Annotated in this window: 53 protein-coding genes and 2 pseudogenes; 34 read left to right on the forward strand and 21 right to left on the reverse strand. The window is 36.9% G+C overall.

Annotated features, from left to right (window positions below; genetic code table 11):
* The first annotated feature begins 78 nt into the window (after positions 1 to 78).
* From ACQV2X_RS05975 to ACQV2X_RS06015, 9 genes are all read left to right on the forward strand, one after another.
* Complete coding sequence (locus ACQV2X_RS05975; protein ID WP_428894347.1) at positions 79 to 345, forward strand: hypothetical protein; 267 nt, start codon at positions 79 to 81, stop codon at positions 343 to 345.
* Positions 346 to 693: 348 nt separating this feature from the next.
* A complete protein-coding gene (locus tag ACQV2X_RS05980; protein WP_428873373.1) occupies positions 694 to 1,185 on the forward strand; it encodes an FUSC family protein in 492 nt (163 codons plus the stop codon).
* Positions 1,186 to 1,210: 25 nt separating this feature from the next.
* Positions 1,211 to 2,200 carry an MsnO8 family LLM class oxidoreductase gene (locus tag ACQV2X_RS05985; protein WP_428873371.1) on the forward strand — a complete coding sequence of 330 codons (990 nt, stop codon included), beginning with the start codon at positions 1,211 to 1,213 and terminating at the stop codon, positions 2,198 to 2,200.
* A gap of 85 nt (positions 2,201 to 2,285) precedes the next feature.
* Positions 2,286 to 2,549: a YkvA family protein gene (locus ACQV2X_RS05990; RefSeq protein WP_428873370.1), complete on the forward strand. Its 264-nt coding sequence runs from the start codon at positions 2,286 to 2,288 to the stop codon at positions 2,547 to 2,549.
* Between the two features lie 128 nt (positions 2,550 to 2,677).
* Complete coding sequence (locus ACQV2X_RS05995; RefSeq protein ID WP_428876431.1) at positions 2,678 to 3,469, forward strand: Cof-type HAD-IIB family hydrolase; 792 nt, start codon at positions 2,678 to 2,680, stop codon at positions 3,467 to 3,469.
* Positions 3,470 to 3,480: 11 nt separating this feature from the next.
* Entirely contained in the window at positions 3,481 to 4,560 is a 1,080-nt protein-coding gene (locus tag ACQV2X_RS06000; RefSeq protein ID WP_428873368.1) for a M42 family metallopeptidase, read from the forward strand.
* 157 nt (positions 4,561 to 4,717) lie between these two features.
* Positions 4,718 to 6,226, forward strand: a complete 1,509-nt coding sequence (locus ACQV2X_RS06005) for a DUF1846 domain-containing protein (protein WP_428873366.1) — start codon at positions 4,718 to 4,720, stop codon at positions 6,224 to 6,226.
* Positions 6,227 to 6,348: 122 nt separating this feature from the next.
* Positions 6,349 to 6,498: a hypothetical protein gene (locus ACQV2X_RS06010; RefSeq protein WP_428885051.1), complete on the forward strand. Its 150-nt coding sequence runs from the start codon at positions 6,349 to 6,351 to the stop codon at positions 6,496 to 6,498.
* A 69-nt stretch (positions 6,499 to 6,567) separates the two neighbouring features.
* A complete protein-coding gene (locus tag ACQV2X_RS06015; RefSeq protein WP_428875250.1) occupies positions 6,568 to 6,918 on the forward strand; it encodes a hypothetical protein in 351 nt (116 codons plus the stop codon).
* Positions 6,919 to 6,993: 75 nt separating this feature from the next.
* Here ACQV2X_RS06015 and ACQV2X_RS06020 read toward each other — a convergent pair whose 3' ends face one another.
* Positions 6,994 to 8,334 carry an MATE family efflux transporter gene (locus ACQV2X_RS06020; RefSeq protein WP_428873364.1) on the reverse strand — a complete coding sequence of 447 codons (1,341 nt, stop codon included), beginning with the start codon at positions 8,332 to 8,334 and terminating at the stop codon, positions 6,994 to 6,996.
* Between the two features lie 161 nt (positions 8,335 to 8,495).
* Here ACQV2X_RS06020 and ACQV2X_RS06025 point away from each other — a divergent pair, with 161 nt between their 5' ends.
* The 5 genes and pseudogenes from ACQV2X_RS06025 to ACQV2X_RS06045 all read left to right on the forward strand — a co-directional run bounded on the left by ACQV2X_RS06025 (position 8,496) and on the right by ACQV2X_RS06045 (position 11,921).
* Entirely contained in the window at positions 8,496 to 9,683 is a 1,188-nt protein-coding gene (locus tag ACQV2X_RS06025) for a M20 family metallopeptidase (RefSeq protein WP_428873363.1), read from the forward strand.
* Between the two features lie 62 nt (positions 9,684 to 9,745).
* Positions 9,746 to 10,297 (forward strand): annotated as a pseudogene (locus tag ACQV2X_RS06030) (2-keto-3-deoxygluconate permease).
* Positions 10,298 to 10,376: 79 nt separating this feature from the next.
* Positions 10,377 to 10,625: pseudogene (locus ACQV2X_RS06035) on the forward strand (2-keto-3-deoxygluconate permease); the annotation flags it as partial.
* A gap of 92 nt (positions 10,626 to 10,717) precedes the next feature.
* A complete protein-coding gene (locus ACQV2X_RS06040; RefSeq protein WP_428875251.1) occupies positions 10,718 to 11,587 on the forward strand; it encodes a radical SAM protein in 870 nt (289 codons plus the stop codon).
* Between the two features lie 124 nt (positions 11,588 to 11,711).
* Positions 11,712 to 11,921: a hypothetical protein gene (locus ACQV2X_RS06045; protein WP_428873361.1), complete on the forward strand. Its 210-nt coding sequence runs from the start codon at positions 11,712 to 11,714 to the stop codon at positions 11,919 to 11,921.
* Positions 11,922 to 12,215: 294 nt separating this feature from the next.
* On the opposite strand, the gene ACQV2X_RS06050 is transcribed toward ACQV2X_RS06045, so the two are convergent.
* Positions 12,216 to 13,409, reverse strand: coding sequence for a coenzyme F420-0:L-glutamate ligase (locus ACQV2X_RS06050; protein ID WP_428894334.1), 1,194 nt, complete (start codon positions 13,407 to 13,409; stop codon positions 12,216 to 12,218).
* A 337-nt stretch (positions 13,410 to 13,746) separates the two neighbouring features.
* Here ACQV2X_RS06050 and ACQV2X_RS06055 point away from each other — a divergent pair, with 337 nt between their 5' ends.
* The 8 genes from ACQV2X_RS06055 (at position 13,747) to ACQV2X_RS06090 (ending at position 28,417) form a co-directional block, all read left to right on the forward strand.
* Positions 13,747 to 18,861, forward strand: a complete 5,115-nt coding sequence (locus ACQV2X_RS06055) for a SpaA isopeptide-forming pilin-related protein (RefSeq protein WP_428894335.1) — start codon at positions 13,747 to 13,749, stop codon at positions 18,859 to 18,861.
* A gap of 4 nt (positions 18,862 to 18,865) precedes the next feature.
* The gene (locus ACQV2X_RS06060) at positions 18,866 to 20,395 is read left to right on the forward strand and encodes a SpaH/EbpB family LPXTG-anchored major pilin (RefSeq protein WP_428894336.1); all 1,530 of its coding nucleotides are present in this window, start codon (positions 18,866 to 18,868) and stop codon (positions 20,393 to 20,395) included.
* Between the two features lie 99 nt (positions 20,396 to 20,494).
* A complete protein-coding gene (locus ACQV2X_RS06065; RefSeq protein ID WP_428894337.1) occupies positions 20,495 to 21,841 on the forward strand; it encodes an MSCRAMM family protein in 1,347 nt (448 codons plus the stop codon).
* Positions 21,822 to 22,673: a class C sortase gene (locus tag ACQV2X_RS06070; protein ID WP_428875257.1), complete on the forward strand. Its 852-nt coding sequence runs from the start codon at positions 21,822 to 21,824 to the stop codon at positions 22,671 to 22,673. The genes ACQV2X_RS06065 and ACQV2X_RS06070 overlap by 20 nt, the downstream gene beginning before the upstream one ends.
* A complete protein-coding gene (locus tag ACQV2X_RS06075) occupies positions 22,674 to 23,531 on the forward strand; it encodes a class C sortase (protein ID WP_428875258.1) in 858 nt (285 codons plus the stop codon). It begins immediately after the preceding gene.
* Positions 23,532 to 23,676: 145 nt separating this feature from the next.
* Positions 23,677 to 25,032: a TrkH family potassium uptake protein gene (locus ACQV2X_RS06080; protein ID WP_428873354.1), complete on the forward strand. Its 1,356-nt coding sequence runs from the start codon at positions 23,677 to 23,679 to the stop codon at positions 25,030 to 25,032.
* Positions 25,033 to 25,036: 4 nt separating this feature from the next.
* The gene (locus ACQV2X_RS06085; RefSeq protein WP_428873353.1) at positions 25,037 to 25,699 is read left to right on the forward strand and encodes a potassium channel family protein; all 663 of its coding nucleotides are present in this window, start codon (positions 25,037 to 25,039) and stop codon (positions 25,697 to 25,699) included.
* 204 nt (positions 25,700 to 25,903) lie between these two features.
* On the forward strand, positions 25,904 to 28,417 hold the full coding sequence (locus ACQV2X_RS06090) for a CAMP factor family pore-forming toxin (protein WP_428894338.1): 2,514 nt from the start codon (positions 25,904 to 25,906) through the stop codon (positions 28,415 to 28,417).
* A 352-nt stretch (positions 28,418 to 28,769) separates the two neighbouring features.
* Here the strand turns inward: ACQV2X_RS06090 and ACQV2X_RS06095 are convergent, their stop codons facing one another.
* The 4 genes from ACQV2X_RS06095 to ACQV2X_RS06110 all read right to left on the reverse strand — a co-directional run bounded on the left by ACQV2X_RS06095 (position 28,770) and on the right by ACQV2X_RS06110 (position 32,697).
* Positions 28,770 to 29,690 carry a metal ABC transporter solute-binding protein, Zn/Mn family gene (locus ACQV2X_RS06095; RefSeq protein WP_428874741.1) on the reverse strand — a complete coding sequence of 307 codons (921 nt, stop codon included), beginning with the start codon at positions 29,688 to 29,690 and terminating at the stop codon, positions 28,770 to 28,772.
* A 263-nt stretch (positions 29,691 to 29,953) separates the two neighbouring features.
* Positions 29,954 to 31,093: a metal ABC transporter permease gene (locus tag ACQV2X_RS06100; protein ID WP_428881808.1), complete on the reverse strand. Its 1,140-nt coding sequence runs from the start codon at positions 31,091 to 31,093 to the stop codon at positions 29,954 to 29,956.
* Entirely contained in the window at positions 31,086 to 31,970 is an 885-nt protein-coding gene (locus ACQV2X_RS06105; protein ID WP_428873695.1) for a metal ABC transporter permease, read from the reverse strand. The genes ACQV2X_RS06100 and ACQV2X_RS06105 overlap by 8 nt, the downstream gene beginning before the upstream one ends.
* Position 31,971: 1 nt before the next feature.
* A complete protein-coding gene (locus ACQV2X_RS06110; protein WP_428873693.1) occupies positions 31,972 to 32,697 on the reverse strand; it encodes a metal ABC transporter ATP-binding protein in 726 nt (241 codons plus the stop codon).
* 770 nt (positions 32,698 to 33,467) lie between these two features.
* Between ACQV2X_RS06110 and ACQV2X_RS06115 the strand changes: the two genes are divergently transcribed.
* Positions 33,468 to 34,430 (forward strand): asparaginase, encoded by a 963-nt coding sequence (locus tag ACQV2X_RS06115; protein WP_428873692.1) that lies wholly within the window; start codon positions 33,468 to 33,470, stop codon positions 34,428 to 34,430.
* Positions 34,431 to 34,500: 70 nt separating this feature from the next.
* Here the strand turns inward: ACQV2X_RS06115 and ACQV2X_RS06120 are convergent, their stop codons facing one another.
* Together ACQV2X_RS06120 and ACQV2X_RS06125 are read right to left on the reverse strand one after the other, a co-directional pair.
* The gene (locus tag ACQV2X_RS06120; protein ID WP_428873691.1) at positions 34,501 to 34,782 is read right to left on the reverse strand and encodes a GNAT family N-acetyltransferase; all 282 of its coding nucleotides are present in this window, start codon (positions 34,780 to 34,782) and stop codon (positions 34,501 to 34,503) included.
* Between the two features lie 173 nt (positions 34,783 to 34,955).
* Complete coding sequence (locus ACQV2X_RS06125; protein ID WP_428881812.1) at positions 34,956 to 35,957, reverse strand: ornithine cyclodeaminase family protein; 1,002 nt, start codon at positions 35,955 to 35,957, stop codon at positions 34,956 to 34,958.
* A 241-nt stretch (positions 35,958 to 36,198) separates the two neighbouring features.
* Here ACQV2X_RS06125 and ACQV2X_RS06130 point away from each other — a divergent pair, with 241 nt between their 5' ends.
* Positions 36,199 to 36,978, forward strand: coding sequence for a threonine/serine ThrE exporter family protein (locus ACQV2X_RS06130; RefSeq protein WP_428873689.1), 780 nt, complete (start codon positions 36,199 to 36,201; stop codon positions 36,976 to 36,978).
* 24 nt (positions 36,979 to 37,002) lie between these two features.
* Here ACQV2X_RS06130 and ACQV2X_RS06135 read toward each other — a convergent pair whose 3' ends face one another.
* A complete protein-coding gene (locus ACQV2X_RS06135) occupies positions 37,003 to 37,725 on the reverse strand; it encodes a TraX family protein (RefSeq protein WP_428873688.1) in 723 nt (240 codons plus the stop codon).
* A gap of 126 nt (positions 37,726 to 37,851) precedes the next feature.
* Positions 37,852 to 38,745, reverse strand: coding sequence for an LCP family protein (locus ACQV2X_RS06140; protein ID WP_428873687.1), 894 nt, complete (start codon positions 38,743 to 38,745; stop codon positions 37,852 to 37,854).
* Positions 38,746 to 38,938: 193 nt separating this feature from the next.
* Here ACQV2X_RS06140 and galU point away from each other — a divergent pair, with 193 nt between their 5' ends.
* The 10 genes from galU (at position 38,939) to atpC (ending at position 47,357) form a co-directional block, all read left to right on the forward strand.
* Complete coding sequence (gene galU / locus ACQV2X_RS06145) at positions 38,939 to 39,811, forward strand: UTP--glucose-1-phosphate uridylyltransferase GalU (RefSeq protein WP_428873686.1); 873 nt, start codon at positions 38,939 to 38,941, stop codon at positions 39,809 to 39,811.
* A 9-nt stretch (positions 39,812 to 39,820) separates the two neighbouring features.
* The gene (locus ACQV2X_RS06150; RefSeq protein WP_428873685.1) at positions 39,821 to 40,702 is read left to right on the forward strand and encodes a UTP--glucose-1-phosphate uridylyltransferase; all 882 of its coding nucleotides are present in this window, start codon (positions 39,821 to 39,823) and stop codon (positions 40,700 to 40,702) included.
* A gap of 434 nt (positions 40,703 to 41,136) precedes the next feature.
* Positions 41,137 to 41,844: a F0F1 ATP synthase subunit A gene (gene atpB / locus ACQV2X_RS06155; protein WP_428873684.1), complete on the forward strand. Its 708-nt coding sequence runs from the start codon at positions 41,137 to 41,139 to the stop codon at positions 41,842 to 41,844.
* Positions 41,845 to 41,868: 24 nt separating this feature from the next.
* Positions 41,869 to 42,081, forward strand: coding sequence for a F0F1 ATP synthase subunit C (gene atpE / locus ACQV2X_RS06160; RefSeq protein WP_258435918.1), 213 nt, complete (start codon positions 41,869 to 41,871; stop codon positions 42,079 to 42,081).
* Between the two features lie 27 nt (positions 42,082 to 42,108).
* Positions 42,109 to 42,609 (forward strand): F0F1 ATP synthase subunit B, encoded by a 501-nt coding sequence (gene atpF, locus ACQV2X_RS06165; protein WP_428874747.1) that lies wholly within the window; start codon positions 42,109 to 42,111, stop codon positions 42,607 to 42,609.
* Positions 42,596 to 43,000 carry a hypothetical protein gene (locus ACQV2X_RS06170; protein WP_258435920.1) on the forward strand — a complete coding sequence of 135 codons (405 nt, stop codon included), beginning with the start codon at positions 42,596 to 42,598 and terminating at the stop codon, positions 42,998 to 43,000. The genes atpF and ACQV2X_RS06170 overlap by 14 nt, the downstream gene beginning before the upstream one ends.
* Positions 42,997 to 44,532: a F0F1 ATP synthase subunit alpha gene (gene atpA / locus ACQV2X_RS06175; RefSeq protein ID WP_428894339.1), complete on the forward strand. Its 1,536-nt coding sequence runs from the start codon at positions 42,997 to 42,999 to the stop codon at positions 44,530 to 44,532. Before ACQV2X_RS06170 ends, atpA begins: the two co-directional genes overlap by 4 nt.
* Positions 44,532 to 45,470 (forward strand): ATP synthase F1 subunit gamma, encoded by a 939-nt coding sequence (gene atpG, locus ACQV2X_RS06180; RefSeq protein WP_428873681.1) that lies wholly within the window; start codon positions 44,532 to 44,534, stop codon positions 45,468 to 45,470. Before atpA ends, atpG begins: the two co-directional genes overlap by 1 nt.
* Positions 45,471 to 45,472: 2 nt before the next feature.
* On the forward strand, positions 45,473 to 46,933 hold the full coding sequence (gene atpD / locus ACQV2X_RS06185) for a F0F1 ATP synthase subunit beta (RefSeq protein ID WP_428873680.1): 1,461 nt from the start codon (positions 45,473 to 45,475) through the stop codon (positions 46,931 to 46,933).
* Positions 46,917 to 47,357, forward strand: coding sequence for an ATP synthase F1 subunit epsilon (gene atpC, locus ACQV2X_RS06190; protein WP_428873679.1), 441 nt, complete (start codon positions 46,917 to 46,919; stop codon positions 47,355 to 47,357). The genes atpD and atpC overlap by 17 nt, the downstream gene beginning before the upstream one ends.
* Positions 47,358 to 47,403: 46 nt before the next feature.
* Here the strand turns inward: atpC and ACQV2X_RS06195 are convergent, their stop codons facing one another.
* The 11 genes from ACQV2X_RS06195 to ACQV2X_RS06245 all read right to left on the reverse strand — a co-directional run bounded on the left by ACQV2X_RS06195 (position 47,404) and on the right by ACQV2X_RS06245 (position 55,347).
* Positions 47,404 to 48,567: a nucleotide sugar dehydrogenase gene (locus ACQV2X_RS06195; RefSeq protein ID WP_428894340.1), complete on the reverse strand. Its 1,164-nt coding sequence runs from the start codon at positions 48,565 to 48,567 to the stop codon at positions 47,404 to 47,406.
* 61 nt (positions 48,568 to 48,628) lie between these two features.
* Entirely contained in the window at positions 48,629 to 50,101 is a 1,473-nt protein-coding gene (locus tag ACQV2X_RS06200; RefSeq protein ID WP_428894341.1) for an FAD/NAD(P)-binding protein, read from the reverse strand.
* 107 nt (positions 50,102 to 50,208) lie between these two features.
* Positions 50,209 to 50,835, reverse strand: coding sequence for a DUF4230 domain-containing protein (locus tag ACQV2X_RS06205; protein WP_428894342.1), 627 nt, complete (start codon positions 50,833 to 50,835; stop codon positions 50,209 to 50,211).
* A 103-nt stretch (positions 50,836 to 50,938) separates the two neighbouring features.
* A complete protein-coding gene (locus ACQV2X_RS06210) occupies positions 50,939 to 52,000 on the reverse strand; it encodes a glucosaminidase domain-containing protein (RefSeq protein ID WP_428894343.1) in 1,062 nt (353 codons plus the stop codon).
* On the reverse strand, positions 51,997 to 52,227 hold the full coding sequence (locus tag ACQV2X_RS06215; RefSeq protein ID WP_428873674.1) for a phage holin: 231 nt from the start codon (positions 52,225 to 52,227) through the stop codon (positions 51,997 to 51,999). Before ACQV2X_RS06215 ends, ACQV2X_RS06210 begins: the two co-directional genes overlap by 4 nt.
* 22 nt (positions 52,228 to 52,249) lie before the next feature.
* The gene (locus ACQV2X_RS06220; protein WP_428894344.1) at positions 52,250 to 52,474 is read right to left on the reverse strand and encodes a hypothetical protein; all 225 of its coding nucleotides are present in this window, start codon (positions 52,472 to 52,474) and stop codon (positions 52,250 to 52,252) included.
* A gap of 64 nt (positions 52,475 to 52,538) precedes the next feature.
* Entirely contained in the window at positions 52,539 to 52,778 is a 240-nt protein-coding gene (locus ACQV2X_RS06225) for a DUF2922 domain-containing protein (protein ID WP_428873672.1), read from the reverse strand.
* Positions 52,779 to 52,799: 21 nt separating this feature from the next.
* Positions 52,800 to 53,003 carry a hypothetical protein gene (locus ACQV2X_RS06230; protein WP_428873671.1) on the reverse strand — a complete coding sequence of 68 codons (204 nt, stop codon included), beginning with the start codon at positions 53,001 to 53,003 and terminating at the stop codon, positions 52,800 to 52,802.
* Between the two features lie 66 nt (positions 53,004 to 53,069).
* Positions 53,070 to 53,627, reverse strand: a complete 558-nt coding sequence (locus tag ACQV2X_RS06235; RefSeq protein WP_428894345.1) for a sigma-70 family RNA polymerase sigma factor — start codon at positions 53,625 to 53,627, stop codon at positions 53,070 to 53,072.
* Between the two features lie 87 nt (positions 53,628 to 53,714).
* On the reverse strand, positions 53,715 to 53,891 hold the full coding sequence (locus ACQV2X_RS06240; protein WP_428881823.1) for a hypothetical protein: 177 nt from the start codon (positions 53,889 to 53,891) through the stop codon (positions 53,715 to 53,717).
* A gap of 514 nt (positions 53,892 to 54,405) precedes the next feature.
* The gene (locus ACQV2X_RS06245) at positions 54,406 to 55,347 is read right to left on the reverse strand and encodes an excalibur calcium-binding domain-containing protein (RefSeq protein ID WP_428894346.1); all 942 of its coding nucleotides are present in this window, start codon (positions 55,345 to 55,347) and stop codon (positions 54,406 to 54,408) included.
* Between the last annotated feature and the right edge of the window lie 152 nt (positions 55,348 to 55,499).

A 55,499-nucleotide genomic window follows, 5' to 3' on the forward strand; every position in this document is an offset into this window, starting at 1 on the left:
AAGCATGCCCATTTAGAAGCACCTTGTGTAACATATGTTTGACAACTCTAGAAAATTGCTACTATTGGTTTACCAATTATCTTGACAGCAATTAATAAAAAGACTCAAACACTTGAAGGCTTAGAATCCTTTAATAATGCTTTAAGTAAGCATGAAGACATTAATGACTATCCATCCGTCGACCAATTAAGCGAAAATGTTGATCCTCAAGATAGAGATAAAATTCTAGCTCATGTCTTTGAAGATAAGCCAACTATTTTTGATTGTATCGCCAACACTTTAGAATTGTCTGTGAATGCTGTTAAGCGAACTTTGATTGTAGTAGCACCCTTGCTATTAAAATAGATGGTCGATCGTAAAATGGCTAAAAAACTAGATAAAGAGGGCCCTCAAAAAGAAGTCAGTCAGACTTATGAAAGAGTTAATTCTTCTTTAAAAGAGCGTGGAGAGGCTCCAACTAGCGCAGGTAATACCCTATAGGTGATCAAGCTGCATCCTGATTATAAAGAACAAACTAATGGCGAGGAAGGTATCCTGGGTGGGATTTTGGATCTATTTAAATAATGCTTAAAAAGTTCGCTATTCTTAGCGGACTTTTTTAGCTTCATCCCTTTTTAGGGAAAATATGCGATATAATGATTATCTAGAGAAGCCGTGCTATAATAATTCTATCTATTTAAAGAGGGTGTTAAATTGGATTTTTCAAAATCGCCGGTCGGTATGCGTACTTTTAAAACAGCAGTCGCTGTCTTTCTTTGCATTCTTTTTTCCTTTTACGTCCTTAAAATCAGTCCAACCCTTTCTTGTCTGGCGGCTATTTTTTCACTCAGACAGGACTTGGAAAGTAGTTATACCTTTGGCAAGGCAAGAATTATGGGTGTTCTTTTATCAGGTGTGGTGGCTTTATTATTTATTTTCCTCTTTCCGATTACATCTAGCCAAGATGAAATATTGATTATACTCGCTCCAATAGCCATTATCTTATATATTTCTGTCGCTAATCGTATTCACTTACAAAAAGGAATTATAACCGGCTGTGCCACTATGCTAGTAATTTTTTTTAATATACCTGTAAATAATCAATTAAGCTATACGCTGATTCGTTTGTTTTCAACGGTCATGGGAGTCCTTGTGGCCCTTGCCATTAATTATCTCTTACCCAGTCCGTCAGATAAAAACCATTAACTTAATACTTAAGAAGGAGATTAAAATGAAATTAGGAATTCATGATTTATTACCCTTAAATGAAGGAGAGTCCACTCAAACCAGATATGAAAAGACCATTGAAATGGTCAAAGAATTGGAAGCTATGGGGTATGATCGCTACTGGGCTTCAGAGCATCATGGTAGGTCTAACCTGGCTAGTTCTGCTCCAGAAATTTTATTGGCCTATTTAGCAGCAGTTACCAAACAAATTCGCCTTGGGACAGGTGGAACAATGATTGTAAACTATTCCCCCTTAAAAGTTGCTGAAACTTTTAAGACTCTAACTTTATTAGCACCCGATCGGATTGATTTTGGTATTGGAAGGGCGCCAGGAACGGATTACAATGGTATGATGGCTCTTTCTCAAGGAAATTCGATTGATTTTGACCATTTATATGACAAAGCTCAAGTCATATTAGATTATATGACAGATACTATTCCCAAAGGATTTTACGGCCTGACTCAAGCCATTCCAGTTAAAACCCGGACTATTGCTCAACCTTGGATGTTAGGGTCATCTGGGCAATCCGCTATCAAAGCCGGTCAAATGGGATTGGGATATTCTTTTGCAAAATTCTTTGGAGTAGAAACGGAAACTTCTGTATTTAAAGCTTATCGCGATCATTTTCAACCCAGTGAATTTTTCCAAGAACCCAAAGTGATGGTTTCTTATAAAATTATTTTAGCTGATTCAAAAGAAGAAGCAGATTATTGGGCAAGACCTTCCGAAATTACTCATATTCGTAAAAATAATTTAGCGTTAATGTCTTCTGAACGTGCTCAAGCCATCGATTTAAGTTTAGAAGAACAAGCTATGCTAGACGAAAAATATCAAAGAAGATTTATCCTAAAAGGTACACCAGAACAAGTTGGAGAGATTCTACATGAAGAAATTGATCGCTTAGGCATCGATGAATTAATGGCTTATATGCCCATACCTGATCAAAGAGCACGTCTACATTCTTATAAACTACTGGCTGAACTTTTTAAATAAAGTCAGACTCTAGTTGGATTAAAGTATAACAACAATCATTTAGAATATAATTGTAGAGTCGTAGTCAACCGAAAGAAGTGATTAAATGAAAAAGAAACCGATTAAATTAACTTTAGTCGAAAAGTTTCCACTCTTTATAACATCCTTATTCAAGAGAGAAACACCCATCTTAGCTAGAGTTCTAATTTTTGCAACTTTTTTATATGTCTTACTACCAACCGATTTGCTGCCCGATTTTTTAGGTCCTTTAGGCTTTATGGATGACGCTTTATTACTTCCTTTAATGGTTAACAGTGTGGTCAAACGTTTGCCTGAACATATGCTTCAGCAAGCAATTAAAGCCAATTAATACTATGAATTCGCCAAGTTCACTTCAAATTAAGTGAACTTGGCTTTTTGCTTATAATTTATTTTATATAATATTTGGGGTATACTAAATCAGGTAATGATAACAAATTATGTAAGTAAGGAGAAACTATGTTTAAATTATTTCTATCCGATTTAGATGATACACTTTTGGATCATAATAAGAAGTGGAGTCCCAATTTTGAACAATTTAGAGCCACTTTGGCTGAAAAAGATGTCGCTTTCACATTAGCAACTGGTCGCTCAGCTAAGGCTGTGCAACCCATTATTGATGAATTAGATTTAAAGCTTCCTTATGCGACCTCTAATGGCGCTAATATTATGCTAGAAGGACAAGTAATTCAGTCTTTTAGCTTTCCTATTGGACCTTTACGTCCTTTAATCGAAGTGGCTTTAAGCATGGGACTAACGGTTGTTTATGTTGTGAATGGGGAAGAGTTTGCTTTAGAGGATACTGAGTTTATTCGACATGAATTGAAAAACAACTTTACTGAACAAACCATTCGCCCAATTAAGCCAGAAGATTGGGCTAGCATGGAAGTGGATAAATTCTTAATCGTCGATGACCATCCACAAACAGCTTTGTCTCGACTCCATGCTTTAGTTAATAATCTTAAACCAGAGTATCGCTATCTTACTTATTCAGATTGGGCGATGGATATTGTAGCAGCGAATGTTAGTAAAGGGAGAGCCTTGCATTGGATCGCTGATTATCTAGGAATTACTAGCGATCAAGTTATAGCTGCTGGTGATAACCACAATGATATTGACTTATTAAAAGAAGCAGGGCGTAGTATTGCTGCTTTCAATGCTTTAGACGAAGTTAAACGAACAGCCATGATTACAGCTAAGAAAAAATATGGTGATGGGATTATTGAAGAAGTACTCAAAATATTAGAATAGGAGAGAATAAAGTGAACTATCAACACCTAATTCGTGATTTAGTAAACGCTAAAGGGGCGCCTGGCTTTGAAGATGAAGTCTTAGAGGTCCTTAATAAGTATAAGGGAGCTTATAGTCTACAAATCGACAACCTTAAGAATGCTTATTATAACCTTGATCAACTAGACCCTTTAAAACCCACCTTGATGTTAGACTCCCACACTGATGAAGTAGCCTTTATGGTTAAAGCAATTGATAAGAGCGGTTTAATCCACTTACAGCCTCTAGGTGGTTGGCTAGCAGAACACGTTTCGGCCCAACATTATTTAGTCCGTGATAGTCAAGGCCATTACCACCCAGGTATTTCAACTTCTAAACCAATTCATTTTATGACTGCAGAAGAAAGAGCCAAAAAGATAACCTTATTTGATTTAAAAATTGATGTTGGGGCAAGTAGTCGTCAAGAAGTGATTGAAGATTTTAAAATTACAATCGGGCAACCGATTGTGCCTGCTACAAAATTTGCTTTTAATGAGCGCAATCAAGTAATGTTTGGCAAGGGATTTGATAATCGAATCGGTGTGGCCGTTTCGGTGGCTATAATGAATGAGATGAAAGATCATCTTAAAGATTTACCTTTTAATCTTGTCGCTGCCTTTGCTGCCCAAGAAGAAGTGGGAATGCGTGGAGCAGTCATTACTAGTAAACGTGTGAATCCCCAAATGGCCTTAGTTTTTGAAGGGACCCCTTCGGATGACTTTACTGCCGATGAATACTTAGAACAAGCTCGCTTAGGAATGGGACCTCAATTACGTTACCGGGATAACTCTTATATTGCCAACGAATGGTTACTCAATCGCATTCAGCAACTAGCTACTGAAAAAAATATTCCCTTACAACATGCGGTAAGAGAAGGTGGTTCAACCAATGCTGGGTCTATTCATCTTTCTAACAAAGGAGTTCCTGTAGCTACTTTAGGTACTCCGACGCGTTATGCGCATACTAATTATTGCTTCTGCTCTTATAAAGACTTCGAAAATACTGTGGACCTGAGCCTAGCATTCGTTAAGAACTTAACAGCAGAAGACTTTAACCACTTTGAATTAAAGTAAAAGAATACAATGGATTCAGTAATTAGCAGACTTTTTCATGTAAAACTGAACGTTAAAAAGAAAAAAAGTCTTTATTAACTCATTTAATAAAGAAAATCTTTAGTCCCACCAAAAGTTTTGATAAAATAATTTGTATGTGATGAAAGGGGTTGGGAGGATGCAAAAATTAGGTTTCGATAACGATAAATATCTCAAAGAACAATCGAAATATATCTTTGAGCGACTTGAGAATATTGATAAACTCTATTTAGAATTTGGCGGTAAATTAATCGGTGATAAGCATGCTAAGCGGGTACTACCAGGTTATGACGAGGACGTCAAATTAACGCTCTTAACCAAGCTTAAAGATCGTGCTGAGATTATTATCTGTATCTATGCCGAAGATATTGAACATCATAAAATGCGGGGCGATTATGGTATTACTTATGACCAAGAAGTGTTGCGGCTAATTGATGAATACCAAGCGTTAGACATTCAAGTAAACAGTGTTCTATTAACTAGATATAAAGGACAAAAAAATGCCACTGTCTTCAAGAAAAACATTGAAAACAGAGGAGTTAAAGTTTACCTACATGAGAGTATTAATGGCTATCCAACTGATCTGGAAGTTGTCTTTTCGGAAAATGGTTTTGCTAAAAATCCATACATTGAAACTAGTCAACCTTTGATTATTGTAACTGGTCCAGGGGCTGGATCGGGCAAGCTAGCAACTTGCTTGAACCAACTTTATCATGAACATCAAAAGGGAATTAAGGCTTCATATGCTAAGTTTGAAACTTTCCCAGTTTGGAACTTACCACTAAAACATCCAATTAATGTGGCTTATGAGGCCGCAACAGTTGATTTAAATGATATTAATGTTCTTGATTCTTATCATTTAGATGCCTATAACGAAATGGCGGTCAATTATAATCGCGACATGCAGATGTTCCCAGTTATTCGTCGGATTTTAGCTAATACGAGTTCACCCAATTTAATCTACCAATCCCCAACGGATATGGGAGTTAATCGGATTAAATCGGGAATTACCGATGAAGAAGTTGTTAAAGAAGCGGCCCAGCAAGAAATTATTCGCCGCTATTTCCAAGTAGAACAAGATTATAAAGTCGGCATTGTGGATGAAGAGGTTCGTTCGAAAATGCACTTGTTAATGGAAGAAAGTGGGTTAACAGCTGAAGATCGTCTTCCAGTGGTTAAGGCTCAAGCTTATGCTCAATCGGTTAAGGAACGTTTTTCGCAGGAAGAGATTCCGGCAGTCATTGCTATTCAATTAAGCGATGGACAAATGATTACTGGCAGACGAACCGAATTAATGGATGCACCGGGGGCAGCGATTATGAATGCTCTAAAGACCTTGGCAGGTATCTCAGACCAAATTGACCTCTTAGCTCCCATGATTTTACAAACCATTCAAAATCTTAAAGCTAACAAGTTGCAAAGTAAGCATCCCATTTTAACTTTAAATGAATTACTAATTGCTCTAGCAATTTCAGCAGTGACAAACCCAACGGCTCAAGCAGCCTATCAAGCCTTATCTAAATTAAGTGGTGCTCAAGCGCATTCTAGCATCATCCTATCACAAGATACTAAAAACCAATTACAAAACTTGGGGATTGATATTACTTGTGATGCCGTTTTTGTTTCGGGTTCATTAAAAGGTAATTAAGCCCAGATGACACTCAATCCAAACTTCTACTTATTGAAGTCTCAGTAGGTAGAAGTTTTTAATTAATAGTTTAAACTAGTTTTAATACTTTATATTTACGATAAAAATTTAGAAGGAAAAAGATGAAGAAATTCACAGATTCTATTCGCTTAAGACACGGTGCACAATTAGCTAACCGGATTGTTCAACCCCCTATGATGTCTTTTTGGGGGGTTAAAAAGGGGGTTCCAGCCAAGAAACCTTGGAGGATTACCAAAGAAGGGTGCAATTAGCCGCTTTGCTGATGCCTATTTAGCTGGTTTAAAAGAACTAGCTAAAAAGTAAAGTCTAAAGGCAACAAAGTGATTATACAAATCCACCATTCCGGTTACCAAGCTCATCAAAGAGCCAGCGAAGGTTTAACAGTATATGGTCCGTCAGCTGTGGATTTAGATTTCCTAGATCATGAAACTGTGCCCTTAACTATCCAACAAATTGTTTTATTAGGAGGCGTATTTGATGCTAACGCTGCTCAAAGAGCCTTGAATTATACGGATTTAGTGGCTATTGGACGTGCTACGTTCATCGAACCGGACTTCGCCTTAAAAATAAGTCAAGGATTCGTATATTACAAAAGATATTTTGACCGATCTGGCTTGATCGACTGGTCGATACGAGGTTTTTGCTTCACTTCATTCAACACTACCTCCTAGAGCTGGAATGCAAGAAATATTAGAAGAACTCCATTAATTATAAAAGACTGCCGTTTATGAGCGGCAGTCTTTATTTTATGAGATTTGATGAATCCATTTTTTAGATTTTACTCTAAATAGGCCAATCACTAATTTGGTAATTTCTTCCGTGGCCGCTAACATTACAACCCATTGAATAGAAAAGTTAAGCACAGCCGCTCCTAGAAAAGCTAAGGGAACGCCTACTAACCATACAGATCCCATTTCTAAGAAAAGGGAATACTTCGTATCGCCTCCACCTCTTAGAACACCTACAATCAGAATGGAGTTAATAGCTTTTAAAATGAAGATAAAGCCCATATAATTTAGTAAAGTCTTACAAAGTTCATAGACTTCTGGTGTTAAATTGGGAAACAACTGTAAACTAATTGAAGGGGTAACGGATAAGAAAAGGCCTACAAATAAGGCAATGACTCCGCCCATTTTAAGAAAACGGATGGCATGAGGATAAACAACATCCATAACGCCGCGCCCAATCGTATTTCCTAACATAATCGTACAAGCATTGGATAGACCACGTATTAAAACAAAGGCTAAGTTCTGGATGGCAAAAACAACTTGAATAGCAGCTGTTTCTTTAGTACCAACCATGGCGTAAGCCACACTATATAATACTTGACCGAGTCCCCAAAAGGTTTCATTAACAATGACAGGAAAGGTGATGCGCAAAAAGTTTTGAATAAAATCTCCCTTAAAATTAAACATCTCTTTAATCGAACCATTAAGCGGACAATCATAGCGACTGACTGTGTAAAAGATAACCAATAATTCCATTAATCGAGCAATGATTGTTCCCACTGCTGCTCCCACTACCCCTAATTCTGGGAAGCCAAACTTACCAAAAATAAAGGCATAATTGAAAAAAGCATTGAAAACAAAACCAACTATAGCGGCTGTTAATGGCGAACGAGGGTTTCCAGTTGAGCGAAGAGCCACACTGTTCACGAAGCTGACGCCAGTTAAGGCATACGACCAAGCAACAACCCTTAAATATTTAGACCCTTCTGCAATGACAGCAGGATCATCAATCATTAAGCCTAATATTCTTTCTGGTATTAGCCATGCCAACAAAGTGAAAAGACAAGCTACTACAAAGGTAATTAAGCACGAAAAAGCATTAACCTTTTGTAATTTAGCAAGATCACCTCGACCATGGTATTGAGCAATCATTACTGAAGCTCCCGTGGCTGTACCAAAACAAATCATAGTGAAAAAAAAGAAGACTTGATTGGCCAAGCCGACTCCTGCGATTGATTCCGGTCCCAGTGATGAGATCATCATGGTATCTAAAGTATTTAGAAACGAAACGATTAAACTTTGCAAAGAAATCGGAATCGCAATGGCTAACATTTTACGATAAAAATCTTGATTATTCATAGGACACCTCACTTTAAACTGTCCTTTCATTATACCTAATTCTAAGAAAAAAGCTGTAAGAATTTGATGAGAATTTTTTTGTCTTAATTATATATCACCCTATGTGTATGTCTTTACTTTTTAATTAAAGTAGATATGATGGAGTAGAGGAGGCGTTTGCTATGACACTATTAGAGCAATTAATTTCTAAAATCGAAAATAAAGAAGAACGCATAATTGAAATCCGCCGTTATTTACATCAACATCCAGAGTTATCCTTTCAAGAAAAAGAAACTTCTAAATATATTAAAAACTTCTATAAAGACCTTGATATAGATCATATCGAAACGGACTTAGGAGGACAATATGGCCATGTTATTACAATTAAAGGGGGGCAAGAGGGACCTACAATCGCTTTAAGGGCAGATTTTGATGCATTACCTATTACGGAAGAGGTAGATTTGCCATTTAAATCTAAAAATAATGGGGTAATGCACGCTTGTGGTCATGACGGCCATACCGCTTATATGCTGATTTTAGCCGAGTCTCTAATTGAATTAAAAGACCAAATTAAAGGTACAATTAAAATCCTTCATCAACCAGCTGAAGAAGTTCCACCAGGAGGAGCTAAAGCAATGATTAAAGCTGGAGCCTTAGAAAATGTAGACTACATTTTTGGTGCTCATGTGATGAGTCAGTTTAAACTCGGAACCGTTTATACGCATGAAGGAAATACCCAAACTGCCCGAGCTTATTTTAAATTAACCATTAAGGGTAAAAGTGGACATGGTTCGGCTCCACATGATGCAAACGATGCAATTGTAGCTGCTTCGTCTTTCGTCATGAATGCTCAAACGGTAGTTAGTCGTCGAGTAAATCCATTTGATATGGGCGTTTTATCAATTGGTTCATTCGATGGTAAAGGTCAATTTAATATTATTCGAGATAAGGTAGTTCTAGAAGGTGATGTTCGCTCAATGTCGGAAGAAACAGCTAAGACTATTCAAGATATGGTAACACAATTAGCCAAAGGTTTAGAAGAGAGTTTCCAAGTAGAAACAGAATTAGAGTATAAGCCAGACTATCCTGTATTATATAATGATCCTGCAGTTACTAAGAGGGTTACATCAGCACTTGAAAGTCTAAATATCTCTGATATTAAGGCTGTTGAAGATAGTGGACCTATTTCTCCTTCGGAAGATTTCTCTTATTATCTTAAAGAAGTTCCTGGTTGTTTCTTCTATATTGGTGCCAATGAAGATCCAGAAAATAGTTACCCTCATCATCATCCAAAGTTTGAAATCGATGAAAAATCATTAAAAATTTCGGCAATATCAATGGCTGCAGTCGTTGATGAGTTTGTAGGTTAAAAAGGATTACAGTGGATAAAAAATACCTGCTAGAACTTTCCTCCTTCCCTTACTAATTTCTTCTGTATTTTCACACTTTCTGGCCTGATTTGTCCTATATTGTTAGAATGACTGAGGCTATACTAAGTAAAAACTCAATTGCTTTTATTTTGGCTGCCATCACTTTTTGTTTGGGAACGATGATTAATACAAAAAGTTTGATGAAAGTTATTCAACGAGAAGGGGGCCTTTCTCTTGTTAAAGCTAATTATCAATCATTATTGGGGGGGTTGATATTAAAGGTATTTGGAGATGAAGGTTTCTTAGGTATTAGTCTTTTAGCGCTTATTCTTGCAGTATGTTCAGCCAATCTAACCATCTTCTTACCCTTAGTTACTGATTATGCCCAAGAAGAAAATAAGATTGGCTTTAACTTTATAGTCTTTTTTAGAATACCAACTTTTCCATTAATCGTCTATTCGCTTGGAAAAGCTGATAGCTCTGGCTTTAATTAGATGCCTTTGCTATCAACTCTTATTCCCCTAGTAGTAGGAATTATTATTGGAAATATCGATAAAAAGGCAGTAAAACTTTTTTCGCCAGCTATCGGATTATTCCTGCCTTTATTAGGATGAGGAATCGGTCAGGCTATGAACATTGTCGATAGTTTGCATTTTGGATTAATCGGTGGGATGAGTTGTATTCTTCTATTTAGTAAGCTCACCACTATTTTTAGTAGACAAGTATTTACTTAAAAATGATGGTGTAATGGGCATGTCCTTCAATGCTAAGCTAGAAAGTTCTGCTTCATTTCCCACTTTAATCGCTCAAAGCTATCCTAGTGTAGAACCTTACGTAACACAAGCATCTGCACAAATTCTAACAGGGCTTATTCCCACATTTTTAACATCATTCTTAGTAGCAAAATTCACCAAAAAGCTTCTTAATGCTTTCTGTGGTTGAAACCGATACAAGTTCAATCATATAATTAAGCTAACCATAATTTGGGGTTAGCTTTTTATATATAAACTATTCAAATAGGAGCGATTAAGACTATGAACCAACTTTATTTAAAAATGGTCAATTTCATAACCAATCAGCTAAAAGGCCAAAAAATATCTATTCATCACCCAGCTATTAAAAATGATCAAAAGGCATTCGATTCAAATAAACCGTTTAATGTACAAGAATCTATTATAAATAAGAAAGAATTAAAAAGTAAAAAAGGTGAAGAAACAAAAGAGATAGTGATTATTAATCAAAATATATTAGATGTAGATATAGAGAGTTTAATTAATATAATCCCTGCAATTAAAAAAGATCTTTCTAATGCAAAAACTTTAAAAGGTATTACTAGCTCACAAAGTATTTTAGATTCTTCAGAAGAAGATTTATTGAAGTTAAGACTTCACGGTTTAGACCAACTTTATCTTTTAATTGAAACAGGATCAGATCAAACATTAAACTTTTACAATAAACATCTAACTATTCATCAAGAAAAAATCGCTTTAAAAAAATTGAAAAAAGTAGGCATTAACTATTCTATAGTGACTGTTATAGGAGCTGGTGGAAATGGTTTATCTGATAGACATGCCATTGAAACTGCCAAACTTATTAACCATGTCGATGCAGAAGAACTTATTTTATTGACAATCGATGCAGAAGACTTATCTAGTTTAAAAGAGGAAGAGAGAGAAGGCTTTGTAATTTTGACGCCTCGTGAAAGTTTAGAGGAAGAATTAATGCTACTGAATCATATTAATACAAATATCAAAATAAATGGAAATCACTCCTCAAATACAATTTCATTAAGTGGGAAGTTCCCTCAAGATAAAGAAGAAATTATCAGTCAACTGGAAGACAAGCTTTACAATTGGGAAGAAGAAAATAAAAAGAGCTTTAGGGACTTTTTGAAAATATTTTAAGCATCTAAAAGTTATAGAGATTAATTAATGCAACTTTTTTGCTAAAAAAGACAAGCGAATTTATATTTAGTAATGTAGGAGAGAGTATATTTATACAATCATATCGCATCAAGTAGACTTCACCTTGTGCAGTCATTTTCTAAGTAGTAAATATTTTGACTCTTTAGATAAGTATGACCGTATAACAATCTCGCAAGTAGCCCAAATAGATAATACTTTTTATGAAAGTTTAGCTAAGATTGGCTTTAAACAAATTGCCTATTTATTAAATATGGCAGGTGGTGGCATCATTAATTCCAATGACTGGATCAAAGTTTTAGATGAAAACCATTGAGCCGGAGCTGGTCTGGATAGCTCTGAGGGTGAAGGCCCTTATGCAGGCAATGGCTTTAAAAATCAAAAAATTTCAGATGAAACCTTCCTTCAAATATTAAATCACCCTAAAATCATCTCCTCACCACACAGTGCTTTTTATACCGACTAAGCCGCAAAAAACTTAGTAGAAGGTGAGCTTAATACCATTTTAGATGTTTTGAAAACAAGAACAACAGCCTACCTCGTGAATTAATCTAAAAAAACTCTGTTAAACACTCAGGTGCTTAACAGAGTTTTTATTTAAAGGGTAAAATTATTGATCAGAAAACTTATCGAAGTAACCTTTGATATAGATGAAAGGTGTTCCTTTATCACCTGAGCCAGAAGTTAAATCAGATAAAGAACCTAATAGGTCTGTTAGTTGACGCGGGGTAGTTCCGATTCTTTCTGCTTGGTCTTGGCTCGCCTCCGCATGGCCTGCAATATAATCTGAAATAGCCGTTTGTAAATCTTGACCTTCAAGATGTTTAAATTTGCCATCTGCTAAATACTTTAGCTTTACTTCATTAGGTGTTCCTTCTAACCCACTGGTGTATGCAGGGGATACTATCGGATCGGCTAATTCCCAAATTTGACTTTGAGGATCTTTAAAAGCGCCGTCACCGTAAATCATAACTTCGATTGTTTTACCAGTTAAATCTTTAATTAAAGACTGGACCTCACTGACAAAGGCTTCACCATTAATAGGGAAGAGTTTTACGATTTCATCAGAAGATAGGTTTGCACCTAACAATCCAAATTCTGGATTCGAACCACTACCGTCGACTGGCTGATTCATAATCTCATCCAGTCGGAGTACTTTTGAAGCACCAGCTTGTAATAGGCGTTTTTGAGTACGATTGCGTGTATGAAGATCTGCTGTAATTATGGTGTCTGTGTAATCTAGGACAGCTTTTGGTTGGTTAGCTAAAATAATCGTGCAAGCAGCTCCTTCAGCTTCGATGGTTTCTCGGTAAAGACTTAAATAATCAACACCTGTGAAGGGGTGCTTCATATCGGCAAATATTTTTTTTATTTCTGCTTCTGTGAAGACATCTGTCCATGGATTAATACCAGCATCATCCAAATCTTCAATTAACATAAGCGGATTTCCCACTTCATCGGACGGATAACTCAATTGAACGATCACTTCATCGGCTGCACGAGCAATCGCTTTAAGGGTTGATTGAAAACGGTTACGACTTGTAATAGGGAAGACAACTCCTATTTTTTTGGCTTGCAATTTATCCTGAATGTCCTTTGCAATTTGATCAAGGGTCACGTAATTGCCTTGGGCACGCGCTAAAATGGATTCCGTAATCGCAAGAACATCTCGATCCTCTATCTTGTACTGAGCTTCCTTAGAAGATTCTAATAAAGTCTCCACAACAATCTTGACTAAGTCGTCTCCTTCATGGACAACTGGTGCTCTTAACCCTCTTACTACGGTACCTACTGTTCTTTTCATAATCAAATTCCTTTCTCTCATTGAGATAAATTAATCGACCAACAATGTATAAATGAAAAAAACGACGGAAGACCGCCATCACCCATTTACTAAAATAGTCTATCATAGAGTCTTCTTTGGAGAAAGATTTATATGATTTTTTACAAGAAATTTAAGCCGAATGTTCGGATTCATAGTTATTTTTGCTCTTAATGTTTAATTTTTTTATAAATGCTATAGATTTATTTGCAATGGAACTGTTTTTTTAGATATAATATTTGAAGAAAGCTATGCAATTGATTATGATCTTAAAATGCTATTAAGTTATAGAATACACAACGATTAAGAGGTGATAAAATTGAAAAAATATTCACAAACCCTTTGGAATACTATGTTAGTGCTCCTATTGCTTCTATCAACCATTCCCTTTAAAACTTTCACTATGGCCTATGCCCAAGAAGCAATAGACCCGAATATTCTTCAATTAAAAAATAATCCTTCTACTTGGCAAATATTTTTGAATAGCAACAATAATATGGAACCAAGTGATCAGCTTATAATGTTTGAAACAGATGCTGAATTTGAACAAGTCCATTCATTTAAACTTATTACCAATCAAGAAGAAACTATTTCCATGCGATTAGTTAATCAGCAATCAGATTTTAATAGGGCTATTAAGAATTTTATGCAATACCGCGAAGAGATCGAGGCCTATCAGCAGGATAAGGTTCATTACGAAGAAAAATACCAAACTTATCTGGAAGCCAAAAAACAAAATGATCTTGAGTGGCAAGCCTACCAAGAAGCCCTAGAGACTTATCAGCTAGAATATGCAAATTATGAGCAAGAACTAGAAGCATACTGGACACAATATAACCAACTAATTGAGAGTGGTCTTGAAATTCCTTCCGACCTAGTTGAACCACAAGCCCCAAGTCAAGCTGATTTAGTAGAACCTGAAGTTTTTACAATGGAAGAACCATTAGCACCAGAAAATCCTTATAATGAAGAAAAAGAGAAACTTTGGCAAGTCGGATTCAAAGCGAATGCTAATGAAGAAGTTTATCAATTTTGGATACCAAAAGCTTACTTTAAACATACACTGCAAGCAGAGGTAGATCGTTCAGATTCGATGAGTAAAAGTTTTACCGTTAAAGCCGTTACGCTTTTTTCGAATAGGAAGATTACTGCCCAGCAAACTGTTCCTAAAAACGATGACAATAATAAAGAATTAGCGACAAACGAAGAATCAACAACAGTCACGATAGTTGATGATAATGCAACTACTATAAATCAAGAAAATAAAGAATCAAGTCAAGAAGATCAAACAAAAGATAAAAGTACTCAGCTAAATCCTGAGCCGATCTTAAAAGATGAAATTCTTGTTCAAGTCGATCAACCTTTGTTAGCGGAAAATGTAGTCGAAAATTACAGTGATTTATCGAAAGAAGTGCTGTACGAATGGGAGGAAGCCATAGATACTTCGCAAACAGGGGTCTTCCAAACCATTTTATCCATCACTTTTCCTGACGGTGAAACCATTAAATTACCTGTAGAATATGAAGTAATAGCAAGATTTTCTAATATCCAAGCGCGATCAGCAACGGATTCTACCACACCCGTCTCAAATAAATTTAATATCTTAGCCTTAGACCAGTTTGATAATCCGGCGCCTAATGTAGAAGTAAAGCTTTTTCATTATAATCGAAAAGAAGAAGATTGGTTTACCTTTGATCTAAGCCTTGTAAATGACGACTCCCAACCAACTTCATATACAGGGACTAATGGCTATACTGCTTATTACAACGTTCCAAGAGATGGAAGTTACCCTTACTTTTATGTCAAGCTTATAAGTACACCTAATGGATATGCACCGCCTAAAATTGGCCTACTAGAAAAGAATCCAAGTCTTGTTGCAAATAAATTCGACCCCAAAGAAGGCAGTTATTATGGAGCATACAATCTTTCACCCAATGGTACTTTATCTCCTGATTATAATAATATTTATCGTCCATTTGCCAAAAATGGTCGTGAGGTACTAAATAACGCCGCACTAATCCGACTGGAGATATTGCTGACGGATTTAACTTTTAAAAAAGTTGACCAAGAAACGCAACAACCCTTAGCGAATGCAGTCTATCGCTTAAGTAAAGAGGGGGATCCTTCCTTTAGTCAGACCGTAATTTCTAATCAAGAAGGAAAGTTAGATTTTACTAAGTTGAGCTATGGTAGCTATGAACTCAAAGAAATTAATGCGCCTGATGGGTACCTTGAAAGTGAGAAGACAATTTTATTTGATATTGATCAAAACGAGGATAAATCAGCCGTTTTCGCCAGAAATTTTCGCCAATCCTATAAAGGAAGCGTTACTTCGCTAGGGGATACCCCTCCCATTTTAGAAAACAAACCCAATCGTTTAAGAATCCGCAAAGTTAATAAACAAGGCGATTTACTTGAAGATGCTCAATTTACATTAAAAACACTTAATGGAACAGTAATTCCAAAAGAAACTAGCAATTCGTCAGCAATTTTTGAATACAGTCGCTTATCAGAGGGAAGTTATCTCTTAACTGAAGACAAGGCCCCAATTGGCTACTATTTGCCTCACAATAACAAGTGGACCCTGGTGGTGGATGCAGATGGCAAGATCCGTCTACAAGGCAATACAAGCAATATTAGTGAGATAAATTCTACAGATGATAGCCAAAGCTTTAATCTTATCAATCAAGAACATACACTTGATTTTAAGTTCACAAAAATTGGCTTAAATGAAAGCCGTTTAGCTGGGGCTCAATTTGATTTGAAACAAACACAGCCCTTTGAAGCTGAGATTGCTTCAGTCACAACGGATTCCAGTGGAGAGGTTCAATTTGAGGACTTAGGAGTCGGCTCCTATGAATTAATAGAAACAAAAACACCGCCTGGCTATGTAAAACAACATTTAAAAACCCTTTTTGATTTGGAATTATTAGCAGATAACAGCGGGTTAATAATTAAAAATATTCAAACAATTAACTTAGACACACAAAAAGAAGTGGAACCCCTTTTAAAACGCAATCCAGTTTCTAATCTTTATGAATATACTAATACTAGAGAATCCTATTCCTTCTTTAAGGTAGATGAAAAAGGCAAGCCTTTATCAGGGGCTCAATTCCGTGTGGTTAATGACGCTAAAACTGAAGAGGTTTTAATAAAGACAAGTGATACAAAAGGGCGAGTGACTCTCAATCGAACAGCCACTCAACCTAATTCAACCTTTACTATTCAAGAGATTCGAGCACCTTTAGGGTATCAAAAGAGTCAAGCAACATGGAAAATTACAACAGATGAATTTGGACAAGTCACTATGGAACCCCCTACTGGATCAGACGAATTTACTGGTTCAAGTGTCGTAGATGGGGCAGAGGATCAGATCAAAATGACTAACAAACTCTTAACCTATACCATTCAATTCACCAAGGTGGGACTTAACGACTTGCCGTTAGAAGGGGCAAAGTTTACTTTAACGCCTGTTATCAAGAATGATCAAGGTGAATATATTGAGGACTCGAATCAGACTGCTCTGATCGCTCAATCAGCTGCAGATGGCACAGTCATTTTTAACGATCTCCCCCTAGGTTTCTATCGTTTACAAGAAATACAAGCTCCACCAGGTTACGTTGCCCAAAGCGATGCCTATGATATTATTGAGATAAAATTGGATACGCTAGACAATAAATATATTGCGGATATACTGCCAGAATACAATCAATTGCTCACTGGAGATGACAATCAAGGCTATACCGTTTCAAACCTAGTGGACTCGAACTTTAAAATTGTGAAATACGGCTATAGTGAAAAAGGGGAAGAGTTGGATCCTTTTACGCAACCGGTTATTCCTTTAGCTGGTGTGCAATTTGAACTAAAAGGAATAGAAGGAAAAGACTATCTACAAACAGCCACGACCAATGCGACGGGAACAGCAGGTTTTACCGATGTAGAAACAGGTAAATATGAATTAAGGGAATTGAGTAGTCCCAACACTCATTTAAGGTCAAATAATGTCTATCAAATAGAGATTGTTTCGGATGCAGGAGGAATACGCCCTCACATCACCCGTATAGAAGGTACTGATGAGGAGGACTTCTTAACAAAAGACGACTCTGGCAAGTATCGCTTAGATTTTGCCATTAATCGTCAAAACCCCACCAATATCCAACTAAAGAAAGTAGCAGATGATAATGAAGGTCTGTCTATCGAATCAATGCCCCCTTTAGAAGGTGCAAGCTTTCAAATTTATGAGTACGATAGACAAAAACAAGAACGAGTCGGACAAGCTTTGGCTACTAAAGTAACCGGAGCAGATGGCTTGCTTGCATTCAAGAATTTGCCAGTTGGCAAAACTTATGAAGTTGTAGAAACCCAATCACCTGTTAATTATGAGACAATAAGTGGAGGAGGTATCAGTGCAAAAGTAGAAGTTTCTGACAAAGGAGAATTAACTTGGCTTTCCCAATCTGATGCCCATTGGAATTTCGAAAGCAGTGATGGCATTCCGAGAGTGATCAACCGTTTCCATCCGATCGAAATTGAATTTTGGAAACGGGATGATATTAATAATCAAAATGGAGACTATGGCAATGCTATAGCTGGTGCCGGCTTTACATTGACCCGTATGGAAGGGGACCCAGCAAGTGGATTAAGTTCGAGTCATGAAAGCTGGACAGTTACCAGTGATACCAATGGAAGAGTTAGTTTTAACCAAGAATTATCTAATTATCGTCCCATCAGAACAGAGGAGAATTATGTTTATTTCCATCTGGATGAAAGCTTTGTACCAGATGGCTATCGAAAAATTGTTAAGCCAGTTATCATTCAAGTAGATAGAAGTAACAACGTCTCTATAATGCCGGATGATTTAATTAAGAACGAAAATGCAATCGTCTTAGATGCTAATAAGGGCTATGTTGTGATTAATGAACTTATCAGGACCGATTTTAGTTTCAATAAAATTGACGGTGAGGACCCTACTACAAGAATAACTGGCAGCATCTTTCGCTTAAAATCTAAAGCTGAGGATAATAAAGATCACCGTCTTATTGATCAAGTCGTTAGCCAGAATAATTATAATTCCATCGTCTTTAAAGATTTACCTCTTGGAAAGTACCTATTATATGAAGAAAAGGCCCCTGCAGGCTATAAGCTCCTGGGACAACCATTAACTATTGAAATTATTGAAAGTACCGATTCCCAAGGGAATAAAACAGGCCAAGCGGAATTCATATTGGATGAAAAGCAAGTCGATTTTATTAGCAAACGAGAAACAAGCTCTGACGGTAATGACAATGAAATTGTTGTAATGAATTACCAATCGCATGACCTTATACTTACTGGAGGAACGGGGGTGCTGATTTATCTAGTTTCCGGCTTCATATTAATGGCTTTAACAAGTTTTTATTATCTTCAATCAAAAAAAACACATGAAAAGGAGTAAACACATGAAAAAAAGCAACTTATTAACAGCAGTCCTTGTTTTTATTTTGGGACTCTCGAACATTTTAACTCAGGCCCCTTCAGTATTTGCAACAGAACCTTTCGATGCAAAGGTAACCATTCATAAACTGCAAGCAGATTCATATAATTCTGATTTGCCAAAAGCAAACCAGGACGGGACAATAATTACAGACCTTTCTACTCTCGGTACCAATGTAAAACCCTTATCTGGAGTAAGTTTTACAGCTTATAAAATTGATAAAGATAGCTATGATAAAGCAATTGCTGGTACAAAGCCTACCCAGCCAGCATCTGGAGGCCAACTTCTCGGTGAAACCGATTCAAATGGAACGGTTGAATGGACAGTAAATGTTGATCCTGCTAACCCTAAATACTTTGCTGTTTTTGAAACAAAAAAACCAAATTCCGTAACGGAGTCATTAGCGGTTCCATTTGTAATTGCTTTTCCAATGACTAAATTTGACGGTAGTGAATATCTTAAAGATATTCATATTTATCCTAAAAACGTTACAGGTGCTTTTCCGGTTATCGGTAAGGATATTGCTAAGTTGGGTTTTAATGAAGCCTCATTCAATGTTGGCGAAGCTTTTCAATATATTTTAAAAGGAACCATCCCAACAAATATTGAAAAATATTCAAAATATACCTTTACAGACCAGTTAGATCCGGCCTTAACGATTAAGCATGATGACCTTAAACCGACGATTAAGGTGGGAAATGAAACGTTAATTATAGAAGATCATTTCAATTATTCAGTCAGTGGTCAAACTATAAGTATTGCTTTAACACCAAAGGGTATCGAACAAATCGCTTCTCAAGTTCCTTTAGCAAATCGAAATAAAATCGCTGATAATGAAATCGATGGTATTTCGTCCAATACAAATGAAGCACCATTTATTGAAGTTAGTTTTACTGCCTACCTTAACGGCACTCACTCATCTACTGATACACCAATTACAAACAATGCAACAATTACTTACAATAATAGTGTGGTAGAAGAGACTACTAGCGCTTCAAATGATGTTTCGATCAAATACGGAAGTCAAGAATTTCAAAAAGTTGACTCCAATAAGAAAGCTCTTTCAGAAGCTGTTTTTACTGTCTTAGAAGATAATGCTCCGATGAAGTGGAACGAACACCTTATCACCCTTAACAATGCCGAGAGTAATCCAAAATTCCCAGATGCAATGGTTGGTAAGGTTATCCAATTAAAATCTGATGCCGAGGGTAATTTTTCAATTGACGGACTGGCATACTCAGCGCAAGGAAATGAGGGAACTAAACCATCGCAGTATTCAGTTAAAGAAACTAAAGCACCGGAGGGTTATCAGTTGTTAGCCGATGCTGTTAATTTTTCAGTAGAAAAAGATAATCAAAAACTTGAGATTACTAATAATTTACGTCCATCTATCCCAGCAACTGGTGGTATGGGGACTGTCATCTTCATCGTAGCAGGCGCATTACTAATGTTCCTTGCAATTTATGGTCGTCGTAAGGCCAAAGAAGAAGCCTAAACGATTAAGAATTTAAGGTATGGAGATTTTCTCCATCCTTTGTTAAGGGAAATAGGCCTATTTCCCTTAACAAAGGATATTCAAACTAGGAGGTATGATATGAAGTTATTTAAACAACTTACTACATTTCTATTGATGCTTTTTACCTTAATGATCATACCATTTAATCATATTTCAGCCACATCCAATCGCTTGATCATTCATTCTGTTGATAGTGAAACAATAAGAGAATATAGAGTATGGAAGGTCGATCCCACCTATTCTCAAGCAGATATCGCTTCTTTAAAAGAAAAGAAAGTTAGTGAATTAGATCATCTATTTAAACAATCTTACTCTTCAAAAACGAATGAAAATTCTCTAGCCATTATTGACGGGCTTCCGGATGGTAGCTATTACGGATTAGAAATCAATCAAGCCGGTAAAAAAGAAGAGCGTACGGTACCATTTATCATCGATTTGCCTTATCAAAACGCTTTTGAAGTTGATGTTTTCCCTAAGCGCGTTCAAACGGGCTACCTAAAAATCAAAGTGATCGGTGAAGTGACCACTAACCAAATGGATGATTGGAAGAATTTAGCGAATGTTACTTTTTATATTTATGCAGCGAATTCAGACCAGCCAATGTTGTTTAAAGAAGGGCATTTTACAACGGATCCTTCGGGCAAGGCTGAATTGAAGTCGAATTCTCTTGGTGAAATCACTCTCGCTTCATTACCAGAAGGAGACTATGTATTAGTTGAACTAAAAACGGTCGATGGGTATCAGCTTTCAAAAAAAATACATTTCACTATTAAGGCTGGTGAAGTTACTGAAGTTTTAGTTAAAAATTATCTGATTGCTAAAGAGACTTCTCAAGACTCAACCACAGAGCCTACAGATGAAAGCTCATTTGAAGAAGGGCTTGAAAAGGGCGGACAACATTTCCGAAAGGTCAACCATAAAAAGCCGGCGCAAGGCTTGATGGGTGCACGCTTTGAAGTAGTCACTTGGAATAGTAAAAAACGCCTCTTCGAACCAGTCTCTTCGAAAGAAGGGTCTTTCTACATTGTAGAATCTGATTCACGAGGATATTTTGAAGTCAATAATCTGCCCTTAGGAAAATACTATCTTATCGAAATCGAAGCCCCCATTGTACAAGGTCTAAAATACCAACCCTTTGAACAAGCCATTCCCTTTGAAATAACCAGTCAGAGTTATTGGAACTATACTGTAATGGAGATCGTCAACCATCCAGTTGAAGCATCAAAGCAAGAGCAAGATATTCCTATTAACCGACCTTCTAAACCAAGTGATATTGGCTTTTTACCAACGACAGGAGAATGTAAAACTAAATATTTCTACCTTGCTTTTCTTTTTATAACCATCGGTTTATTCATTCTTTTTTATAAGTCGACAACTGGTACAGAAAGGATTTCATGTAAACTTTATGAAGAAGAAAAAAATTAAACTCTTTTTTTATAATCTACTTTTTATAATGGGAGGGATAGCTTTATGCTATCCTTTTATTTCACGTTACCTCTATGACCAAGCCTCACGCGTGGAAGTGAATAGCTATAAGGAGGCTGTACAACAACTGTCTATACAAGAAGTGGACCGACGTGTTTTTCTTGCCCAAGCCTACAACGACCAATTAAGTCAGAAAAAAGAGGGCGTTTCAAAGCTTTCGGATCCTTTTTCAGAAAAAGATCATCAAGAAGGACGTGCAGCCTATGCGCATATGTTGGAGATTAATGAACAAATTGGTGTCATTGATATTCCTAAAATAAATGAATACTTACCAGTTTTTGCTGGAACCAGTGAAGAAGTGTTGCAAAAAGGAATCGGACATTTAGAAGGGACAAGTCTGCCGGTAGGTGGACTTCACACCCATGCAGTTATTACAGGGCATCGAGGGTTGCCGAATGCACGTTTATTTTCGCATTTAGACAAGTTAAAAATAGATGATGTCTTTTATTTTAACAACTTAAATGAAACTTTAGCCTATCAAGTCGATCGAATCGATGTCATCTTACCTCATGAAATAGGATATCTTGATATTGTTCCAGAGCATGATTATATGACATTAATTACTTGTACCCCCTATATGATCAATAGTCACCGCCTACTGGTTAGAGGACACCGTATTCCTTATGTAGAGGATGAATTTGAAAAAGACCGCAAGACCTCTATGAACTTCTTTATCAAGTACCGCTGGCTTTTATTACTCCTGTTACTTTTACTACTACTTACTATTCTTTTTTGGCTGTATAATCGAAAAAAGACTGACAATGGAAAGTAGGTGGCTACAATCAATAGAAGAAATATCAAAGCTGTTTTAAACATTTTTATTTTCCTTTTGGGTTTGACCTTGGTCGCCTATCCTTTTGTAGCGCGTTATATTCATAACCAAGCGGCAAGAACGCAAGTAGAAGAATTTAGGGACCAATCTATCAAAATATCACAAACTGAATTAGACCGTCGGATTGAATTAGCCCATGCTTATAATTCGACCATCCTTCCTAGTATGAATGGCGTGGTGGATCCTTTTACCAAAAAACAAAAGGAAGGAATTAAAGAATATGCTCGCATGCTCGAAATCAATGAACAGATAGGCTTTATCGATATTCCTAAGATTGATCTCTCATTACCTATCCATGCAGGAGCGACTGAAGAAGTCTTACAAAAAGCAGCCGCTCACCTCCAAGGAACCAGCTTACCTGTTGGTGGTAAAGGAACAAATAGCGTCATTACAGCTCATAGAGGCTTACCTAGCGCCAAATTATTTTCTGATTTAAACAAAATGGAAGTTGGCGACTTATTTTTCCTCCATAACTTGCGCGATGATTTAGCTTATCAAGTGATTGAAATCAAAGTGATTGAACCTAATGATTTTGAATCCCTCAAAATTGAAGAAGCAGAAGATCGAGTAACTTTATTAACCTGCACACCCTATATGATTAATAGTCATCGCTTATTGGTTATTGGTAAACGTATTCCATATCCGAAAGAAAGCGTTCAAGAGACAATAACAAGAAGACAGCCATCTCCATGGAAGTTATGGCTTACGATTGCGTTAAGCTTATTTATTTTCTTGTCTATTATAGTTTTATTCATCAAAAGAAAAAAAGCTAATCGTAGCTTTTCTAGGGTAAAATGAGTCTATTGATAAGTTGCTGGTCAAAATAAACAATGAGTAATTTGTGTTTGAAATTCCTGTTTTTTTTCACTACTATAGGAATAGCAAAATTAAAAAAGCTAAACCACGATATAACTAACTTTTGTGCACAGAAGGGTGGAAAGTCATGCTTGTCTATAACCAGTGGAAAAAAGATCTCATTTCAATCAATCCTGCTGAATTATTCTTCTATAGCTACTTGGGCCTCATCTTAATTGGGAGCCTCTGTTTAAAATTACCTTTTGCAACTAATGAGGGTGTGCAGACCTCATTGATTGATAGTATCTTTACAGCCGCTTCTGCAGTTTGCGTCACGGGTCTAGCGACTTTAACCACCGCAAGTCATTGGTCGCCATTTGGTAAAACGGTCATTTTAATTCTCATACAAATAGGCGGTATTGGAATCATGACCGGTGTGGGAACCATTGGTATGTTAATGGGGAGACGGCTGTCTTTTTCTAATCGTAAGTTCTTAGCAGAAGAAAAAAATACCACTACTTTTAGTGAGGTAGCAGACCTTGTGCGGTATGTCGCTTATTCTACTTTAATTATTGAAGCCATTGGTGCTGTTTTATTAAGCTTTCAATTTATACCTGAATATGGGGTCATTAAAGGCGTCATCAATAGTATCTTTCACTCTGTTTCTGCTTTTTGTAATGCCGGCTTTGATATTATCGGTGACCAAAGTTTTATGGGCTATGTCGATAATAATTGGATAAATATCGTACTAATGTTCTTAATTATAGTAGGGGGACTCGGTTTTTCAGTTAGCAGAAATTTAATCCACCATTACTTAAATGGAAAGCCTCTTCGCTTGCATACAAAACTTGTTATAGTGACAACAAGTCTTTTAATTATCTTACCTGCCTTATTCTTTTTAGTTGTTGAATGGCAAAATCCTAGTACGTTAGGACCCTTAAATCTTGTGGATAAATTGACTGCGGCTTTTTTTCAATCGGTAACGACAAGAACGGCTGGTTTTGCGACGATCGAACAAGGAGGCTTACGCACCCCGAGCTACTTGGTGACGAATCTACTGATGTTTATTGGAGGGGCACCCGGAGGAACAGCCGGTGGCTTAAAAGTTACAACCTTTGCCTTATTAATTCTTTATACTCTGTCGTATTTGCGCGAAAGTCAAGATACCGTTGTCTTTAGACGTCGGATTCCTAGGAAGAATATATTGAAATCACTGGCCATTTTCTTTCTTTCTTTTTCTTGGGTGGGTATCGCTTTAATCTTGCTTACCCTCTTTGAACCTAATAAGTCACTGGTTAATCTTTATTATGAGATTATCTCTGCTTATGGTACAGTGGGATTAAGCCAAGGAATTACAGCCAGTTTAAGTGTGATGAGTAAAATAGTGATAATCTTTACCATGATTTTTGGTAAAATTGGACCCATGGCGATGGTGTTTGTCTTCTTCAAATCCAAAGCCTCGAACAATTATCGCGAAGCACAAGAAAGTATCTTAGTGGGGTGATTATGTGAAGGAATATCTAGTGATTGGCGCCGGAAGATTTGGGCGTAGTTTAGCGGAGAATTTAATGAAACTGGGACATGAAGTGATTATTATTGATCATAATGAAGAAAGCATCAACCGAATCGCTCCTTATGTAACCCATGCAATTTGCGCAGATATCAAAAACATTGAGGTTTTTCATGAGTTAGGGCTAGCGAATATCCAAACAGCCATTATTGCAATTGGATCGGATTTAGAAGCGTCTATATTATCTACCATCACTTTAAAAGAAATCGGTGTAAAAACAATCATCGGCAAAGCTTCTACCGATTATTATGCCAAAGTTCTTAAAAAGGTTGGCATTGATAAAGTGATTATTCCAGAAAAAGAAAGTGGCCGTAAATTAGCTTATAGTTTATCCTCTAAGAATCTTGTTGATTATTTTAATATTATTGATGACTATTCCATCTTCGAAGTAACCACCCCTTCATTATGGGTGGATAAAAGTCTAATCGATTTAGACGTGAGAGCTAAACATGGCTTTAATATAGTTGGAATTATTCGAGATTCGGGTGATTTTCTTGGAAATCCTGAACCTCATTCGGTCATCCATAAAGGGGATATGTTGGTAATACTGGGAACCTCAAAAGACTTTATGACGGTTGAGAAGCTGATTAATGAGCAATAATTGATCCATTGAATAAAGTATCAAATCCTGAAACAATCTACATTTTAGATTGTTTCTTTTTTATTTTAAATGGGAGGGTTTGAGAATGAACATATTACGCATTTTAATATAAGCAATTTGTATCAAACTGTTTCGAGATAAAATATTGATTTTTTTTCTAATCGTGTTATAATTATTTTATCATAATAGATCGAGGTGGTATTTATGAGAAAAATGTCAATCATTTTTTCAAGTGCATTATTGCTAGCTAGTGTTGGAACTCCTCTGATGCAACAATCAATATACGCACAAGAAGAAGCGTCAAATACTTCGCAAGCTTATAGTGCAAATGTACAAGATTTAGCAATAGAAATAGTAAATCAAAAAGACAAATTAGAAGCATTAGAACAAACGGTCTTAGGGACTCCCTATGAAGATCTCCTAAATAAAAGTTTTGATATTTTAGAAACAGTCATCTCAGACGCTACTGCAATAGCAAAAGGCGAGGGTATAAATCCTGAAACAATTTATGCTTTAAATTCAATAGGGCCACGTCTAACTGCTATTACAGAAGTAATTGAGGCAATTGATTATTCCGTTAATCATTTGAATAATAAAATAATCGATGCCCACCATATGATGGGATTAAAAATTACACATCTTACATACACTCTGTTGAATCCGCTTTCTTCGAACAATAGCATTGAGAAATTAATTGCTGAATTGAGAGAAACCAAGAGTGAGGCAGCTGCTTTACCAGATCTCAGTGAAAAAGATACAGCAACTATTTACTCAAAAGCTAAATTAGATAAAGCCATTTGGAATACGCGTTTTATTCGGGATGAAAAAATATTAGGTAAGATGGGTGCCAATGTCTATCATTCTTTAAATCGCGCAATCACAAAAGCAGTAGGAATTCAACTTGATCCAAAATCAACCGTTGGAGAAATCGACCAAGCGGTGGCTGAAATTGAAAGTCAACTTAATCAAGCCTTACAAGGTAAAGTTGTAGAAGTCACTAAACGTGATCGTGTAGCTGATCACAAGGAAGATCTGCTCGTAATTAAAGATAAAGAAGAGCAAATTAAGCATCTGAAAGAAGTTTTAGCGGGTACAAATTATGAAAATATCCTTGAAAGAGCTTCAAAATTGGTTGAAAACATCAAGAAAGAAGCCACTCTCGAAGCAAGCATAGCGGGCAAAGTTCCATTAAAGGTTGATACAATTGGAAGTCGGATTGAAGCATTAGTAACGATCATTGATGGAATTGTATACGCAACGACTGAAGCTACTAATAAAGTCAGCCATGCCCATAAAGACATGGGATATACAATCACTAAAGCTTTAATCACTTTAGCAGACCCATTTTCTTCACAAGCTTCAATCGATCATCAAGTACAACAAATCTTAGATCTAAAAGAGGCCATCAATGATTATCCAGATTTAACTGAAGAGGACATTGCAACAATCTATGTAAAAGCTAAATTAGATAACGCCATTTGGAATACACGTTTTATCAGAGATAAAAACATATTAGGTAAACTTCCTTTTGAACAGTATAATGATCTTAATAAAACAATTACTAAAGCCGTAGGTGTGCAGTTGGATCCAAAATCGACTGTCAAGGATATTAATTTATCCGTTCAACAATTACAAGAAAAACTTCAATCAATTTTAGGTTACGAAGTGGGATCAATCGTATCAAAAGACTTGACACTTCCAGACATTGTAAAAGATCATGAGGTTGCTTCAGATCTAGAAGAATTAAAAATTGAAGAAGATAAACTGGTAAAAATTTCTGAAAGAGTTCTTTCTAAAAAATATGAAAAATCATTAGAACAAGCCTTTAAGTTAATCGATAAACTCGGTGGCGAGTTAAATGGGATAAAACAATCAGATACTATATTTAACCTAAACTCAATTGGTAGCCGGATGAATGCTTTAAAAAACATTATTGAGTCCATTGATTATGCAACAAGTGAACTCAAAAATAAAGATTTATCTATACATAAAGATTATGGTTTTGCAATTACAAGAACACTAGTTACTTTATCAGACCCATTTGCTTCAAAAGAAAAAATTGAAAAAAGAATGGCTGAATTGCAAGCTTTAGAAACAAAAGCAGCCCATACACCCGATCTTCATTTAGATTCTCGTGCTAATATTTATGTTCAATCAATCCTAGATGAAGTGATTTGGAATACAAGATTTAGACGGGATAAAGAAGTTCTCGGTAAACAACCTTATGAAGTATATTCTAAAATCAATCAAACACTTACAAAAGCAGTTGGGGTTCAATTAAATCCAAATTCTACTTTAAGAGATGTCTATTCAATGATTCATGAATTAGAATTATTGTTTGATGATAAGATAACAGAAACCGAAGAAGTGATTGCAACAGAAGTCACTGAAGAAGAAGCTACCATCCAAGCTCTTAATGATGAAGTTGCTGTGGATGAAGCAATTGAAGCTAATGAAGAAAGTGTTAGTGAAGATCAGAGTGAAGGAGCTTCCGTAGAAGAAGTGATTGTCGGCGATACTTTTGAAGAGCTTTCTACAGATGAAGCGATCGAAGAAGAAATAACATCAGTTGAACAAATTGAAGAAACAACGGTTGAGAAATCGGCAGATGACGCTGAAACTGAAGAAACTCAACTTGATACTGAGCAAACAGTTCTTCAAGACGAAACTATAAGTGACCTCTCAATAGAAGAGTCAGCCGTTGAATCAGATCTTTAATCATAGCTTGGTCCGTCTCGTTAGAAGCCTAATAGAATGATTCTATTAGGCTTTTTAGTTTGAAATACAATTTATTTATATGGGTTTACATAATATACATTATCTTATTTACGGCTAGAATCTAAGTTATATCATTCGGATCTTCCTTTTCAGTAAGAATTATAGCTAATTATAAGGATAATTATTAAACTTTCATTGCATATTAAGCTTGATCTATAAATCTATTTATATGTTCATAAAGCCCATAAGTTTATCTCTCAAGGCTTTACTGAAATAAGATTTTGAGTTAACCATACAAAAAAATATACCGAGAATTCCTCGGTATATTTTAGGTCGAATCGTATTTAAGTTATTATTTTAAATTGTTTACAATTAAATCAACATTATGACGACACATATCAATAAATGTATCTCCCTCTTGACCTTCAGGTGCTAATGAATCAGAGAAAAGTTCTTGACCTTCTCCACTAACAACTTTCACTTCAAAACCTTTAGAGGCACAAGCTTCTTTTAATTTTTCCATCCGTGCTGGATCGGTTGTTGATTCAGCAAAGATTGCTTTAATTTTATTTTCAACAATAAAATCAACAGTATCATCAATATCTTTATTAGAAACCTCAGAATCGGTTGTTACCCCTTGAGGAGCACGTACTGGAATATTATAAGCTCTTGAGAAATAATTGAAAGCATCATGTGGGGTAATTAAGAAGCGACTTTCTTCTGGAATTGAAGCAATTTTTTCCTCTAATTCTTTATCTAATTCTTTCAATTGCGTAATATACTTATCGGTATGCTCCATAATTTCAGCTTCATTGTCTGGTATTAACTCGATTAGGGCTTCAGAAGCTCTTTGAGTAGCTTGTTGATAGAGATTCAAATCAAACCAGAAATGAGGATCGACAGCCATTCCCCCATCATCGTCCATTACTCCGACCTCATTCGAATCAAAATTTTCTGAAACTGCCACACCAATTGGTTCTAATTGTTCAATCATTTTTCCTTCAAAATGCAAACCATGGTATAAAACAAGATCAGCTTCTTTTAATTTTTGCAAATCTTGAGGTCTTGGCTCATACAAATGCGGATCCTCCCCTGCTGGAATAATCATTTCAATGGTTACCAGATCTCCGGCTAAGTTCTTTACCATATCTCCTAAAAATGAGGTGGTTACAGTAACCATTGGTTTTTCTTCAGCTGCAACACTCGAAGCTAAACTAACGGATGACCCCATAAACAATGCCATTGCGAACAGAAACTTAATAAACTTTTTCATACTATATCTCCTTTTTAGGTTACCCTAATTATTTTTGTAAGGTAAGTATATAATAGTAATCATTACATGTCAACAGAATTTTAGACAAATCTAAACTAATTAAAGATTTTTCCTTATTTTTTTGATAAAGGATAATTAACTTTGTAAACTTTTACCAAAGATTCCTTATTTTATTCATTTATATCTTCAATATTAAAAGAACCCACGTCCTAGTAATGGACATGGATTCTTATGCGCAAACAGATTGGCGTTAGAGGACTGAATTAAAGATTATACCTTTCTTTAAGAGATTTTACTCTTACTTGACCTTTTGAAGTTAGTTGATAAGTAGCATTCAAATTATCATGAAAAACTTCGTCATTTTTTATTAAACGGTTTGCTACTTTTTCAATTTGCTCTTGGGGCCATTGTAAATGCTCTTTTATTGATTGGAAGCCAACTTCACTCAATTCATTGACTGTATTCCTATGATTTGCCAGATGCATAATAAATAATTCTTCTTTTAAGGTCCTTTTTTGTTGAATCTTACGGACCATTTGAGTAATGAATCCATTTTTATTAAACAAGAAAGTCAATCCAAACGTGATTCCTGCAATGGTGGCTGTCATACCAGAGAGTGAAACATTTAAGCCTAAGCCGATAAAATAACCCAAAACGGAGTTAAAAATTGCATAAAGACTGGCTATCAAAAGCATATGATTTAATTTTTTTACAATGAGATAGGCTGAAGCAGCTGGTGCGATTAAGAAGGAAATAACAAGAATGGCCCCCACCGCATCAAAAGCGACAACCGTTGTGATTGAAGTTAACAACATCAAACCATAAAAGAGCACAATCTGGGTAAACCCAGCCACTTGGGCAAATTGGGCATCAAAGGTTGTGATTTTCAATTCCTTATAGAAGAGTACAATAAACAAAATATTTATGAGTAACATAACACTCATTTGAACAGCTGATTTAGCAATCGAAATACCAAAGACATCCAAACGAGTTAAGGAAGCCATTCCCACATCCCCCATTAACACAGCATCCGTATCAAGATGGACGTTCCTCCCATATTTAGTAATTAAAATAACGGATAAGGCGAAAAAGAGCGGATAGACAACACCAACCGCATCATCATTTTTTATTAAGCCGGTATTGGATAAACTCTCGACGCCCCAGACAGTAAAAACGCCTATCAAAGCGGCGCCAATTATTAATAAGGGGGATGTTAAGTCATGAGCGATAAAATAAGCTAATACGATTCCTAATAATACGGTATGAGAAATGGCATCTCCTAACATCGAAAGATTTCTCAATAAAAGGAAACAGCCAATGATTGCACAAGCGATAGCTGTCAATACCAGAATGATCAGTGATTCATAGGTAATATCAAATAATAATAAGATATTCTCAATCATTGAATTCTCCTCCTTTTTTTGGCATGAGTGTTTTTTGAACAATTCCCTTTTTACCAAAAAGCATCGAAAGTAATGCGACAATTGATAAGGTCAAAATAATAGTCGGACCCGTACTCATACCGTTATATTTGGTAGAGATATAAGTTCCAATCACGGCAGATATTCCACCAAAGATCCCTGAAAGAATTAAAACGCGCTCAAAACGATGGGTCCATTGCATCGCTGCAATGGAAGGTACAATCAAAATTGAAGCAATTAGAATGGTTCCGACAAGTTTTAAGCCTACAGCAATTAAACTCATCGTCATGACCAGAATAATACTGTAAAGAATAACAGGTTTAATACCCACTGTTTTCGCATAAACTTCATCAAAGACAAACAACTTAATTTCTTTTTTAAAGAGAATTAATATAAAAATAGAGATAAGGGCCACAATTAAAATGATTTTTAAATCATTTTCCATAATATAAGAGGCTTGACCGAAAAGGTAATTTTTTAACCCTGCTTGAGAAGCTCCTTTAAAACGCGGATTGCCAGAAATATTGCTCTTTAATACCATACCAAAACCAAAGAAAGATGATAAAATGATGGCTAGAATTGCATCTAAATTAAGTTTGGAATGTTGGTCAATGATTTGAATTAAACCGTAAGCCACTCCCCCACTAATAACGGCTCCGATCATCATGGTCATGGTATCTTTGGAGAGCGTCAACATGAAGGCTAAAACAATCCCAGGATAAGTAGCATGCCCAATTGCATCGCCAATCAGAGATTGACTTTTAAATACACTCACAGCTCCTACTGCTCCTGAAGCAGAGGCTAAAAGAAAAGTAGAAAGTGCAATTAAAATAAAGGAATAACTAGTTAAAATATCCACTTTAAATTTCGCCTCCCCAAGTCATATTCGCTTTAACTAAATGTTCATGAACAAAGACTTCTTCAGTTGGTCCCGCCGCAATTAGACGTTTATTTAAAATAATAACATGGTCAAAATATTGTTTAATAGTGTTCAAATCATGATGAACAACAATCGACGTGTGCCCCTTTTGCTGGATTCGCTTGACAAAGTCGATAAAGATTCTTTCGGTCCGCTTGTCCACTCCTGCTAAGGGTTCATCCATAAAGTAGATCTCTGCTTCTTGAGCAATGGCTCGTGCAATAAATACACGCTGTCTTTGACCACCTGACAATTGAGAAATTTGGCGGTCTTTATACTCATAAATACCAATTTCTTTTAAGGCTTGATGAGCCTTTTCATAATCAATTTTACGTGGCCGTTTAATCCATCCTAAATGAACATATCTCCCCATTAAGACTACATCTTCTACAGTGGTTGGAAAATCCCAGTTGACTTCACTGGCTTGGGGAATATAGGCGACTTTATTTTTTATGGCATCAAAATGTGTTCCCAGTATAGATACTCTTCCTGAAAGGGGCTTTTCTAATTCTAGAATCCCTTTAATTAGAGTAGACTTACCAGCACCATTAGGTCCAATAATAGCTGTTCTTGATCCTTTCATAATTTTAACGTCAATATCCCAAAGAACAGGTTGTTCTTGATAGGCCATAGTTAAATCCTCAACTTCGACGATGGCATTTGTCATAATGTTTCCTCCTATTTAATTTAATAAAAATGATACCCAAAGATTTTCAGCAAAATATCTATTTTTTAAAAGATTAATCATTATTGAAAAGTTTTAACGAACCTTTTCCATCTATTTAGTTCTTTTTCTTTTTCTGATATCCCCTCCATTTTTAATCCTTAAACTCCGATGGCCTCTTTTAATTTTATTTTAAAGTGATTAAAATGATATTAGACTATTGACAAAAAATTTTTAGTTTAGTCTAATTCGACTTAATTTAGTATAGGTATATTTATGAAAATGTCAACAATAAGACACATCTAAAAATCACTTAATAAGCATAAAATCCACTCATTTTTGATGTGAACCCCTAAACACGAGCCACAATATTTATTGTAACTATGCGGCCTATAGCCTATAGTCAATAAGTGAAAATCCGTTTATTCTTTTCTTTTTGCGTAGGTGTATTCCGATAATCATGCGACATTTGAATTCTCCTTTATTGATGATTGGTCACTTCAATATAAAATGAATTCAGTGTCGTTTTTTACTTAGACGAATGAGTGTCAAGTTCATTATAAAATCCGCCCTATATTATCATCCTTAACACCCTAATTTTTTAAAAAGCCCAAAGAAGTTTTCCCTATTACATCTGGTTCATCTGGATTTAGACAGGGGAAACGCCTTTTCATAACTTTAACCAAACTCTTATTAAAATCAAAGCGGTAGGGATTGTTTACTGAATTTGAAAACGTTATACTTTTCTAAGAACAACCATGAGGAGTGAAAGCATGAAGAAATTATTATTAATTAATACCGGTGGCACGATTGCCATGTCTGAAGACCAAACCAGTGGTAAGGTATCTCCCTCATCTGAAAACCCAATTATTACCCAATCTTCTTTCTTTAACCAATTCGCTGATATCACTGTGGAAGATTTAATGAATATTCCTTCACCGCATATGAACGAAGAATTGATGCTCAATCTTAGCAATTATATTCAATCGATATCGGATCAATATGATGGCATTGTTGTCACCCACGGAACAGATACTCTGGAAGAGACAGCCTATTTCTTAGAACTAACCCTTGATATCCCCATTCCAGTCGTTTTAACGGGAGCCATGCGCTCAAGTAACGAAATTGGATCTGACGGTTTAGCCAATCTCCGCTCTTCCATCTTTGTAGCCCGTGATGAGAAGTCCCGCGGCAAAGGGGTATTAGTGGTGATGAATGAAGAAATCCATACCGCTACTTATGTGACCAAAACCCATACCACTAATGTTGCAACCTTCCAGACACCTACCTTTGGACCGATTGGATTAATTTCTAAAAACCAGGTCATTTATTTCCAAGAATCACTGCACCGTGAATATTATAAAGTTAATTCAATTAGTAAAAAAGTTGTCTTAATTAAAACTTACGCCAGCATGGGGCCCGAACTCTTTCAAACAGTCCTAGATAATAATTTTGATGGCTTAGTTATTGAAGGATTAGGCGCTGGTAATATTCCACCCGAGACTCTTCCACCCATTCAACAACTGTTAGAAAAAAACATTCCTATTGTGATGGTTTCTCGAGCCTTTAACGGAGTCACTGAAGATGTCTATGACTATGTAGGCGGTGGTAAACAATTGAAACAAATGGGGATCATATTTGCGCAAGGACTTTCTGGCGTAAAAGCACGACTTAAATTATCAGCGATTTTGAACGCGGAGATAGAAGGAGAAATTGCTTCAGCCTTCCATCTATAAGCTTAATACAAAGACGACCTCCCATTGATTAACGAACCAATGGGAGGTCTTAATTTATTGGCTTAAATCCTTAAGAGTCTGCCGTCACATCCTGATATTTTTCAGGATCCTTAGCTAGCTTGTGGGTCACATAGGTGCAAGTGGAAGTAATCTTTCTTCCTTCCCTCCGGGCTTTATCGACCATTGCATTGAACAACTCGCCAGCTAGCCCCCTACCCTGGTTGGTAGGGTGAGTAAAAGTATGAGTGACCCAGATTTTATCGCCTTCGGTTAATTCATAAACCATCTGTGCCAGTGTATTTTCTTGTTCATCTACTGCAACCAACCTTCTCGAATCATCCACGATTTTCATCGAAACCCTCTTTTCTAAACCTATTTTTTAACTGAAAGTCACTTAAAACCATTATAAACAAAATGTAAGCGTTTGTAATCTTAAACGACTCAATTTAACCTACTTTTAATATAGGAGAAATATAAGTATTGCTCGCTCTTAAAAGAAGCTCTAGGATGTTGGTCAATAAATAATTAAGCGGTAAAATCAAAGGAAGTTCCCAATCCTTGTGCTAAGGCCCTTTGATAGACTTCGTGAGCGACAGCTACATCCGTGGCACCGATTCCAATTGGAATACAGATGATGCGCTGATTTTTTGGATCAATCTTTTCACTCGGACTCTCAGAAAGTTCAGCCAAAGTAGCTGTGATATCTTCTTCTAAAATTTGACCTGACTGATAGAGAGGTTTTAAGATTCCACGATTAAGAGCTTGACTGACGTGGTCGACCACAATAGCATCTGCTTGATGGATCAATTCGTATTCAATTTCTTGGTAGGATCCCATTGGGAAAACGATAGTTCCTTTTTGTACCCACTCTTCTTTTATTAAAGCAACCTTAGAAGGAGTTAGGGTAAAAACCGCGTCTACTTGACAAGCCTCTTGACCGTCTTCACAGATTTTAATGGCGCCTTGGACATATTTTTGCATATCCTCTTTAAACTCTTCGGCTGTATCGTGGTGGATATTCCAAACCCTTAATTCTACTATCTCAAAAACAGTTGAAATGGCATGAGTAACCTGTCTAGCTTGTTGACCAGCGCCGAAGATACCCATTTTAACCTTAGGCTTATTAAGCATATATTTTAAAGCTACAGCTGCTTGCGCTCCGGTTCGCATATTCGAAATCCGTGTCCCATCTAATACTGAAATAAAATTACCCATTCTAGCATCGACTAGCATGATCATCGCATTAATAAAGGGTAAACCCGCTTTAGCTCGTTCTCCTGCAAAACCTCCCACAAATTTTTGACCTGCTACTTTTAGAGAGCCTAAATAAGCTGGCATGGCGTTAAGAAAGGCTTCATGAAAAGGCCAGCCTCCCGTTTCCCCCATATCCAAAGTTACCTTACCTGGATTAACCACTTGACCAGCCGCAAATTCTTTAAAAACATTGTCAATAATTTCAACGGTATCTTCCATGGTAATTAAATGCTCAATTGTGGAATCATTGATCAGTAAACTTGATTGATCCATTAAATCACCCCTTTATGATTATTGTATCATGACACTTTTCTTTTTTCGATGCTTTGAATAAATGCTTTAACGCTAGCTTGAGTTTGTTTGGTTTTCGCTTGATAGGCCATAAGTTCGTCCTTTCGTAATTAATTATTTAACAATTATTATACTTTACTCATAGTACTCGACCAATTGATTGACTCTCCTTGCCTTTTAAAGCAATAGGTTCTAAAATATAAAAAAGAAGGAGGGTGGTTGAATGCGTATTTTCTATAAGAAAGTTTTTAAATTAGCACGTTTAGCTGGGAAGATTCTTTTAGAATCCAATGCCGAGGAACACCGTGTTGAAGACACGACTTTGAGAATCCTTCAAACAACTGGCCTTGACTCCCCTTCTAGCTATTCCAACACCACCGGTCTTTTTTTATCGCTAACAGATACAGACTTGGCAGAATATAGTTTTTCTGGTATTGTCCGCATAAATCAGCGACAAAACAATATCCAACACATCGCTAAAGTAAATGATATTTCTAGATCCTATGTTTCTGGCGCAATATCTGTTGATCAAGCCTATGAAGCTATGAAAAATATCAAGGATGATAAGTATGGCTTTTTAATTAAATACATTAACCTAATCCTGATGGTCCTCTTCGTCATTCTCTTTGGCGGAACTAATATCGATATGTTGGTCGCTTTTCTAATTGCTTGTCTCATACTAGCTTTAGAATATTGGCGCAAAACAACTTTTCTCACTGACTTTTTCTTTAATATCTTATCCATCGCTCTAGGATCTTTAGCCGTAAAATGGATTGATGCTAGTTTCCCTTCAACCATTCATCCAGGCATTATTTTAGGAGCTATGATCATGCCAAATTATCCAGTAACTTCAACGACCAATGCCATGCGCGATATTCTTAAAGGGAACAATCTTGCTGGTATAATCAAGGGCATTGATGCAATAATGGTCATCATTTCTCTGACTATTGGGTATACCCTAGGAATTCTTCTTAGTCAAATACTCCTGCCCTTCCTAAGCTAAAAACCGATAGCCAAAAACTGATTTTTAATTGGATTTAAAAAGCATTAATTTAATTAGATAAAGCAATAAAATATGTCCCGGATAGGCCCAATAGTGAAAGGCTTGTTGAACCCTACCACGCTTACCATTATAAAAAAGAATAAATAGACTGCTTAGAAAGACAGTGGGCATGAAATACTCAAAAGCAAAGGCTGGCAGAACGGCTAGCGCCTCTCTTAATCGTTTACCATAAGCAAAATAAAAAATTAAAGCAGCTAATAAACCAAATAAGTCATAATCTGCCATAGTTAAATATGCTAAGCCAAAGCATAAGCCGACACTCACTAAACGCATCAACCAACGATCTTTAAAATAATCCAGACTTACAAAAAGCATTAAGGCAATCAATAATTCTATGAAAACATTTTGATGGTTCCAATAAAAGACTTGATCAGCAAAGGCTAAATCAAAAGGTATTTCCGATATCACTGCTAAAAACCCCAAACGCATAAAATAACGCTTCAAATTTTTAGTATGATGATAACCTTCTAATAATAGATAAAGATAGATTGGAAAAGCTAAGCGCCCAATATTTCGCATAATTTCATAAACGCTTACCATCTGGCTTAAGAATTCATAGCTGTAATCACTCTGATGTCTAAAGATGCCCATTTCGATCAGAACAACAGCTGTATGGTCAATGATCATAAAAATTAAAGCCAACCACTTTAAATGGCCAGCTGTTAAAAAGCCTTTAAAGTTCTTCATTTTATTGTCACCCACTCATCAAATTTATTTTTAAAATTATTCTTATTATATAGAGAAAACGCTTTTAAAACAATAAAAAACAGACAGCTAGGGGCAATGATGCTATGCCTAGCTGTCTGTTTTCATTTATTTATCCGATTCTTTTTCTAATTTAAAGCTTTCTTCATTTTCTGAATTATTGGTAAGCTTACCGTCTAACTCGTCCTTAATAATTTGTTGATTCTTATTAAAGGACTCTTCAGTAATTTGATCATAATAGATGCCGTCTAACATAAAGCCTTCACCTTCAAATTGATTAAAGGTTAGCGTTGGACGCATATCTAAGTGTGAAATTACTAGCTTACCCAAATCAAACATATTGAGATTCATCCCCACATATTTGTTAATAGCCGTCGTCATATCTATTACTTCTTTAATACCTCTGCTTTTATTTAAAGCAGATTGGGCAATACCAACTACCACTTGACGTTGACGCTTTTGACGAGCATAGTCGCCACCAGAATTGTAGCGTTCTCTAACGTAAGCAAGCGCCATCTCACCATCTAAATGTAGTTCTTGACCTTCAGTAAAACTATAACCGCTGATTTCAAAAGAAGTTGGTGGAACAACATCAATTCCTCCTACAGAATCAACTACATCAGCTAAGCCTTTCATATCAACGGTAATATAGTATGGAATTTCAATATCTAACCAGTTTTCGACTGTTTCAACTGACAATTCTGGTCCCCCAAAGGCATAAGCGTGATTGATTTTATCCATTCCTCTATCAGGAATATCAACATAGGAGTCACGAGGAATAGAGGTAATGACAATATTTTCTTCCTTAGGATTTATCGTAGCAACCATCATAACATCTGAACGCCCAACTTCTGTTCGACCTAAATCGCCCGTATCAATCCCTAAAAGTAAGACTGAGAATGGCTTATTAATATCCATAGCATGGGTAGTCACAGTAGTTGTGAATAATGATGTCATGAATAAAGCAAAGACAGTAATATATTTAATTAGTTTTTTGGACATTGTTCCATCTTCCTTTCTATAATAGCATAGTTATTATAAGTTATTTACGAGGCGATTTCTAGAAATTCACAAAAAATACTAACTTATCACTAATCACTTTAAAAACTTTGGGGCTATTTAAGAATTGACATGGCTTGAGAATATCAGATAAAAGCCGTATGATAAAATGGATTACAAACAAAGGAGATTGTCTATGAAAGTTAGAAAAGCCGTCATCCCCGCAGCAGGGCTTGGAACTAGGTTTCTTCCTGCAACAAAGGCCATGCCTAAAGAAATGCTTCCTATCATTAATAAACCGACTATTCAGTTTATTGTGGAAGAAGCCCTTCAATCAGGTATCGAGGATATCTTAATTGTGACCGGACGGTCTAAGCGGCCCATTGAAGACCATTTTGATGCCAATGAGGAGTTAGAAGCCGTCTTAGAAGCTAAAGGTAAAGAAGAATTACTAACCACTGTCAAAGATCTTAATAAGATTAACCTCTTCTTTAAACGTCAATCTTATCCAAAGGGACTGGGCCACGCTGTTTTACAAGCCAAGAATTTTGTAGGAGATGAACCTTTTGTCGTCATGTTAGGCGATGACTTAATGACCGATACGGTTCCTTTGACCAAACAATTAATCGATAATTATAAAGATACCCATGCCTCTACTCTAGCAGTCATGTCAATCCCACCTCAAGATACCTCCAAATACGGTGTCATTGATCCGGAGCGCCAATACAAAAAAGGTATTTATAATGTGAGACGGTTTGTCGAAAAGCCAGCACCCGAAGTCGCACCGTCCAATTTAGCTATCATCGGCCGCTACCTATTAACACCAGAAATCTTTTCACTATTAGAAACACAAACAGCTGGGGCTGGTAACGAGATTCAATTAACTGATGCCATCGATCGCTTGAATAAAATCCAACGCGTCTTCGCCCTGGAGTTTAATGGACATCGTTATGATGTAGGAAATAAATTCGGTTATATGAAGACAGTAATAGAATATGGTCTCAGTCTTCCGGATTTACGCGATGACTTAATTAAATTTATCAAGTCCACTGTTGACGAGCGCTTATAGGAGGTTATTATGACTAAGGTTCAAGTTAAAAAAGCTGTTATTCCAGCCGCTGGTCTAGGCACGCGCTTTTTGCCAGCCACCAAGGCAATTGCTAAAGAAATCTTACCTATTATCGATAAGCCGGCCATTCAATTCATTGTTGAAGAGGCTATTGCGGCTGGGATTGAAGATATTTTAATTATTACTGGTAAAGGAAAACAAGAAATAGAAGATCATTTTGATGCCAACTTTACCCTCGAACAAAATTTAAAAGCCAAAGGGAAGGAGAAACTCCTTAAACTAGCCACTGAAACATCTAACTTAAATATTCATTATACCAGACAACACCATCCAAGAGGACTGGGTGATGCAGTTCGTCACGCCAAGGCCTTTATCGGCAATGATCCCTTCTTACTACTCTTAGGAGATGATATTATAAGGGGAGAAAATCTTTCCAAACAGATTATTGATCTCTATGCGGAAAAAAGACAAACAGTAATTGCCGGCGTTCGTGTCGATCCTGATAAGACCAAAAATTATGGTATCTTAGCTATTGAAAAAACAGCTACCCCTCACGTCTTTCAAGTCCTCGATATGATAGAAAAACCACAAGATCAACCGTCTTCAAATATGGCTGCAGCGGGGCGTTATATCCTAGAACCGACAATCTTTTCCATCCTAGACCAACTTGAAGTTGGAGCAACAGGTGAAGTGGAATTGACTGACGCCTTAATTGAATTACAAAAAACGCATCCCCTATTAGCTTACGAATATCAAGGCGAATGGTTTGAAGTAGGAGATGCTAAAGGGATGCTCAAAGCTTCTATTATATTCGCCATCGATCATCCTGAAGTTAAAGAGGAATTTATCCCTTATCTTAAAAATTTAGCTGAAAAGTTTGCGAATGAATAGTTATAAAAGCAGTGTCAATTTATGACTCTGCTTTTTATTTTAGAAATTATAAAGGCCATGGAGGTCGATAATAAATAAGAAATTTCAGAAAACACAAATAAAAATAAAATTTTTTTCTAATATTCGTATTTTTATATTGTATAATATTGCACCACTTAAATAATAATTTATGCCGTTTTATGTAAGCGAATAAAAAACGATTGTATCCCCTATGCTATCAATAAATAACTCCATAATTATTAAAAAACTTTAACAAGTTAACTTAAAGGTTAAACTGCTATAAAAGCCAAAGCACTACGATTTCTTTTGAAAGTCATAAAAATTATGCTATAGTGGATATAAGTGCTAAAATTTTACTTTTTTTCTTAGAAAAATAGTTTAACTGTTTAATAAGTGTAAAATCAGCATTAAAACTTATGAAAGAAGGAATCTGAATGGAAGATACACCGATTGTTCGTTTTCTCGGCCTATCTTTTAACTTCAACACCTTGATAGCCACCCTGGTCGTGGTAGCCATCATCACGGTGTTGTGCTTATTAGTTAGCCGCAGATTATCAGCCAATCATCCTTCCAAATTCCAAGTTTTGATGGAAATCATCATTGAATTTGTTGAAGGCATCTGTGACTCAACCCTCGGCCAGCACCAAAGTGTTTATGTCAATCTAGGGTTGACCTTTTTCTTGTTCGTTTTTGTGTCAAACTTAATTGGACTCCCCTTTTTAATTGTGACAGAGCATGAATCATTTTGGCGAAGCCCAACGGCTGATCCTATCGTAACCATTTCCCTAGCAATTATTGCTATTTTATCAGGTCACATTTTAGGGATTAAAAAGAATGGTTTAGGAGGTCACTTTAAAAACTTTTACGCTCGCCCAAATATTTTAAAATTACCTTTACAATTGGTTGAGGAAACAATCAATACAACCACCTTGGCCTTACGTTTGTTTGGTAATATTTTTGCCGGGGAAGTTTTAGTCGGACTGATTGCTAAATTCGCTATGGTCTTCATTCCATTTACTTGGGTAATTGCCATTCCCTTACAATTTGTCTGGCAAGGCTTCTCTGTCTTTATTGGTGCTATCCAAGCTTATATTTTTACCACTTTAACTATGGTTTATTTATCACATAAAATTAATCACTAATCCAAATACAAAGGAGATTTAAATATGACTGAATTAGCTGCTGCACTTGCTGTCGGAATCGCTGCCCTAGGTGCGTCAATTGGTAACGGAATGGTTATTTCTAAAACCATCGAATCCATTTCACGTCAACCCGAATTAGACTCACAATTAAGAGCTTTAATGTTCCTAGGTGTTGGTCTGATTGAGGCTGTTCCGATTATCGCTGTTGTTATTTCCTTTATCTTAATCTTTAGCTAACCATCAACTATTTAAGGAGTGTCAATATTGGACTTTACTATTATTCTGGGCGAAGCCCTTTTAACGCTTGCATCCTTTTTGATTTTACTCTTTGTCATCCATAAATTCGCATGGAAACCCTTCAACCAAATGCTAGAAACGCGTCAGAAGAAAATTACTGACGATTGGCAAGCGGCTGAAGAAGCTAAGAATAAGAACAAGGAAGCCCTATCACAAATTGATGCACAACTAAAATCAGCTCACTTAGAAGCTGAAAAAATTATTCGTCAAGCACAAATTGATGCCAATCATCTGCGCGACAAGATGATTGAAGAAACACGTCAAGAACAAAGCAAAATGCTGCAAATGACGCAAGAAGATTTAAAACTACAAAGACAAAACTTTGCCGAAAATATGCAAGAATCATTAGTCCATATGGCAGTTGCCATGGCAGGCAAGGTCATTCGTCGTGAAATTTCAGAAGATGACCACCGTCAAATGATTCAAGAATTTATCACTCGATTGGAGGAGCTCGATGAACAACGGTAGACTTCACAAACAAGAAGACTTAGCAGAGCTCGCCCTAAAATCAGGACGACAGGTCACCTATGAAGATGACCTGCTCTTCGAACTGCTAGACATTGAAATTAATGATGAAGAAGAAGGTCAAGAAATCTTAAAAGAGTTAACTGGAGAGCGACTCTTTTTATCTTCAGCGATCCCCTTAACCAAAGCAGAAAAGCTTAAAATTGCCCGTGAATTCATGCGCATTACTGGCTTTTCTATTCGTTCTTTTACCACTATTATTAACCCAGACTTAATTATTGGTGTCCGCTTACAAAGCGAACGCTTCTACTATGAGCTTTCTGGCGGACAGATCTTGCAAACTATGCAAAATGAAATTAATATTCCGGAAAGTGAAGAGGTGATTTCTTCATGAGCACAAACGAAAAGTTTACAAAAGATGTTTTAAAACAAATCCACGACTTTGAAATTGATAAGAAGTTAGAAGAAATCGGAACCGTTTCTTATGTCGGCGACGGTATCGCCTTTTCTGAAGGATTAGACAACGCCATGTATGGTGAGATGGTTGAGTTCAATGATGGAACCATCGGCATGGTACAAAACCTTGAAAACGACCAAGTCGGAGTAATTATTTTTGGCTCCTACCATCAAATCCATGAAGGCGATATTATTCGTCGAATGAACCACACCATGGAAGTTCCCGTTGGTAAGGCCCTGCTTGGACGAGTGGTAGACGCCTTGGGACGTCCCATAGATGATAAAGGACCTATATTAACCAACAAAACACGACCCGTCGAACAAGAAGCTCCGGGCATCATGGAAAGACAGTCGGTTAAAAAACCTTTGGAAACAGGTATTAAGGCCATTGACTCCCTAGTTCCCATCGGAAGAGGTCAAAGGGAATTAATTATCGGAGACCGTAAAACTGGTAAAACTTCACTCGCTATCGATGCCGTCTTAAATCAAAAAGGCAAAGATGTTATTTGTATCTATGTAGCGATTGGACAAAAGGAATCAACGGTAAAAAACATTGTCAATACTCTGACCAACCGTGGTGCAATGGATTACACTATAGTAATGACTGCTTCTGCTTCCAAGCCTGCTCCTCTTTTATACATCGCTCCCTATGCGGCAACTGCTATGGCTGAGGAGTTTATGTACGAAGGAAAGCACGTCTTAATTATATATGACGATTTATCCAAACAAGCAGCAGCTTATCGTGAAATGTCCCTCTTGCTCAAACGACCACCTGGGCGTGAAGCCTATCCTGGGGATATTTTTTATCTACACTCACGTCTTTTAGAACGTTCAGCTAAATTATCGGATGAATTAGGCGGTGGTTCGATCACTTCTTTACCGATTGTTGAAACGCAAGCAGGTGATATCTCAGCTTATATCCCAACCAACGTTATTTCCATTACAGACGGACAGATCTTCTTACAAAGTGATCTCTTCTTCTCTGGCGTTCGACCAGCCATTAATGCCGGACTATCGGTTTCACGGGTTGGAGGATCTGCGCAATTAAAAGCCATGAAACAAGTATCAGGAACCTTACGTTTAGACCTAGCTTCCTATCGCGAATTAGAAGCCTTTACTTCCTTTGGATCAGACATCGATGAAATGACTGCCCGCCAATTAAGACGTGGCGAGCGCATCGTGGAAGTTTTAAAGCAAGGCCTTCACAAACCTATGCGCTCTGGCGTTCAAATCATCGTCTTCTACGCTTTAGGTAATGGTTACTTTGATAAGATATCCGTTAATTTAATTCACCAATTAGAAGAAGTAATTGCTAATGAATTTACTACCTATCATGCCGGGCTTTTACGACAATTAGAAGATAACCAACCCCTACCAACTGAAATCGAATTAAATGGTATTTTAGACAAAGTTGTTGATAATTTTATCCTTGTTCATTCTGAAGGATCTAAAACAGGAAGTGATAAGTAATGCCGTCTTTAAACGAAATCAAACGACATATTGCTTCTACTGAAAAAACAAAAAAAATAACTAATGCTATGCAGATGGTCTCAAGAAATAAAGTCAACCATTTATTGGATATGACTCAATCTTATCAAGTCTATATTGATCATTTAAGAGAAACCATAGTGCAACTGCACTATACCTTAAAAGTCACCCCTCCTAACTTTTCCAAACCAGAAATTCGCTCTTTAATTACTCCCCGGAAAGTGAACAAAATTGGTATTTTTCTTATCTCAACTGATAAGGGCTTAGCAGGTTCCTATAATGTTAACTTAATTAAGGGGCTGGATGAGTGGATTGAAGAACAAAACTTTGATGAAGAACAAGAATTAGTTTTTTATACCCTAGGACGGACAGGTGAAAGATATTGCCGCGAACGGGGCTACAAAATTGCTCGCTCTTACTATCCGCTGTCTGACCAGCCGGGCTTTCAAGAAGCTCACTACTTCATCAGACAACTACGTTCAGCCTATGTGGAGAAAGAATGTGATGAGCTTTATTTAGCTTACAATCACTATGGAGTAGGTTCCGGTACGAATTCAAAATTTGGAGTCGATAACTTATTACCGGTAGTTTCTTTAAACCGCCGTATGGAACTTGATCCATCTTTTGATAAAAAAGAATTAATTTCGGAAGTCTTTTTAATCGAGCCCTCAATGGAAGCAGTATTAGAAGGCTTAGTTCCTCAATATATCGAATCTTTTGTCTACGGTGCCCTCTTACAGGCCAAAACAGCTGAACATTTCTCACGTATGATTGCCATGCAATCGGCCACTGAAAATGCTAAAGAAATCATTGAAGACTTGCAGTTGCGCTATAATCGCGCCCGACAAGTTAAAGTAACCAATGAAATTATCGAAATTGTTGCAGGTGCTCAAGCCCAACATAAAGAAAGAAGGAAATAAGTATGCGAATCGGACATATCAAACAAGTAATCGGACCGGTCGTGGATGTTTCCTTTCCTTTAGAATACGGAACACCAGAAATCCATCATGCCCTGGTTGTAACCGACCTTGAGGAAGTAAATGAAACATCCGACTTAAAGACGATTCTCCAACACCGAAAAGTGGTACTCGAAGTCGCTATTGATATTGGGCATGACACCGTACGTACCATTGCCATGGAAGCAACCGAAGGTTTATCACGGGGCATGGCTGTTGTCGATTTAGGTGAAGCCATTAAAGTACCCGTAGGTGAAGCTACATTGGGACGCGTATTCAATGTTTTAGGAGATACAGTCGATAATGGACCTGAACTCTTCCCAGATGTAGTCAAACATTCCATTCATGCCGATGCGCCTGAATATAGCGAACTGGCTTCAAACTTCGAAATCTTAGAAACAGGAATAAAGGTCATTGACTTATTAGCTCCCTACCTCAAGGGTGGAAAAATTGGTCTTTTTGGAGGAGCCGGTGTCGGTAAGACGGTATTAATTCAAGAATTAATTCATAACATTACCCAAGAACACGGTGGCCTTTCGGTCTTCACTGGAGTTGGTGAAAGAACGCGTGAAGGAAACGACCTCGTCCATGAAATGCGCGACTCTGGCGTTTCTAAAAATACAGCCATGGTCTTTGGCCAAATGAATGAACCCCCTGGAGCTAGAATGCGGGTAGCTTTGTCTGGTTTAACCATGGCAGAGTATTTTCGTGATGTAAAGCATCAAGATGTCTTGCTCTTTATTGATAACATCTATCGTTTTACTCAAGCAGGTTCTGAAGTTTCGGCTCTACTTGGAAGGATGCCTTCAGCAGTAGGTTATCAACCTACCTTAGCTTCTGAAATGGGAGCCATGCAAGAGAGAATCACTTCCACCAAGGCAGGATCGATTACATCCATACAAGCAGTATATGTACCAGCCGATGACTATACAGATCCAGCGCCAGCGACTACCTTCTCTCACTTAGATGCAACCACTAACTTAGAGCGTAAATTAACCGAGCAGGGTATCTACCCAGCGGTTGATCCACTCGCCTCCTCTTCTTCAGCCTTATCTGAAGATGTTGTTGGCGAACGACACTATCGGGTAGCTCGTGGCGTTCAACAAACTTTGCAAGGCTATCAAGACCTCAAAGATATCATCGCCATCTTGGGTGTAGATGAGTTGAGTGAAGTTGAAAAACTAACCGTTAAAAGAGCCCGACGTATTCAGCTCTTCCTATCACAAAACTTCCACGTAGCAGAAGCCTTTACTGGTATTCCAGGTTCATACGTAACCGTACAAGAAACAATTGACGGCTTCGAAGGTATTCTAAATGGTGATTACGATAATCTGCCTGAAGAAGCTTTCCGTAACGTAGGAAATATCGATCAAGCCATTGAAAAAGCTAAGAAAATGGGAGTGGATTTGGATGACGCAAACGCTTAAAAATCTACAAGTTCAGATTATCTCTCCTAATGGCGTAGTCTATACCAAACGTGCCCGCAAATGTCATGTGCAAACCATTGATGGTGGTATCACCATTCTACCCAATCATATTGCCATGATGACCGTCTTAGACATCTCAACTGTTATCGTAGCACCTCTAGTCGAAGGCAAACCGGATGACTATATCGCTATTAACGGTGGACTATTGGAAATTCGGGACAACGAACTTAATATTATTGCCAACATGGCCGTTCGAGCCCTAGATATTGATGACGCCCAGACTAAAATGGAGTTGTCCATGGCTGAAGATAAGCTGAAACAAGCAGAAATCAATCAAGATATTCGCGCTTATCATTCAGCTGAAATTGAATTACGAAAAGCACTCAACCAATTGGATGCTTTCAAACATCAACATAATCAATAAAAAGAAACCTTCCGTTTTCAAATTAACGGAAGGTTTTATATTTATCTTAATTATTGCCAAAAACGTCGCGACTATAGACTTTTTCTTTTACAGCTGCTAATTGATCTGCAAGGCGATTAGCAAGAATAATATCAGCCTTTTGACAAAAGACTTCAAAATCAGCTACAACTTCTTCGCCATCAAATTGCTTTTCTTCAAGTGTCGGTTCATAGATAATTATCTCTTTGCCTTCTGCTCGCAGCTGTTTAATAATATCAAGAATAGCAGATTGACGGAAATTATCCGAATTGGATTTCATGGTCAAGCGGTAAATGCCGATTACTTGCGCTTGATGTTTTAAAACTTGTGAAGCAATATGTTCTTTACGGGTTGCATTCGAATCCACAATCGCTTGAATTAAGTTGTTTGGAACGTCTTGATAATTAGCCAGCAATTGCTTGGTATCCTTAGGCAGGCAATAGCCACCATACCCAAATGACGGATTATTGTAGTGATCACCAATTCTAGGGTCAAGCCCTACTCCTTGGATAATGTGCTGACTGTTTAAGCCACGTACTTCAGCATAGGTGTCCAATTCATTAAAATATGAAATCCTTAAAGCCAAATAAGTATTGGAGAAGAGTTTTACTGCTTCTGCTTCAGTTGAAGGCATGGTTAAGATAGCCACTTCTTCATCCAAGCAAGCCTCAGCAAATAATTCAGCTACTGTCTGACTATGAACAGATTCATTGCCGACAATAATACGAGAAGGATGCAAGTTGTCGTAAAGCGCCTTACCTTCTCTCAAAAATTCTGGTGAGAAGATAATATCCATACCATATTTTTGACGAATTTCCTCAGTATAGCCGACAGGAATGGTTGATTTAATCACAACTACTGCCTGAGGGGCATATTCTTTAACTTTATCGAGCGCCTCTTCGACAGCTGAAGTGTCAAAGTGATTATTAGCGTCATCATAATTAGTTGGCGTAGCAATAATCACTAATTCTGCCCCACTATAAGCATAGCTAGGATCATCGGTGGCTTCTAAATTTAAAGAATGATTGGCTAGGTAATCTTCCATTTCAGCGTCCACAATAGGTGCAATTTTTTGATTGATTAAATCGACCCTTTCTTTAACAATTTCCATCGCTTTCACTTCATTATATTGAGCCAAAAGAATCGCATTTGAAAGCCCGACATAACCCATTCCTGCAACTGTTATTTTCATGACGCCACCTTATCTTTCGTTATTTTAATTCTATTATACAAAAGTTCACTCTAAGTTAAAACTAAATATCCCGTGCAGATTCAAGCAAGTGTTTCACACAAGCTTCTGCTTGCTTATAGGTCAGCTTGGTATTATTGTTACCAAATTGAGTAGAGAAAATCCAATGACCTGTTAGATATAAATGCTCCAATCGGCCAAATCTTTGACTAAGAACTTGAGTATGCGGCCAATCAACAAGAATACCACCCAATGGATTTGCTTGGATAATTCCTTCTTGATACATTTGATTAATTAAAGGATCATGTTGAGCGGCTGTCTCTAAGTTTTGGTCAAAGCCGGTTGCATTGATTAAATAGCCGCTTTGATAGCGTAAGCCTTTTTGAGTGACAACGGTAAATCCTTGGGCATTCACTTCCACAGCTTTCATACCAGAAACAATCCGAATACGTCCATCTTTCAAACCTTGTAAAATAAACGCAATACTTTCAGCCGGTGTTTGACTTCTAAAATGTTCGAAAAGTCCCATAAAATCTTTAAAGAAGCGTATGCGATCTTGGGATGATAAGGCCATATTCAAGGCTGGTAGAAAGGCAGTCAACTTGCGACCATATAATTGTAAGATACTTAATCGACGGTTTTGTTGGTGGATAGCCATTAAACCTTCCCCAATGGATCCTTGACTGTATCTTTCGACTAAAGATTTCCAATCTACCCCATTGGCTTCCATATCCTCTTCAAATTGATGAAATATAGCTTCTAAAGGGATTGTTTGACCATCAGATTGGGCCAACTGCTTATCAATCCAATCTGCATTTAAGTTAAAAACCAAGTCTTCGGCATAGCGTTCAAACTTCGGTGTCGAAAAGGGCTGGTCTAAAATATAAAAAGTCACCGGATGATCAATGGTAATTGGATAGTGATCTTGTAAATAACGCATAATATCAATCCCAGTTAATCCGGATCCAATGATTCCAATTCCTTTTTGATAGTCCAAATCACTTAGAAGCTGTTCAACTGGATAAGGATGGTGAATATAGCCTTCTTGTCCCAAAAGATTATAATAATCGGCATAAGGTGGATGACCTACTGTCATTAGGACAGAATCATAGGGTCCATATTGCCTACCTTGCGCGTCATATAGATAATAAGACTTGGGGGATTTAATTTTCAGTTGATGAATACGCTGATTCACCACATGAATGATATCTTCTTCAAAGTATGGACTAAAATAATCCTGGATATACTCACCAAAAATAGGTCTGGGTGAAAAAATATCCCTGCGAGCATATTCGGGATAATGATCTTGTAACCACCTTAGATAGTGGTCAGCGTCTTGCCATTCAAAACCTAAATCACCGACATAGGAGTTCATTAATAATTGGTTAGAATCAGGCTCATAAGGGGAGCCTACTCCCAATTGTTTACGGTCTTCAAAAACATCCACATGATTTATCAGACCTTGGTGATTTTCTTCAAGGATTGTTTTAACGGCAGCCGCTCCAGCAACCCCTGCTCCAATAATTGCTACTTTCATAATGACCTCCATTATCTTTTTCTCAACTTCCATTATAACGAATTTGAATTCGCTTTACACTAGGAGAAAAACAAATGAAAAAAGGCCTTATTAAAAGGCCTCGTTCTCTAGCTTGCCGTTTCAATTGTTAATTGAATTTCAGGATCAATTGTTTTCAGCATATCTGTTAGCAATTTTTCAATTTGGCTTTGTGAATAATTCTGTGCTTCCTTTAATAATCCCTTAGATAAAGCTTGCTTCTCCATTTCTTTTTTTAGGTCTGATTGAAGACTCACAACATCATCCACCTTAATTGGATTAAATAGCGAACCTTCTTCATCAATGATTTCGATTGAATCATCTTCTACTTCATGCGCTAAAATTTTCGCTTGTGGGACTTTAACCACTAGGTTTTCTTCATTAGAAATGACGTCAATCTTTCCTAACTCTACCCCTGTATGAATGATACCGGAATAGGTCATCATAAACTCTGATTCAGTAAAGGGAATTTCCCAAGACTTTATCGTTTTATGCTTTTCAAATTTTCCCATATTAGTGTAGTGATATTTCATAGTGGTTAATTCCTGTGAATCTTCTAAACGATTTTTGATTAATACTAATTCTTGATCCGTTACTTGATTAGGTATAAAGTGAACAAAATGATTGAATCCGTACCAACCTATCCAAGCTACAAAAAAAAGGATGCCTACTAGTAGAAAGAAATAATTCAAGAATGTTTTAAGCGCTTGTTTCATCTATTCACCTCTTTTAAAGTTTGCCTATTTACTATCATAGCATAATCCATTCAGATAGTATCCGTCTTAAGGTGGAGAGAGGAAAAAAATGAGACTAATTCCATTAATCCGTTAGCTGGACAATTTGATACCGATAATCCCCCAAGTTGAATATTGCTTTCTTACTTGGATCGACTAAACAACTAAGCGGCAGCGCTAATTGCCGACGAAATTGCTCCATTTCTGCTCGATTATAACCGGGACACAGGGTATTGTTATTAACTTCCCAATGTCCTTTAACAGCAGAAGCGGGTAAGTTTAAATCTTTCATGAGTTTACGCGTGAGCCAGTCTCTAGCTTTGATTTGTTGAGGCGAATAGTCTTCTTTGGCATTAGCTTCTACTGATAGATGGACACAGAAATGATTACAATTGGCTACCCCCCAAGTCATGCGTTCTAGGTCATAATTTTGGTAAATTTGTCCTTGACTATCGATATAAAAGTGATAGCCTCCACGATCCCATCCACGTTGCTTATGCCAAAAGACCTCGTGGTCTGAAATGTGACGATTTAAAGACCGTTTCACACCTGTATAGTGCCAGACAATGGTTGTGATAGCATCAAGAGTCCTGTCTTTTGCTTGTCCACCTAGAGCTTCTGACCGACGATCAATAATAAGAGGCTCATCCAATTGCTTATTTAATTCCTCCACCCTATTCACTGCTAGATTATAGCTCGTAAGATCATAGCAGTTGATAATTTCAATTAACTTATCACCATAATGGGGGTCACTGGCATAAATGCCTGTTAAAGCCCTGGCCTCTTCAAAGGAATCCTTTGCTTCGATTGCCGCTTTATAGGCCACATGCTGACGGTAAGGAGTAGAAGTGAAGAAAATAGCGTGGTCTTCAACGCCTTCTTCCAGACTCTTATAGGCGCGAAACTGTGAAACCACCATCTGGCCATTTGCTTCCAGTGAAGGATGGTCGACTACCTTACCCTGCCAGGGAGCAGATGCTTTAATACCAAAACCATTATTGGATTTAAGATATAGCGGTGACCGTCCCCCATTGGATTCTAAAACAAATTGCGCCATCCGGGTCGCAACCGATATCGGACTTTGATATTTCTGAAAAAGTGGTGCTAAGCTAGCCATTCTTTGACTCATCCAAGCCTCTTTTATCATATTAAGGCCCCCCAACCCTTAGGCGAGTTATCATTATGATGATAGTGATAAGAGGATATTTGTAAGATAGATCCTAAAAAGATGGTTAACAAATTAATCAGCCCCACCCATTGACCTCCTTGATTCAAGTGGTACAAGTCGGCCATTCCTTGTACAAAAACAGCCAAGGCTGGTAGAAAAATTAATACGAGCCATTTGCCTAAATCATAAAAACGATTAGATAACATTCTATCACCCTTTCTATTATTTTTATATCCATTGACGACTTTCTGGCGGCCACATAAAATAATCGTTTTGATCGACCTTTTGTTTAATCGTTTGTAGCTCTTGGTTAAACGCTTCTAGTTTGGCCTGCATCCAATCAATGCGTTCAATTAGATCATGCAAGGCAGTAATCAGGCCAATTAACTTAGAAATCAAGGTAATCACTGCAATAATCGCTCCAGCATAAGAACCTAAATCAATCAAATGCATGCACAACCTCCTTTTAGTAATAAGGAGCTGAGCAAACACTCAGCCCCTCTAAAATCATGCTTAACTAAGCTTCTTCATAGGCATAAACATCGGTAACGTTACGCTCAACATAGCGAGCGGCAACCGGAGTCACATACATATCTAAGCCCTGATCATCTTTGAATAAATCACAGTCAACTAGAGCCTGCATCACAGCTTCGGCAGTTTCTTTAGTAACTGAATCAGCTGGTTGATTAATCGTAATCTTACGCGTTTTACCCGCCGCATCTAAGAAAATCAATTCTAATACCATACTATCTTTCATCTTGCTTTCCCCTTTCCATCATTAAATAAAATTATAAGCATAAACAGCTTGAGCGGTATCGGTTGGATTAATGGTTAATTGATCGATTTGATCTTTAACCAACTGCACTTGATTGGGAGTAACCCCCTCAATCAAGCCTTGAATAGAGACATTAAAAGTCTTCTCTGTTGTCGGATTCATACCTTTAAGCGCTAAACGCCCTGATTTGTATTCTTTACTTTCCATTTTTCATTCCTCCTAGGTATTTATGTAAGCCGTACGATCTTACACCTTATACACACAATCAGATCATCAAAAACGGCAAGAAAAAGACAAGTTTTTAGATTTTTCTTTAAAGAGATGACCGAGCTTAGCTGCAATACGCTTTTTATCATTGCGGAGGGTGCGCTCAGAAATGTTGCAGAGCTGGCAGATTTCACGATTACGCCATTTTCCTTGTAAAATTAAATTGAAAATCTTACGCTCTCGTTCTTTTAGATGGTCTTTAACAGTTTGTTCCAATAAAAAGATTGATTCTTTTGAGCATTCTTCTCTCAGCTCTTCGATAAGATCTGATAAAATAACAGGATCTGTCGGGGTCACTTGATAAGTGGATTGGCGCAAACGATTGAGTAGAAACCATTTTAAACCCTTACCCGCATAAGCGATAAATTGATAGCGATGATCGATACAATTTAAGGGATCGCCTTCAAACTTTTGATAAAGCCTTAACAACTCTAACCGCATCTCCTGAAGATGGTCTTGATAATCGTTATGGTGGGTAGACAATTGGTAATGATGGAGCCAGTGATGGATGAGGGGGTCAAACATAATAATGACATTAGTTAATTCTTCAGATGATTTTTTCATTAGTCTTCCTCCTTGAATTTTGACATGAAAAAAACGGGCCGAAAGCTAAGGAATATCCTTACAATCTAGCCCGTCTAGCGGTTCTGCTTAATTCTTATTTTTATTTTTATTTTTCTGAGTTACCTGCGCTTCTTGAATGGTTACACTATCGGATGGAAGAAATTGAATCTTGGTTTCAATTCCTTTGCTAACAATAACAACCGTTTTCTGTTTCAAATCGAGCTCACAGACTTTCTTGTTCCTCGAATTCCTTATTTCGAGCATCCGAATCCTCCTACTATATTCAATTGAGTCCATGTGATGACTCATAGTTTCTCATCACTTTATTCAAAACACAACTTATATGATAAATGGCTTATAACAAAACAAAATAGCAAATTAAAAGACAACTAAGCGATTCTTTTTCTTTTAGCTATAGGTAGCAGGCTCCCCCTTCCTCAGATTTATTGTTAAATGTTGATCAACAATTTGAATTATACATATTTTTAAAGCCTTTGCAATACTCTTAAGTTTAAAATTTTTAATAATTTAAATTTTTATTTAAAATAGGGCCTCTTTTTCTCACTCTAAGCCGATATCATACTCTTATTAAAATAAAAACATATATTTAAGATGATATAAGCAGAAGTGTGAAGAAAAGATAGTAGCTTTGACAATCGGTTGAAAGTTGACAAAATTTTAAAAAATTATAAAAAGTTGCTGACTAGAAAATAAAAGAGCCAATAGCTCGGATCGCTATCAGCTCTGAGGGGCAAGAGTCAAGATTTAGCGTTCAGCTTTACTCGCAACCAATACCATCATTATCTCGATCTAAGTGTGGACCATATCCAGGTTGTCCACGATAGACGGGAGCGGCTCCTGCTTGACGGGCAATGGTACAGTTCGCATAATAAACATTTTGCTCTGGGGCTGGTTCTGGTTCTGTATTAGTGTCAACAGGTTCTTTTGACACTACTGGCGCTGAAACTTCTTCCGTTTGATTAATGTATGAATTATTAGATTCTTGCGTTGGATGGGATGGGTTATTTTTGCTCGGTAATTCAAATAAAGCATTTGCTTTTTGAGTATTATCGGCTTGAGAAACAACGACTTGACCCGTTTGTGTATTTTTAATCACTTCAGGGAATTCGGCATTGGCTAGAAACTGATTGGAGTTATCCTCCCAAACATAATAACGATTTTTGGCAGCATAGTCTTGGGATTGAACAAGAACATCTAAGTATTCATTAGCCTTTTCTGCTTCTTTTGTTTGGTCGAGTTGGATCACTGAGTAGCCTTCCGTTAAGAGAATTTCTTGCACTAATATGCCATCTAACCATAAGTTCGCCACATAATCTTCTTTTTTAACCGATTCATCTTGGAGATCTTCTTTTTCAACTTCAAATAATTCTAATTCGACCTTGTCAGCATCTTTCATCAATTCTTCTAAGCGCTCTTTAGATTCTTGGGCATAGGCTTCATCTTTTTCTTCTTCTGGTGAGAGGATATGCAGTAAGTTAAACGTCATAAGCTTGTCCTTATCACTCTTTAAGCTGGCTTTCATGGTATTGGCCGAAAGAACCTTATATTTGTCCACTTCTTCAAAGTTTGATTGGTCTTCTCTTTCAGCAAAGACCACATAGCCTAACTCTTCCTCATTGACTTCTGCACTTACCCACGTATTAAAGAAAAGACCTGAAGTCAATAAACCGACAGTGGCTGCTAGTAACCATTTTTTCATTGTATGCTCTCCCTTATAATTGATAGTTAATGTTAATAATTATAACATAAAAAAAGAGCTATTTTCTATATCAAAAGCGAAGAATCATGGTGTAAAACTCTAGAGTTGTCAAACATATGTTACACAAGGTGCTTCTAAATGGGCATGCTTAT

This window comes from Facklamia sp. P12945 (assembly GCF_050409485.1).
In the GTDB taxonomy this organism is placed as follows: Bacteria; Bacillota; Bacilli; order Lactobacillales; family Aerococcaceae; genus Facklamia.

Coding starts and splice junctions, on each gene's coding strand:
- ACQV2X_RS05985 (WP_428873371.1), top strand. CDS start 1,211: ATGAAATTAGGAATTCATGATTTATTACCCTTAAATGAAGGAGAGTCC.
- ACQV2X_RS06115 (WP_428873692.1), top strand. CDS start 33,468: ATGAAGAAATTATTATTAATTAATACCGGTGGCACGATTGCCATGTCT.
- ACQV2X_RS06065 (WP_428894337.1), top strand. CDS start 20,495: ATGAAGTTATTTAAACAACTTACTACATTTCTATTGATGCTTTTTACC.
- ACQV2X_RS06170 (WP_258435920.1), top strand. CDS start 42,596: ATGAACAACGGTAGACTTCACAAACAAGAAGACTTAGCAGAGCTCGCC.
- atpE (WP_258435918.1), top strand. CDS start 41,869: ATGACTGAATTAGCTGCTGCACTTGCTGTCGGAATCGCTGCCCTAGGT.
- ACQV2X_RS06095 (WP_428874741.1), bottom strand. CDS start 29,690: ATGAAAAAGTTTATTAAGTTTCTGTTCGCAATGGCATTGTTTATGGGG.
- atpC (WP_428873679.1), top strand. CDS start 46,917: ATGACGCAAACGCTTAAAAATCTACAAGTTCAGATTATCTCTCCTAAT.
- atpB (WP_428873684.1), top strand. CDS start 41,137: ATGGAAGATACACCGATTGTTCGTTTTCTCGGCCTATCTTTTAACTTC.
- ACQV2X_RS06130 (WP_428873689.1), top strand. CDS start 36,199: ATGCGTATTTTCTATAAGAAAGTTTTTAAATTAGCACGTTTAGCTGGG.
- ACQV2X_RS06060 (WP_428894336.1), top strand. CDS start 18,866: ATGAAAAAAAGCAACTTATTAACAGCAGTCCTTGTTTTTATTTTGGGA.
- ACQV2X_RS06230 (WP_428873671.1), bottom strand. CDS start 53,003: ATGGAAAGTAAAGAATACAAATCAGGGCGTTTAGCGCTTAAAGGTATG.
- ACQV2X_RS06050 (WP_428894334.1), bottom strand. CDS start 13,409: ATGAAAAGAACAGTAGGTACCGTAGTAAGAGGGTTAAGAGCACCAGTT.
- atpG (WP_428873681.1), top strand. CDS start 44,532: ATGCCGTCTTTAAACGAAATCAAACGACATATTGCTTCTACTGAAAAA.
- ACQV2X_RS06120 (WP_428873691.1), bottom strand. CDS start 34,782: ATGAAAATCGTGGATGATTCGAGAAGGTTGGTTGCAGTAGATGAACAA.
- ACQV2X_RS06215 (WP_428873674.1), bottom strand. CDS start 52,227: ATGTTATCTAATCGTTTTTATGATTTAGGCAAATGGCTCGTATTAATT.
- ACQV2X_RS06240 (WP_428881823.1), bottom strand. CDS start 53,891: ATGCTCGAAATAAGGAATTCGAGGAACAAGAAAGTCTGTGAGCTCGAT.
- ACQV2X_RS06010 (WP_428885051.1), top strand. CDS start 6,349: ATGAAGAAATTCACAGATTCTATTCGCTTAAGACACGGTGCACAATTA.
- ACQV2X_RS06100 (WP_428881808.1), bottom strand. CDS start 31,093: ATGATTGAGAATATCTTATTATTATTTGATATTACCTATGAATCACTG.
- ACQV2X_RS06205 (WP_428894342.1), bottom strand. CDS start 50,835: ATGAAACAAGCGCTTAAAACATTCTTGAATTATTTCTTTCTACTAGTA.
- ACQV2X_RS06235 (WP_428894345.1), bottom strand. CDS start 53,627: ATGAAAAAATCATCTGAAGAATTAACTAATGTCATTATTATGTTTGAC.
- ACQV2X_RS06040 (WP_428875251.1), top strand. CDS start 10,718: ATGAACCAACTTTATTTAAAAATGGTCAATTTCATAACCAATCAGCTA.
- ACQV2X_RS06210 (WP_428894343.1), bottom strand. CDS start 52,000: ATGATAAAAGAGGCTTGGATGAGTCAAAGAATGGCTAGCTTAGCACCA.
- atpA (WP_428894339.1), top strand. CDS start 42,997: ATGAGCACAAACGAAAAGTTTACAAAAGATGTTTTAAAACAAATCCAC.
- galU (WP_428873686.1), top strand. CDS start 38,939: ATGAAAGTTAGAAAAGCCGTCATCCCCGCAGCAGGGCTTGGAACTAGG.
- ACQV2X_RS06220 (WP_428894344.1), bottom strand. CDS start 52,474: ATGCATTTGATTGATTTAGGTTCTTATGCTGGAGCGATTATTGCAGTG.
- ACQV2X_RS06020 (WP_428873364.1), bottom strand. CDS start 8,334: ATGAATAATCAAGATTTTTATCGTAAAATGTTAGCCATTGCGATTCCG.
- ACQV2X_RS05995 (WP_428876431.1), top strand. CDS start 2,678: ATGTTTAAATTATTTCTATCCGATTTAGATGATACACTTTTGGATCAT.
- ACQV2X_RS06135 (WP_428873688.1), bottom strand. CDS start 37,725: ATGAAGAACTTTAAAGGCTTTTTAACAGCTGGCCATTTAAAGTGGTTG.
- ACQV2X_RS06225 (WP_428873672.1), bottom strand. CDS start 52,778: ATGAAAGATAGTATGGTATTAGAATTGATTTTCTTAGATGCGGCGGGT.
- ACQV2X_RS06125 (WP_428881812.1), bottom strand. CDS start 35,957: ATGGATCAATCAAGTTTACTGATCAATGATTCCACAATTGAGCATTTA.
- ACQV2X_RS06110 (WP_428873693.1), bottom strand. CDS start 32,697: ATGACAAATGCCATCGTCGAAGTTGAGGATTTAACTATGGCCTATCAA.
- ACQV2X_RS06150 (WP_428873685.1), top strand. CDS start 39,821: ATGACTAAGGTTCAAGTTAAAAAAGCTGTTATTCCAGCCGCTGGTCTA.
- ACQV2X_RS06070 (WP_428875257.1), top strand. CDS start 21,822: ATGAAGAAGAAAAAAATTAAACTCTTTTTTTATAATCTACTTTTTATA.
- ACQV2X_RS06195 (WP_428894340.1), bottom strand. CDS start 48,567: ATGAAAATAACAGTTGCAGGAATGGGTTATGTCGGGCTTTCAAATGCG.
- ACQV2X_RS06140 (WP_428873687.1), bottom strand. CDS start 38,745: ATGTCCAAAAAACTAATTAAATATATTACTGTCTTTGCTTTATTCATG.
- atpD (WP_428873680.1), top strand. CDS start 45,473: ATGCGAATCGGACATATCAAACAAGTAATCGGACCGGTCGTGGATGTT.
- ACQV2X_RS06005 (WP_428873366.1), top strand. CDS start 4,718: ATGCAAAAATTAGGTTTCGATAACGATAAATATCTCAAAGAACAATCG.
- ACQV2X_RS06090 (WP_428894338.1), top strand. CDS start 25,904: ATGAGAAAAATGTCAATCATTTTTTCAAGTGCATTATTGCTAGCTAGT.
- ACQV2X_RS06200 (WP_428894341.1), bottom strand. CDS start 50,101: ATGAAAGTAGCAATTATTGGAGCAGGGGTTGCTGGAGCGGCTGCCGTT.
- ACQV2X_RS06025 (WP_428873363.1), top strand. CDS start 8,496: ATGACACTATTAGAGCAATTAATTTCTAAAATCGAAAATAAAGAAGAA.
- ACQV2X_RS06080 (WP_428873354.1), top strand. CDS start 23,677: ATGCTTGTCTATAACCAGTGGAAAAAAGATCTCATTTCAATCAATCCT.
- ACQV2X_RS06245 (WP_428894346.1), bottom strand. CDS start 55,347: ATGAAAAAATGGTTACTAGCAGCCACTGTCGGTTTATTGACTTCAGGT.
- ACQV2X_RS05990 (WP_428873370.1), top strand. CDS start 2,286: ATGAAAAAGAAACCGATTAAATTAACTTTAGTCGAAAAGTTTCCACTC.